This is a genomic window from Soonwooa purpurea (genome assembly GCF_053891095.1).
In genome coordinates, this window is record NZ_JBSSMA010000005.1 from 115,343 (window position 1) to 173,013 (window position 57,671).

Annotated in this window: 47 protein-coding genes and 4 tRNA genes (2 of these 51 running past the window's edge); 30 read left to right on the forward strand and 21 right to left on the reverse strand. The window is 35.4% G+C overall.

The features are described 5' to 3' along the window. Positions 1–1,506 carry the 3' portion of an amidophosphoribosyltransferase gene (gene purF / locus ACVFVN_RS06420; RefSeq protein WP_456234673.1) on the forward strand. The gene continues 3 nt to the left of window position 1, outside the view, so only the last 1,506 of its 1,509 coding nucleotides appear in the window; its start codon lies beyond the left edge, outside the window; its stop codon occupies positions 1,504–1,506. A gap of 228 nt (positions 1,507–1,734) precedes the next feature. Here purF and ACVFVN_RS06425 read toward each other — a convergent pair whose 3' ends face one another. Both ACVFVN_RS06425 and ACVFVN_RS06430 read right to left on the reverse strand, forming a co-directional pair. After that, entirely contained in the window at positions 1,735–2,826 is a 1,092-nt protein-coding gene (locus ACVFVN_RS06425) for an MBL fold metallo-hydrolase (protein ID WP_165137285.1), read from the reverse strand. A gap of 3 nt (positions 2,827–2,829) precedes the next feature. Then, positions 2,830–3,177 carry a DUF2116 family Zn-ribbon domain-containing protein gene (locus ACVFVN_RS06430; RefSeq protein ID WP_165137287.1) on the reverse strand — a complete coding sequence of 116 codons (348 nt, stop codon included), beginning with the start codon at positions 3,175–3,177 and terminating at the stop codon, positions 2,830–2,832. 148 nt (positions 3,178–3,325) lie between these two features. Between ACVFVN_RS06430 and ACVFVN_RS06435 the strand changes: the two genes are divergently transcribed. Further along, a complete protein-coding gene (locus tag ACVFVN_RS06435; protein ID WP_456234674.1) occupies positions 3,326–4,978 on the forward strand; it encodes a dipeptidyl-peptidase 3 family protein in 1,653 nt (550 codons plus the stop codon). Positions 4,979–4,980: 2 nt separating this feature from the next. On the opposite strand, the gene ACVFVN_RS06440 is transcribed toward ACVFVN_RS06435, so the two are convergent. Further along, positions 4,981–5,388, reverse strand: a complete 408-nt coding sequence (locus tag ACVFVN_RS06440) for a GNAT family N-acetyltransferase (RefSeq protein WP_456234675.1) — start codon at positions 5,386–5,388, stop codon at positions 4,981–4,983. 71 nt (positions 5,389–5,459) lie between these two features. After that, positions 5,460–6,503, reverse strand: a complete 1,044-nt coding sequence (locus tag ACVFVN_RS06445; RefSeq protein ID WP_456234676.1) for a serine hydrolase domain-containing protein — start codon at positions 6,501–6,503, stop codon at positions 5,460–5,462. A 238-nt stretch (positions 6,504–6,741) separates the two neighbouring features. Here ACVFVN_RS06445 and ACVFVN_RS06450 point away from each other — a divergent pair, with 238 nt between their 5' ends. Next, complete coding sequence (locus ACVFVN_RS06450; RefSeq protein WP_165137291.1) at positions 6,742–7,071, forward strand: single-stranded DNA-binding protein; 330 nt, start codon at positions 6,742–6,744, stop codon at positions 7,069–7,071. Between the two features lie 23 nt (positions 7,072–7,094). On the opposite strand, the gene ACVFVN_RS06455 is transcribed toward ACVFVN_RS06450, so the two are convergent. Next, the gene (locus tag ACVFVN_RS06455; RefSeq protein ID WP_165137292.1) at positions 7,095–7,508 is read right to left on the reverse strand and encodes an acyl-CoA thioesterase; all 414 of its coding nucleotides are present in this window, start codon (positions 7,506–7,508) and stop codon (positions 7,095–7,097) included. A 177-nt stretch (positions 7,509–7,685) separates the two neighbouring features. Here ACVFVN_RS06455 and hisS point away from each other — a divergent pair, with 177 nt between their 5' ends. Together hisS and ACVFVN_RS06465 are read left to right on the forward strand one after the other, a co-directional pair. Further along, complete coding sequence (gene hisS / locus ACVFVN_RS06460; protein WP_456234677.1) at positions 7,686–9,044, forward strand: histidine--tRNA ligase; 1,359 nt, start codon at positions 7,686–7,688, stop codon at positions 9,042–9,044. Between the two features lie 5 nt (positions 9,045–9,049). Then, the gene (locus ACVFVN_RS06465) at positions 9,050–9,760 is read left to right on the forward strand and encodes a hypothetical protein (RefSeq protein ID WP_456234678.1); all 711 of its coding nucleotides are present in this window, start codon (positions 9,050–9,052) and stop codon (positions 9,758–9,760) included. A 44-nt stretch (positions 9,761–9,804) separates the two neighbouring features. Here ACVFVN_RS06465 and ACVFVN_RS06470 read toward each other — a convergent pair whose 3' ends face one another. Beyond that, entirely contained in the window at positions 9,805–10,041 is a 237-nt protein-coding gene (locus ACVFVN_RS06470) for a YtxH domain-containing protein (RefSeq protein WP_165137295.1), read from the reverse strand. Positions 10,042–10,363: 322 nt separating this feature from the next. Next, the gene (locus ACVFVN_RS06475) at positions 10,364–11,368 is read right to left on the reverse strand and encodes an N-acetylmuramoyl-L-alanine amidase (RefSeq protein ID WP_456234679.1); all 1,005 of its coding nucleotides are present in this window, start codon (positions 11,366–11,368) and stop codon (positions 10,364–10,366) included. A 139-nt stretch (positions 11,369–11,507) separates the two neighbouring features. Between ACVFVN_RS06475 and ACVFVN_RS06480 the strand changes: the two genes are divergently transcribed. The 4 genes from ACVFVN_RS06480 (at position 11,508) to ACVFVN_RS06495 (ending at position 11,917) form a co-directional block, all read left to right on the forward strand. After that, a tRNA-Ser gene (locus tag ACVFVN_RS06480) sits at positions 11,508–11,592 on the forward strand. A 16-nt stretch (positions 11,593–11,608) separates the two neighbouring features. Further along, a tRNA-Pro gene (locus ACVFVN_RS06485) sits at positions 11,609–11,683 on the forward strand. 32 nt (positions 11,684–11,715) lie between these two features. After that, positions 11,716–11,789 (forward strand) — tRNA-Arg (locus ACVFVN_RS06490). A 53-nt stretch (positions 11,790–11,842) separates the two neighbouring features. Further along, a tRNA-Pro gene (locus ACVFVN_RS06495) sits at positions 11,843–11,917 on the forward strand. Positions 11,918–11,951: 34 nt separating this feature from the next. On the opposite strand, the gene ACVFVN_RS06500 is transcribed toward ACVFVN_RS06495, so the two are convergent. Beyond that, the gene (locus tag ACVFVN_RS06500; protein WP_165137297.1) at positions 11,952–12,950 is read right to left on the reverse strand and encodes a cytochrome d ubiquinol oxidase subunit II; all 999 of its coding nucleotides are present in this window, start codon (positions 12,948–12,950) and stop codon (positions 11,952–11,954) included. Next, positions 12,947–14,290: a cytochrome ubiquinol oxidase subunit I gene (locus tag ACVFVN_RS06505; protein WP_165137298.1), complete on the reverse strand. Its 1,344-nt coding sequence runs from the start codon at positions 14,288–14,290 to the stop codon at positions 12,947–12,949. Before ACVFVN_RS06505 ends, ACVFVN_RS06500 begins: the two co-directional genes overlap by 4 nt. A 346-nt stretch (positions 14,291–14,636) precedes the next feature. Here ACVFVN_RS06505 and ACVFVN_RS06510 point away from each other — a divergent pair, with 346 nt between their 5' ends. From ACVFVN_RS06510 to ACVFVN_RS06575, 14 genes are all read left to right on the forward strand, one after another. Next, entirely contained in the window at positions 14,637–16,817 is a 2,181-nt protein-coding gene (locus tag ACVFVN_RS06510; RefSeq protein WP_165137300.1) for a LamG domain-containing protein, read from the forward strand. A 164-nt stretch (positions 16,818–16,981) separates the two neighbouring features. After that, positions 16,982–19,825 (forward strand): sensor histidine kinase, encoded by a 2,844-nt coding sequence (locus ACVFVN_RS06515; RefSeq protein WP_228455874.1) that lies wholly within the window; start codon positions 16,982–16,984, stop codon positions 19,823–19,825. Continuing rightward, on the forward strand, positions 19,818–20,576 hold the full coding sequence (locus tag ACVFVN_RS06520; protein ID WP_165137311.1) for a LytR/AlgR family response regulator transcription factor: 759 nt from the start codon (positions 19,818–19,820) through the stop codon (positions 20,574–20,576). Before ACVFVN_RS06515 ends, ACVFVN_RS06520 begins: the two co-directional genes overlap by 8 nt. 193 nt (positions 20,577–20,769) lie before the next feature. Next, a complete protein-coding gene (gyrB, locus tag ACVFVN_RS06525) occupies positions 20,770–22,704 on the forward strand; it encodes a DNA topoisomerase (ATP-hydrolyzing) subunit B (RefSeq protein ID WP_456234680.1) in 1,935 nt (644 codons plus the stop codon). Between the two features lie 85 nt (positions 22,705–22,789). Then, positions 22,790–23,584, forward strand: a complete 795-nt coding sequence (locus tag ACVFVN_RS06530; protein ID WP_456234681.1) for a DUF3298 domain-containing protein — start codon at positions 22,790–22,792, stop codon at positions 23,582–23,584. 73 nt (positions 23,585–23,657) lie between these two features. Further along, positions 23,658–24,503 carry a diacylglycerol/lipid kinase family protein gene (locus ACVFVN_RS06535; protein ID WP_456234682.1) on the forward strand — a complete coding sequence of 282 codons (846 nt, stop codon included), beginning with the start codon at positions 23,658–23,660 and terminating at the stop codon, positions 24,501–24,503. Positions 24,504–24,546: 43 nt separating this feature from the next. After that, a complete protein-coding gene (locus ACVFVN_RS06540) occupies positions 24,547–25,761 on the forward strand; it encodes an HD domain-containing protein (RefSeq protein WP_456234683.1) in 1,215 nt (404 codons plus the stop codon). 247 nt (positions 25,762–26,008) lie between these two features. Further along, a complete protein-coding gene (lpxD, locus tag ACVFVN_RS06545; RefSeq protein ID WP_165137326.1) occupies positions 26,009–27,028 on the forward strand; it encodes a UDP-3-O-(3-hydroxymyristoyl)glucosamine N-acyltransferase in 1,020 nt (339 codons plus the stop codon). A gap of 25 nt (positions 27,029–27,053) precedes the next feature. Next, positions 27,054–28,451 carry a bifunctional UDP-3-O-[3-hydroxymyristoyl] N-acetylglucosamine deacetylase/3-hydroxyacyl-ACP dehydratase gene (locus tag ACVFVN_RS06550; protein ID WP_165137329.1) on the forward strand — a complete coding sequence of 466 codons (1,398 nt, stop codon included), beginning with the start codon at positions 27,054–27,056 and terminating at the stop codon, positions 28,449–28,451. Next, positions 28,452–29,240 (forward strand): acyl-ACP--UDP-N-acetylglucosamine O-acyltransferase, encoded by a 789-nt coding sequence (lpxA, locus tag ACVFVN_RS06555; RefSeq protein ID WP_165137332.1) that lies wholly within the window; start codon positions 28,452–28,454, stop codon positions 29,238–29,240. A 29-nt stretch (positions 29,241–29,269) separates the two neighbouring features. Beyond that, positions 29,270–29,833: an elongation factor P gene (gene efp, locus ACVFVN_RS06560; RefSeq protein WP_165137335.1), complete on the forward strand. Its 564-nt coding sequence runs from the start codon at positions 29,270–29,272 to the stop codon at positions 29,831–29,833. 52 nt (positions 29,834–29,885) lie between these two features. Then, entirely contained in the window at positions 29,886–30,785 is a 900-nt protein-coding gene (locus ACVFVN_RS06565) for an LpxD N-terminal domain-containing protein (protein WP_456234684.1), read from the forward strand. 105 nt (positions 30,786–30,890) lie between these two features. Beyond that, positions 30,891–31,763 carry a succinate--CoA ligase subunit alpha gene (sucD, locus tag ACVFVN_RS06570; protein ID WP_456234685.1) on the forward strand — a complete coding sequence of 291 codons (873 nt, stop codon included), beginning with the start codon at positions 30,891–30,893 and terminating at the stop codon, positions 31,761–31,763. Between the two features lie 27 nt (positions 31,764–31,790). Then, positions 31,791–32,456 (forward strand): porin family protein, encoded by a 666-nt coding sequence (locus ACVFVN_RS06575; RefSeq protein WP_456234686.1) that lies wholly within the window; start codon positions 31,791–31,793, stop codon positions 32,454–32,456. A 68-nt stretch (positions 32,457–32,524) separates the two neighbouring features. Here ACVFVN_RS06575 and ACVFVN_RS06580 read toward each other — a convergent pair whose 3' ends face one another. The 9 genes from ACVFVN_RS06580 to ACVFVN_RS06620 form a co-directional block, all read right to left on the reverse strand. Then, positions 32,525–33,268, reverse strand: coding sequence for a LytR/AlgR family response regulator transcription factor (locus ACVFVN_RS06580; protein WP_456234687.1), 744 nt, complete (start codon positions 33,266–33,268; stop codon positions 32,525–32,527). A 5-nt stretch (positions 33,269–33,273) separates the two neighbouring features. Continuing rightward, positions 33,274–36,039, reverse strand: a complete 2,766-nt coding sequence (locus tag ACVFVN_RS06585) for a histidine kinase (RefSeq protein ID WP_456234688.1) — start codon at positions 36,037–36,039, stop codon at positions 33,274–33,276. A gap of 194 nt (positions 36,040–36,233) precedes the next feature. Further along, positions 36,234–37,427: a hypothetical protein gene (locus tag ACVFVN_RS06590; protein ID WP_456234689.1), complete on the reverse strand. Its 1,194-nt coding sequence runs from the start codon at positions 37,425–37,427 to the stop codon at positions 36,234–36,236. 61 nt (positions 37,428–37,488) lie between these two features. Further along, positions 37,489–39,162, reverse strand: coding sequence for a LamG-like jellyroll fold domain-containing protein (locus ACVFVN_RS06595; protein WP_456234690.1), 1,674 nt, complete (start codon positions 39,160–39,162; stop codon positions 37,489–37,491). Between the two features lie 333 nt (positions 39,163–39,495). Continuing rightward, positions 39,496–40,926, reverse strand: coding sequence for a T9SS type A sorting domain-containing protein (locus ACVFVN_RS06600; RefSeq protein ID WP_456234691.1), 1,431 nt, complete (start codon positions 40,924–40,926; stop codon positions 39,496–39,498). Positions 40,927–41,226: 300 nt separating this feature from the next. Then, a complete protein-coding gene (locus ACVFVN_RS06605) occupies positions 41,227–43,740 on the reverse strand; it encodes a M1 family metallopeptidase (RefSeq protein WP_456234692.1) in 2,514 nt (837 codons plus the stop codon). Between the two features lie 71 nt (positions 43,741–43,811). Further along, positions 43,812–44,606 (reverse strand): thymidylate synthase, encoded by a 795-nt coding sequence (locus ACVFVN_RS06610; protein ID WP_456234693.1) that lies wholly within the window; start codon positions 44,604–44,606, stop codon positions 43,812–43,814. Between the two features lie 74 nt (positions 44,607–44,680). Continuing rightward, a complete protein-coding gene (locus ACVFVN_RS06615; RefSeq protein WP_456234694.1) occupies positions 44,681–46,105 on the reverse strand; it encodes a CCA tRNA nucleotidyltransferase in 1,425 nt (474 codons plus the stop codon). 325 nt (positions 46,106–46,430) lie between these two features. Then, positions 46,431–46,985, reverse strand: coding sequence for an L-threonylcarbamoyladenylate synthase (locus tag ACVFVN_RS06620; RefSeq protein ID WP_456234695.1), 555 nt, complete (start codon positions 46,983–46,985; stop codon positions 46,431–46,433). Positions 46,986–47,267: 282 nt separating this feature from the next. Between ACVFVN_RS06620 and ACVFVN_RS06625 the strand changes: the two genes are divergently transcribed. Together ACVFVN_RS06625 and ACVFVN_RS06630 are read left to right on the forward strand one after the other, a co-directional pair. Then, entirely contained in the window at positions 47,268–49,793 is a 2,526-nt protein-coding gene (locus tag ACVFVN_RS06625; protein ID WP_456234696.1) for a TonB-dependent receptor domain-containing protein, read from the forward strand. A 22-nt stretch (positions 49,794–49,815) separates the two neighbouring features. Next, positions 49,816–51,000 (forward strand): hypothetical protein, encoded by a 1,185-nt coding sequence (locus tag ACVFVN_RS06630; protein ID WP_456234697.1) that lies wholly within the window; start codon positions 49,816–49,818, stop codon positions 50,998–51,000. A 298-nt stretch (positions 51,001–51,298) separates the two neighbouring features. Here ACVFVN_RS06630 and ACVFVN_RS06635 read toward each other — a convergent pair whose 3' ends face one another. Further along, on the reverse strand, positions 51,299–52,444 hold the full coding sequence (locus ACVFVN_RS06635) for a cystathionine gamma-synthase (protein ID WP_456234698.1): 1,146 nt from the start codon (positions 52,442–52,444) through the stop codon (positions 51,299–51,301). Between the two features lie 147 nt (positions 52,445–52,591). Between ACVFVN_RS06635 and ACVFVN_RS06640 the strand changes: the two genes are divergently transcribed. Continuing rightward, a complete protein-coding gene (locus ACVFVN_RS06640) occupies positions 52,592–54,055 on the forward strand; it encodes a T9SS type A sorting domain-containing protein (protein WP_456234699.1) in 1,464 nt (487 codons plus the stop codon). A 58-nt stretch (positions 54,056–54,113) separates the two neighbouring features. Here the strand turns inward: ACVFVN_RS06640 and gldC are convergent, their stop codons facing one another. Together gldC and gldB are read right to left on the reverse strand one after the other, a co-directional pair. After that, complete coding sequence (gene gldC / locus ACVFVN_RS06645; protein ID WP_079668241.1) at positions 54,114–54,440, reverse strand: gliding motility protein GldC; 327 nt, start codon at positions 54,438–54,440, stop codon at positions 54,114–54,116. 9 nt (positions 54,441–54,449) lie between these two features. After that, positions 54,450–55,445, reverse strand: coding sequence for a gliding motility lipoprotein GldB (gene gldB / locus ACVFVN_RS06650; protein ID WP_456234700.1), 996 nt, complete (start codon positions 55,443–55,445; stop codon positions 54,450–54,452). A 112-nt stretch (positions 55,446–55,557) separates the two neighbouring features. Here gldB and ACVFVN_RS06655 point away from each other — a divergent pair, with 112 nt between their 5' ends. The 4 genes in view from ACVFVN_RS06655 to ACVFVN_RS06670 are tightly spaced (at most 10 nt apart) and all read left to right on the forward strand, a layout consistent with a single transcriptional unit that may run on beyond the window. Then, positions 55,558–56,106: a GNAT family N-acetyltransferase gene (locus tag ACVFVN_RS06655; protein WP_456234701.1), complete on the forward strand. Its 549-nt coding sequence runs from the start codon at positions 55,558–55,560 to the stop codon at positions 56,104–56,106. A 10-nt stretch (positions 56,107–56,116) separates the two neighbouring features. Further along, positions 56,117–56,908: an NAD(+) synthase gene (nadE, locus tag ACVFVN_RS06660; RefSeq protein ID WP_456234702.1), complete on the forward strand. Its 792-nt coding sequence runs from the start codon at positions 56,117–56,119 to the stop codon at positions 56,906–56,908. 9 nt (positions 56,909–56,917) lie between these two features. Continuing rightward, a complete protein-coding gene (locus ACVFVN_RS06665) occupies positions 56,918–57,487 on the forward strand; it encodes a ribonuclease domain-containing protein (protein WP_456234703.1) in 570 nt (189 codons plus the stop codon). Positions 57,488–57,490: 3 nt separating this feature from the next. Continuing rightward, positions 57,491–57,671, forward strand: the 5' portion of a protein-coding gene (locus ACVFVN_RS06670) for a barstar family protein (protein ID WP_165137395.1). The gene runs 140 nt beyond the window's last position; the window shows 181 of its 321 coding nt (coding positions 1–181); its start codon is at positions 57,491–57,493; the stop codon falls past the right edge of the window.

Genomic DNA, 57,671 nt, shown 5'->3' on the forward strand with positions numbered 1-57,671 from the left:
GAATTAGAATTTCAAGAATATAGTTCGTTGCCAAAATACGCGTTTCAAAACCGTTATAACGAATTTGAAGAACTGAAACATCAACAACCTGACGTTGGCACTTATCCTTTTGACAAAATGGAAGAAGAGTGTGGTATTTTTGGATTGGTTTCAGAAGAAAATTTGGATACTTTTTCGTTGTCACAATTTGGATTATTTGCTTTGCAACATCGCGGACAGGAAGCTTGCGGTATTACAGTAGGTAACAACGGGAAAATGTATTCTATAAAAGATGAAGGTTTGGTTTTAGATGTTTTTAAAACCATAGAAAATCCTGAAACTTTCATGGGAAATTGTGTTATTGGACACACACGATATACGACAGCAGGCGATAAGAAAAAATACAACTACCAACCTTTTTTCGCAAAGAATGAATATGACCAAATCATTCTTTCCATAGCCCATAACGGAAATTTGACCAATGCCAAACAGCTAAAAAAAGAGTTGGAAGAAGAAGGTGTGGTTTTCCGTGCAACATCCGATTCTGAAGTTATTTTAAGATTAATCCAAAAAAATCTTGACCTAGGACTACGTGGCGCGATAAAAGCGACAATGGAAAAAATTGAAGGTGCCTATTCAGTAGTTGGTGTTACCCGAAATAAGTTTTTTGCTTTTCGCGATTTTAATGGTATAAGACCTTTGGTTTTGGGAGCAATCGATGAAAAAACTTTTGTTGTCGCTTCAGAATCTTGTGCCTTAGACGGCGTGGGTGCGCAGTATGTACGAGATATTTTACCAGGCGAAATCGTTTATACAAGCGATAACGAGGAAGGTTTGCAATCCTATTTGGTAAAGGAAAATTGCATTAACAGAATCTGCTCTTTCGAGTATATTTATTTCGCGCGTCCCGACTCGATGTTGGAAGGCATCAATGTTCATGAAGTGCGTGAAAAATCGGGTGCTAAAATTTGGGAACAAGCGCCTGTGGAAGCCGATATTGTTATCGGTGTTCCAGATTCTGGTGTTCCGGCCGCTATTGGTTTTGCGAAAGCTTCAGGAATTCCGTTTCGTCCGGTTTTGATTAAAAATAGATACATTGGACGTTCGTTTATTATTCCGTCTCAGGAAATGCGCGAGCATTTTGTGAATCTTAAATTAAATCCCATTGTTTCGGAGATCAAAGACAAACGGGTGGTAATTATTGACGATTCTATCGTGCGCGGAACAACTTCTAAACGATTGGTGAAAATTTTGAAAAAAGCAGGTGTTAAGGAAATTCATTTCCGCAGCGTTTCGCCGCCGATTATTGCGCCATGCTTTTTAGGAATCGATACGCCAACGAAAGATGATTTGATTTCCGCAAATATGACTAAAGATGAGCTTCGTGATTATCTGGAAGTGGATAGTTTGGAGTTTTTATCGGTTGATAATCTGAAAGAAATTTTGGGTTCTCCAGATCATTGTTTTGGATGTTTTACAGAGAAATATCCTGTCGAAAAGCCAGTAGAAGAAGCTTTGTTTGAGTAATTATTTAGTTGAATATAAAACAATTTCGGCGCGCCCAAAGGGCGCGCCGAAATCGTTTACAAATTTAATATTATTAGAAATTTAGTTTCGATGTTTCATAAAAAAAATGATTGTTTAGTTTTTGTTGCGCAGAGAAAAAACTGCATAAAAAACTAATAATAAAGTATAAATTTTCTTCATCAATATCGAATTCAATTCCCACCAAGATAATTCAATTTTAACAAAATTTTAAGACTTCCACCAATTTGAAAAACTTTGATTGTCATTATTAAAATCTAACTTTTCACCAATCATCGGTGTGAAAATTTTAAAGTTTTTTCCTGCTGAGTTTTCAGAAATTTTATCCAAAGGTTCGTGCCAAGAATGCATGGCCAAAGCGAATTTGCAAGAATGTACAGGGATAACTTTTGTTGCGCCAAGATCTTCGATAACTTGCAAGGTTTCCTCGGGCAAGGTGTGGATATATTGCCAACGGACATTGTATTGCCCATTTTCCAAAATAGCCCAATCGAAAGGACCATATTTTTCTTTTATTGTTTTAAAATGCTGTCCATAGCCGCTATCGCCGCCTAAAAATAGGTTGTGTTTTTTGGTTTTCAAAACATAAGATGACCACAAACTTGTATTTCTGTGAAATCCTCGACCGGAAAAATGCCGCGCTGGCGTGGAGGTGATTTTTAAATCATTTTTTAAATCAGAATCTTCATACCAATCAAGTTCGATAATTTGATAATCTTCAAATCCCCAATGTTCCAGATGCGCACCAACACCAAGTGGACAAACGATTTTATTAATTTTTGATTTTAAATTTTTCATGCTTTTATAATCCAAATGATCATAGTGGTCATGGGTAATTATTAAATAATCGATGTCGGGAAAATCATTCTCATCATAAATATCGGTGCCTCTGAAGGCTTTTGTGGTTCCATTAATAGGCGAGGCGCTGCCACTAAGAACAGGATCTACCAAAAATTTGGTTTTATCAATTTGGAAAAAATAGGAAGAATGCCCCATCCATACAAAAAAATCATTGTTAGGATCTTGTGTTTTAAGGTCAGTCTTTTGTGACGGAATATCTTTAATAGGGAATTTTTCGGGTGTTTTGGTTGTTAAAAAATCCCACATTACTTTCGGCATAGAATAGCCTTGTCCTAAGTTAGGCGTATGTTCTAAGTTATGGAATTTTCCGTTTTTAAAATTCGAAGATTTTTTCATTCTTTCCAAACGAATTCCCTTAGCTTTTGCTCCGAAAGTTGGTTGTTGTATGAAGAGAAAAATGCTAATCGCAATAGCGAAAATTACTACAAATATGAAAGTCATGATTTATAAACTGTTTTTCACCAACAAAAGCCAATCATCTTCTAAAAATTTGTAACCTTGGTCGTAGACGAATCGATATTCCGAAGCATTTTTATAAACAATAAATTGTGTAAAATAATCGAAACTGAAACCTTGTGTTACCAATTTGGATTTTTGGATTTTGGTTTTTCCGTCGGTGTTTAGCTCTGTTAAGATGCGGTGGTTTTTGCGAAGTACATTATTGATATTTCGCATAAGATTGGAGCTGTCTTTGTTTTGACGGTTGTTGTAAGTGTTTCTACAAGCATCCGAGCAAAATCTTTTGTCAGACCTTCCAACGATTTTTTCACCACATTCTGGACAGCTTAGCATATTAATTAATTCAGTTTATTTTTAACAATAATTATTCCGTTCAATCTTTGCGACAACTTGACCGATTTGTAAAAACAACTTTTTAATTTCGAACATTATATAAAGTTACTCCAAAGATTAATAACTAAATTTACACAAATTAATTCTAATGAAATCAAAAATAATATTTTTAGGCTTGTTAGCCGTTTCAGGATTTCTAACAACTGTGCCCGCACAGAAGAATAAATCCACAAAACCGATGACAAAACTTACCAAAGCACAACAAGTATATCCTTATCAGGATTATGCAAAAGTTACTTTAACAACAGATATTTCGCATTTGACGTTTAAGGAAAAACAAGTTTTGAAATTAATGTTTAAAGCAGCAAAAATTATGGACAATTTGTTTTGGCAACAAGCTTATGGTGACAAAACAAAATTGCTTTCCAAACTTTCTGGAAAAGCCAAACAATATGCAGAAATTAATTACGGACCTTGGGATAGACTTAATAACGAAAAAGCTTTTGTAGAAGGCGTTGGCGCAAAGCCAGAAGGTGCGCAATATTATCCAGCAGATATGACGAAAGAGGAGTTTGAAAAAGCCATTCTTCCGGACGGAAAATCACCATATTCTGTAATTAAAAGAGATTCCAGTGGCCAACTTTATTCTGTTCCGTATTCAATAGAATACAAAACCAAACTTCAAGACGTAGCAAAATATCTCAACGAAGCATCAAATCTAGCTGAAGATTCTGGACTTAAAAATTATCTTAAACTTCGCGCAGAAGCCTTGTTGAGCGACAATTATTATCCAAGTGATTTGGCGTGGATGGACATGAAAAATTCCAATCTAGATTTAGTAATTGGGCCAATCGAAAATTACGAAGATCAACTTTTTGGGTACAAAACATCATTTGAAGCTTATGTTTTGGTTAAAGATGTAGAATGGAGTAACAGGTTAGCAAAATTTGTAAAATACCTTCCAGAGCTACAAACTAATCTTCCTGTAAAAGCCGAATACAAAAAAGAAGTTCCAGGTACAGACTCGGATCTCAACGCTTATGACGTGGTTTTCTATGCGGGCGATTGTAATTCTGCGGGAAAGACCATTGCCATTAACCTTCCTAATGACGAAAAAGTACAATTGGAAAAAGGTACGCGCAGACTTCAATTAAAAAATGCGATGAAGGCGAAATTTGATAAAATTTTGGTTCCTATTGCAACGTCTTTGATTGATGATAGCCAACAGAAAAATATCAAATTCGATGCATTCTTTTCAAATGTGATGTTTCATGAAGTGGCACACGGTTTAGGAATTAAAAATACAGTTAACGGAAAAGGCTCTGTACGTGAAGCTTTGAAAGAAGCCAATTCTGCTTTGGAAGAAGGAAAAGCAGATATTTTGGGATTGTACATGGTGAATCAGTTATTGCAAAAAGGCGAATTGTCAGGAAGTAAAGAGGATTATTTCGTGACATTTTTAGCAGGAATTTTCCGTTCTGTAAGATTTGGGGCTAGTTCAGCACACGGAACCGCAAATATGATTGCTTTTAATTATTTTGCTGAAAAAGGCGCTTTCGAAAAGTTAAGCAACGGGAAGTATAAAGTCAATGTTCCGAAAATGGAAGCTGCTATGAATGGGCTTTCAGAGCTGGTTTTGACTTTGCAGGGCAATGGCGATTATGAGGGGATCAAAAAGTTGTATGCCGAAAAAGGAATTATTCCTGCAGATTTGCAAAAGGATCTGGATAAACTTAAAACACATAATATCCCAGTTGATATAGTTTTCGAACAAGGTCCACAAATGTTGGGTTTGAAGTAAATTTAATCTAAAATCATATTAACAGAAGTCCAAATTTCATTTCCGATTTGGACTTCTTTTTTTATTTCTGGATTCAGTTTAAAACCTATTTTTTCGTAGCATTTTATAGCGCCAATATTCCAATCAAACACATTAAGTTCGGCAGATTTATTTGGGAAATGTTGATAGCCAAAGTCGAGTAGTTGCTGCACGATTATTTGTCCGAGTCCCTTTCCACGATGGTTTTCAGGGCCAATTAAAATACGGCCAAGCAAAAAAGTAGCGTCTTTTTCTAAAATTTGTGCATGACCAATAATGTTTTTGCTTTCTTCATCGAGTACAGAAAAAGCATTTCGTTTTGGATTTTTTAAATCTTCAAAAAATTGTTCTTCTGTTAAAGGAAAACTAAGAGCAGCACCAGCAAATTGCATCTAATACCGAGGGTTTTTAATCCAAGAATTTAATATTTTAAAATCCTGATGTTCAAATGTTCTTAGCCGAATCATTGTTGTGGTAAATTAAGACGATTGTTGTAGATGATATCGATTAAATCATTTGCAAAGTCATTGCGTGGATACATTTCTCCATTTATGGATAAGGCGATTGATATTTTGTTTTTATCATCATAAATCAAAATTGTACTCGTTCCTGAAGTTCCGCCCGTGTGACCCAAAAAATCAATATTATGGAATTTGAAAGCCATCAAACCGCGCCCATAAGTTTCTTTTCCGAGAATAGGTTTCATCTTTTTAAGACTTTCAGTTTTGATGATTTTAGCATTGAATAAGGCGGTGATGAAACTGTTGATATCTTTCATAGATGATGAGATATCGCCAACTGCGGTAATGTTTTTAAAATAAAAATCCTTTTTGGTTTTCCAATTTCCATCTTCAAAAATATGAGAAAGATTGATGTTCTGAGGATTTTCTTCTGCAGAATGTGTATTCTTGAGTTTTAGTTTTTTGGTGATATTTTGTTTTAAAACTTCCGAAAAATTTTTGTTCGTTTTCTTTTCAATGATTTTTCCAAGAAGATAATATCCTGAGTTGGAATAGGAAATGCTGTCGTTGGGTGAGAACAATATAGCTTGTTTTTTGATTTCGTCAAGCAATTCTTTGTCGGTTCTTTCTTTGCCTAGCCATGGCGATTTACCATCTTTTTTGATGTAATTGCTGAGCCCGCTACTGTGTTCTAATAAATTCTGAATGCTAATTTTATCGGCATTTTTGATGTCCGGGAAAAATTCTTCAAGTTTTGTATTAAGGCTAAGTTTTTGGTTTTCAATTAATTTAAAAACTAAAGTTGCTGTGAAAAGTTTGGTGACAGAACCTATTTGATAACGGACATTGTTGGATTTAATTTCACCAAAATTCTTTGCATACATTTCTTTTCCATCTTTTAAAATCGAAACGGTACCTATGTCCAGATTTTGTTTTTCTATATGGCTGAGGTAGGCATCTATTTTATCAGAATTGATCTTTTGAGAACTTAGGTTTAGGCTTAATATTAAAAATGCAAATATTGAAAAATAGGATTTGGAGATCATTTGCGTTAAGTTTTTTTAATTATAACAAAATTTAACTTCAGTCAAAAATAGGAAACAAATCCAGTGTTTAATAGGCTTTTAAAAATTTTTTAGATTATTTATCCATTTACAAACGACTACAAACGATTTTAAATACTTTTCTACCGACTAATATTTTTTTCTTCTTGCAACTTTGTCCCAGAGATTTAAGAAATCAACTAACGTCTTGAATCTAATGTTTAATTAAAATTTTAATATTATGTCTTTAAGAAATCGCGTGACACTTATCGGTCGCACTGGCAAAGATGCAGAAATTCACACTTTCGAAAATGGATCAAAAAAAGCAAGTGTAAGTCTGGCTACATCAGATTTTTACATTAATCAAAACGGTGAAAAAGTGGAAGAAACGCAATGGCACAATCTCGTGGCATACGGAAAAGTGATTGATATTATTGAGCGTTATGTTCCCAAAGGAAAAGAAATCGCCATAGAAGGCAAAATTATGTACAGAAACTACGAAGACAAAGACGGGGTAAAACGACAAATAACCGAAATTCGAGTTGAAGAAATTCTACTCCTTAGTAATTGAGAATTCAACAAAAAAGCGCAGAATTATTTATCTTCTTCTGCGCTTTCTTGATTTTTTAGTCGGTCGGATATATATTCGATTTGGGTTTTGCCGTGTGCCTTTGGTTTTCCATTTTCATCCAATGAGACCATTACAATTTTATCAATAGTAATGATGGTTTGTTGCGTCATTTTGTTACGAACCTCGCATCGCAAGGTTAAAGATGTGTGACCAAAGCTTACAGGATGCAATCCGATTTCAATAATATCGCCTTGCTTTGCAGAATCGATAAAATTAATTTCGGACATATATTTGGTAACGGTTTTTGGATTTTCCAGCTGTATAATTGAATATAAAGCAGCTTCTTCATCAATCCATTCCAAAAGACGACCTCCAAAAAGCGTGTGGTTGGGATTAAGATCTTCTGGTTTTATCCATTTTCGTGTGTGGTATTTCATAGTAAGATGATTTGTAGGCAAAACTATGATATTATCTTGGTTTTATCATGTTTTTATGATGAAGATCTTCTATGATTTTAAGTTTAAAAATAGATGAATAATTAGGAATGAATAACAAATTGAAAGTCTTAGATTATTAGTAACTTTGCTTCCATCAAAAGAAGAATTTTCGACATAATGAAACCGAGTTTAGCAAAAGGAACTAGAGATTTTACGGCACAAGAAGTATTTCGTAGAAAATATATCATCAATAAATTACAAAAGAATTTTGAACTGTTTGGTTTTCAGCCTTTAGAAACACCAAGTTTTGAGAATCTATCGACACTTACAGGAAAATATGGTGAAGAAGGCGATCGCTTGATTTTTAAAATTCTTAATTCTGGGGATTATGCTGCAAAAACAAAAGATGAAGATTGGACAGCGAAGAATTCGCAAAAATTAATTTCTCAAATTTCAGAAAAAGCACTTCGTTATGATTTGACAGTGCCTTTTGCAAGATTTGTAGCGATGAATCAAGGACAATTAAGCTTCCCTTTCAAACGTTACCAAATTCAACCCGTTTGGCGTGCCGATCGTCCACAAAAAGGGCGTTACAGAGAATTTTATCAATGCGACGCCGACGTTGTTGGAAGCACAAGCCTTTGGCAAGAAGTGGAATTATTGCAATTGTATTTTAAATCTTTTTCAGATTTAAAATTGCCAGTTAGCATCCACATGAACAACCGGAAAATTCTTTCTGGATTGGCAGAATATGCTGGGATTTCTGAGCAACTTATTGACTTTACTGTAGCTTTGGATAAACTGGATAAAATAGGAAAGGACGGTGTTGTGAAAGAAATGCTCGAGAAAAATATCTCTCAGGAAGCTATTGAAAAACTTGACTTTCTTTTTAACCAAAGCGATGATGCGCTAGAAAATCTATTGCAATTAAAAGAGCGCTTCACAAACATTGAAATCGGAATGCAAGGTGTTGACGAGTTAGAATTTGTCATGTTGAAAGCGCGTGATTTGGGTATAGATGCTGAAAGTTTGGTGTTCAATATCACTTTGGCGCGTGGACTGGATTATTATACAGGTGCGATTTTTGAAGTCAAAGCGGATGGCGTTGAGATAGGATCTATCGGTGGCGGCGGTCGTTATGATAATCTTACAGAAGTTTTCGGTGTAAAGGATGTTCCAGGAATAGGGGTTTCTTTCGGTTTGGACAGAATTTATTTAGTTTTGGAAGAATTGGGTTTATTCCCAAGTTTTAATGAAAACGGAATTCAGTATTTATTTGCCAACTATGGCGAAAAAGAAGCCATAGAATCCCTGAAAATAATTACGCAATTACGCGAAAAAAATATAGCAGCAGAACTTTATCCTGAAGCCTCAAAGCTAAAAAAACAATTTACTTACGCAGAGAAAAAAGCAATTCCAAGTCTGGTTTTTTTAGGTGAAGAAGAAATTAAAAACGGAACGTTAACGATTAAAAATTTATCAAATGGCGAACAAAAAACAATACGCCAAGATGATTTTTTGAACATCGAATTATAAATAAAATGCCGGCCTCAAAATCATTTCATGTCTTAAATGGTGATTGTTTATTAGAAAATTTACAATATGTTTTTGATAAAAAAAATACAATTGTTTGGAGAGAATGTTTGATAGAAGGTCCTGTTTTGATAAAAAACTTTTGGGCGAACAGAGAGAAATTTATTTTAGAAACTTATTCTGAATGCAAAGAAATTTATAGTCGAAAAGTTATTTCAGAATTTCAAAATTTCCTCAATATCGATGCAAGTTCGGATGTTTATTTTTGGTTTGAAGACGATGTGTTTTGCCAAATCAATTTTTGGTTTTTATTAAGTCAGATTGATGCTAATAAAGAATTGAAATTACACCGTGTTTTTCCAATACAAGACGAACAATGGAATGGTTTTTCTAGGTTGAAACCTACAGATGCCGAGGTGCTTTTGAAAACTTCCAAACCTATAAAATCAAAAGATTTAGAATTAGGAAAAAAACTTTGGAATGCTTATTCGGAGGAAGATTTTAAAACTTTAGAATTATTAGCTAAAAGTGAAAATCAAATTTTCAGACAACTTGATGAAGTCGTTAAGGCTATTATAAAACTAAAGAGCGGAAATTTAAAAAAAGAGCTAAAACTAATCTATCAAACCGAAAAATCATTTGAAGAAAACTTTAAAATAATCCAATATCATTACCGAATTTATGGTTTTGGAGATTTACAAATCAAAAATCTAATATAATAAAAAAGACGGCATTCGCCGTCTTTTTTATTGTTTTTTTTCAGTTATTGAGCAGATTTTTCAACATCTTGTTTCAATTCCGTCGCTTTATTTTTAACCTGGTCTACCGCATCGTTCGCCTTTGCTTTTAGGTCATTCCCAAATTTCGACAGGTTCTCTTTTGCTGTGTTAATCGTATCTTTCACTTTCTGTTGCTCTTCTGGCGTCGATTTTTTATACTTCCAATATGCCAAAGCGCCCAATCCTAACAAAGCCAATAAGCCATTCTTTTTAGATCCCATAATGTATTGTTTTATAATTATTAAAAAACTAATTTAATTAAATAATACGAAATAATGTGCCAACTATTCATGTGGAAATCATAATAAAAAGTTAAAATTTCGGCGTGCCCCTTTTTGTTTTTTGCTACACCAAAGCTTTGCTAAAAAACAAAAGGGTCGGTCTTCGCGCAGTCGCTGTTTTTTTTTCGAGGCTCCGCTTCGCTGCGCCATCTACACAAAAAACGAGCTCCAACAATGCGCTTCGCCCTCACGCAGGATTTGCCTTTTGTTTGAAAGTTAGATTATTATTTTTGAAAAAATAACAGACTTCTTTTAAATAAACTTATTTAGTTGGATATTTTTGCATTAAAGCTTGTAAAATAGCCCAAGTTTCCAAATCCAAAATACCATCGGTTTTTTCTGGCCTGAAATGATACTGAAAAGCTTCAATAGTTTGTTTGGTTTGTTTATCCCATACTGTTGTACTGTCAAGTTTGTAACCGAATTTATTTAAAGCAGTTTGTATTTTATAAATAAACTGTGGGGTATTGTACTGAGCTAGAAGATCCTCTTGAGTCATAGTGTTAAGAAAAGCAAGCTTTGTTGCATCATCATACCACATCCCGATTTGATACTCGTCGTATAATCTTTTCCATGGGAACATTGGCCCAGGATCTTGTTTTCTTGTTGGTGCAATGTCAGAATGTGCCAATATATTAGTTGGCGGAATATTATATCGTGTTGCGATATCTTTTACAAGATTCGCGACTTTTTTGATTTGTTTTTCTGGAAAACCTGGAAAGATTTTAGTTCCTGTTGCGTTAGTAGTCCAGCCAGCATTTACGATTTCAATACCAATAGAAATGTCATTTAGGTTTTGGTCTGCTCGCCAATTGCTTACACCTGCATGATAAGCACGTTTATTTTCATCAACCAAAAGATAGATTTCATTATCGTCATAAGAATTTACAAGATAATGTGCACTAACAGACTGTTGTGTTAAGACAGACGCAGATTTATCATTATCAAGAGCGGTGTAGTGTAAAATGACATAGCGTTGACGAAAATTCTGTGCAACAGCAGGGAAATAGGTTTTTACAACTTTATAATGATTAGGTTTCGCCGCAACAATAGAGCCATAACTTATCGTATTGTCATTTTTTGTAATGTCTCCAATATTGACTTTATAAAAGTCCGCTTCTTCTTGTTTGATAGGTGGTTTTATTGGGATAATTGGTTGTGCAGTTGTAATAGGTTTGGGTGTTGCAACAACTTTTTTAGTGTTATTTTGGGAACCGCAAGAAACTAAGCTGATTCCTAATCCTATGACATATAATGAATTACGCATACAAGGGCTTTTTATTGTGTTTTTAAAGTTCAAAAATATGAAAAAAAATTACAAAAATAATTTGGTACATATTAAAAAGTGTTCTATATTTGCACTCGCAATTCAGCAGTAAACGATCATTAAAATTAAATAAAAGTAAGGAGGGTTGCCGGAGTGGTTAACGGAGCAGTTTGCTAAACTGTCGACCCGAAAGGGTCGCGTGGGTTCGAATCCCACACCCTCCGCACTTATATTATATTTCGGGGCGTAGCGTAGTCCGGTCATCGCGCCTGGTTTGGGACCAGGAGGTCGCAGGTTCGAATCCTGCCGCCCCGACTTTTTAAAAATAATGAGAGTAATCTCTGGAAGGGTGCGTAGCTCAGCTGGATAGAGCATCTGCCTTCTAAGCAGACGGTCACAGGTTCGAATCCTGTCGCGCTCACAAAAAAACTCACAACTTGTTTGTGAGTTTTTTTATTAAAGTTTCGTTGACCTCGGGGCGTAGCGTAGTCCGGTCATCGCGCCTGGTTTGGGACCAGGAGGTCGCAGGTTCGAATCCTGCCGCCCCGACGGAAAAGCCACTTCAATTTTGAAGTGGCTTTTTTTATTGACGCCGCATCACGTAGATTAAATAAAACAAGAACGGAAGAATAAATAGAGAACCAATTAATAGCGCCCAAGCTAATGCGTTGATTGTTGCTTCTGGAGCTGCTTGGTCTAGTAAAGAATAGTGATTTCCGTTTCCTAATAAAACAATATTTGGATAATGTTGATAGGTCGCTGCAACCAAAATTAAAACCACTTGCAATCCCGCAAATAATCGGATGGGAAGAAGTTTTCGGATTTTCATGCAATAGAAAATTAAACCCAACAAAATCGTTGCAACAACAACGGCTGCCATTCCCAACGGTTTCGAAAATATCCACTGAAATAATGGAATTCCAGAATAATATGCTGCGCCAAAAACCAACGTTCCTGTTAAAACAACTAAGACCATTGCTTTTTTAGATTTTCCAATCATCATCGTTACTTCATCATCACTTCGGCTTTCTCTGATGGAAAGAATACACGCCAAATACGAACAAATCGCAATCGTGAAAAGTCCCACCGCAACACCAAAAAGATTGAGCCAACTAAAAATATAGAGATCCAAAAAGTTGGTTGCATCAGGATTAATTGATGATGAAACGGTTGCTGCTGCAATAATGCCTAGAAAGAAGGGGGTCAACAAACTTGCCGCATAAAATATTCTGGAATACAAAACCTGCCATTGATCTTCTACTGCATCATAATTCCGGAATGTAAAAGCCGTTCCACGAGCGATAATTCCGACCAACATCAATACCAACGGAATATGAAGATAGGTTGAAATTCCAGCATAAATCTGCGGAAAACCTACAAATAAAACCACAATTGCGATAATCAACCACATATGATTGGCTTCCCAAACGGGCGCAATCGCATCGTGCATAATGTCGTGAACTTTCTTTTTCGTGTTTTTTCCAGCAAAAAGTTCGACAATTCCACCACCGAAATCCGCACCTCCAAAAACGACGTACAAACAAACTGAAAGCCATAAAAAGGCGATAACTACGTAGATCATGACTTTTTAGTTTTAGGTGAATAATTTGGATCGGTTGGGTCGTATAATTTTGGAACCATTTTAATTTGTCTTGACAATAAGAACGCTAAAATCATCGCTAAAGTCACGAAAATAAACGTGAAAAAGTAAAATGAATACTGAATTCCGGGCATCGGTGTTACGGCATCAATAGTTTTCATGACACCATAAATTATCCATGGTTGTCGCCCAACTTCGGTTACCGTCCAGCCTGCTTCTAGAGCGATATAACCAAATGGCGTCGCAATAAAAAACATTTTAAGAAACCATTTTTTGGTCATCCATTCTTTCTTTTTGTACAAAGTGAAAAGATAAATTCCTCCCATCAACATCATCACAACACCAAAGAAAATCATAATCTGAAAAGCGTAGTGAACAACGGCAACCGGCGGCCACAAGTCTCTCGGGAAGTCATTCAAACCTTTAACTTCACTATTAAAGTCGCCTGTCGCGAGAAAGCTTAAAACTTTTGGAACTTTAACGGAATATTTTACTTCACCCGTTTTTTCATCAGGAATTCCACCCAAAACGAAGGCGGCACCTTTTTCAGTTTCAAAATGAGCTTCCATCGCGGCTAGTTTGATAGGTTGTCTTTTGGTAACTGACTTCGCCGCGATATCACCACTTAACGGCGCTCCAAAAGCTCCAATCAATGCAAATCCCATTGCAATTCGGAACGCCTTGGTGTGAAACTCGATATTTTTCTTCTTTAAAATTAAATAAGCATGAACACCAGCAACCGCAAATCCAGTCGCGCAAAATGCAGCAACAGTCATGTGGAAAGCTTGCGGAAACCAAGCTTCATTAAACATCGCTTTTATGGGATCAATGTTGATGTATTCACCATTCACAAAATCAAAACCAGCAGGACTATTCATCCAAGCATTGGCGGCTACAACAAGAATTCCTGATGCTAAACCGCTAATCCCAACAATTAGTCCGCAAACCCAATGAAACCATTTGTTTAATCGGTCCCAACCGTATAAGAAGAAACCTAAAGCGATGGCTTCAATAAAAAATGCCGTTCCCTCAAGTGAGAAAGGCATGCCGAAAATGGGACCTGCATGTTCCATAAATTTTGGCCACAATAAACCTAACTCGAAAGAAAGCATCGTCCCTGAAACTGCACCTGTCGCAAAAAGTATTGCAACACCTTTACTCCAAGCTTTGGTGAGGCCTTTGTAGATTTCGCTTCCCGTTTTTAGATATTTCCAATGAGAGTAGGCCATAAGAAAAGGCATTACCATCCCAACACAAGCGAATATGATGTGGAAACCTAATGATAGAGCCATTTGCGACCGAGCCGCGATAAAATCATCCATCCTGTTACTGTTTTGAATGATTAAAGCTAAGAATTATAACTTATTCATACTTACATTATTATGGATTAATTTCAATGATAAATTTCATCTATTAAAATTTAATATATTTATGCAAGTTGACTATATTATTTAACTAATTTTTGGATGCTAAAAACTTTCAAAATCTGATATTTTTTTCCATATCTCTATGTTTTTGTATAATGAAAGAGTAAAAAATATAAATTCAAAAATGCTTCGTGAATTCTTTTCTTAGTTTCGTGAAATAAAATGATACATTCGTAAAGTGACAAGCATAAAATAGTAAGGGTGTTTTTTTCTTTGTGGCAAAATTTAAAACATTTTAACAATGAAAAAACTATTACTCATTTTTGGATCTTGCTTGGCGCAGATGTCCTTGGCTCAAATTCCTGCTTTAAGTCATTCATTTACGAATACTTTGGTTTCTCCAGGTTTTTCTATGGGAAACAATGGAATTGGTTTAGATGAAGACAGAAGTTATGACGCAGCAAAAGCTGCCAAATTAGCTGCTGGTCATGATTTTTTAAAAGTTACTTTAACAACTACTCAAAAAAATGCTTTATTATCCAACGGAACTATATCGCTTTGGTACAAGCATGAAGGCACAGGACAAAGTGCTTTTGGAACTAACAAACCTCTGATTTTTTGGTCCAATGGTGGATACAGTTATTCAGAAGGAATAATGTTGGGACTCAATAGTGCTGGAAGAATTCAGCTTTTGTCTTATCTTGGTAACAATGCAAATAATTCTGCGTCTGGACAAAGTTTTATCAACTTCCCAACTTCGGGTTGGAATCACATAGCAATCAGTTGGACGAATGGACCGAGTTCTAGTCATAGGATGAAAGTTTACCTTAACGGTGTTGAAGTGATCAATGTTAAAAGTCCATTCCAAGGTCTTCCATCTACATCATCGTCGGACATTTTTTTTACAGGATTTAATGCTAATTTCCCTAGTTCGCTTTACGGCAGCATCGATGAAATTAAAGTATATACGGAGCAACTTTCAGACGCACAAATTTTATCACTATTTTCAACTGAGCTTCCTACCAATTGTGTAGTCAATATTCCTGATGCTAATTTCAAAAATGCATTACTAAATTATAATACTCCAAAAATAGATGTTAATAACGACGGAAAAATTCAATGTTTGGAAGCGGAAGCTTTTCAGGGAATTCTAAAACTCAATAATAAAAACATTAGCGATCTTACAGGTTTGGAGGCATTTAAAAATCTTGGTGGACTGCAGGCTGCAGATAATAATATAAGTAAAGTGGATGTAAGTAGCCTTAAAAGATTGAATCACATTTCTGTGACAGGTAATCAATTGACTTCTTTGAATGTTGCCAATGGGAATAACACGAATTTTAATACAATGCTCTCGAACTTAAATAATAACCTTACTTGCATTCAGGTAGATAATCCTAATTACAGTCAAGCCAGTTGGGTAGGAACTTATTTTAGCATTCCTGCGGGAGCTTCATACAGTACCAATTGCGCACCAGCTCCATGTGAGGTGAATATTCCTGATGGTAATTTTAAATTTGCACTACTAAACCATACTCCTACAATTGACACCAATGGTGATGGCAAAATACAATGTACGGAAGCGGAAGCAGTTACTGAAAATTTAGCACTTTCGTTAAAAGGCATCAACAATATGACAGGAATTGAAGCTTTTAAAAATATTAAACAATTATTTTTAAGAGATAATAATTTAACAACTTTAGACCTAAGCGCGAATACAGCTTTGACAAATGTTGATTGCGCACGTAATCAATTAACCAGCATTAACTTGGGTACGAATACAGCTTTGAGGAATTTGTACATTCAAGAGAACCAATTAACAAGTTTAGATGTAAGTGCAAATACGGGATTAAGCAATTTGGTTTTGAACGATAATCATTTAACCAGCATAGATGTAAGTTCAAATACAGCCTTATCCAATCTAGGTTTTGCGAGAAATCAAATTAGCCAAATTAATCTAAGCACAAACTCAGCCTTAATTATATTGGTGACAAGTGATAATCCAATAACAAGTTTAGATCTAAGTTCAAATCCACAATTATATGTTATAGACAGTCAGAATTCGCAATTATCAAGTTTAAATTTAGCGAATGGAAATAACGGTATCATATCGGATCTTTACATTCAAAATAATCCAAATCTTACCTGCGTTCAAGTTGATAATGTTGCTTACAGTATTGCTAACTGGACAGATCCTACTTCTTACATAAAAGACAGCATTGCTAATTACAGTGAAGATTGTAGCTCTACATTAGGAACTAATAATATCGGATCAAAAACAAAAATAGAAGTGTATCCAAATCCAACAAAAGGAATTGCACAATTAAGCGAAGTTGCAGATATACAGGTTTTTGACGCTAGCGGAAGATTAATTCTGACAAAAGATAAAACCAAAGAAGTTGATTTAACATATCTGAAAAGTGGCGTTTATTTTATTAAAACTAAAACGTCTGAAAAACTAATAAAAATTATTAAAGACTAAGCTAATCATACTTTAATAATAGTTAATAACTTTTTTATATTTTTTGGAAGACTGTCCAACGAAAGTTGGACGGTCTTTTCTAAAGAAAATGAATAAATTTAAGCCTGTAATTAACATGTTATCAAGTTTGAGTAAAATTCATAATTTTGAGAAAAACAATTGCCTTGAAATTTCTATTTTTTCTGTTTTGCTCCTTATACTTATTTGGACAATCCAATCCTTATGCTTTTACGCTCAACAAAATCTCTGGTTTGCCATCAGATATGGTGTTTGATGTTAAGCAGGATAGGCAAGGTTTTATCTGGTTGGGGACTGCCAAAGGCATTTTTCGATATGATGGTGTTGAGGTCAAATCTTTTACTAGTGTGGATGTAACGGTAAAATCGGTTTCAAATATTAATCAAGATAAAAAAGGAAGAATTTGGTTTCAAGATTTTAACGGCAATATTTTCTTTGTAGAGGATAATCGGATACAGAGCTTTAAGGCTTATAAAGCAAATGGTTTTCTTAAGTACGCTCTAATTCATGATAAACTTTACATTGCGGGAAAAAAAGGCATTAGGATTTATGATATTAGCAGTTTTCGGTTGCTTAAAGAGATTCCGTTAGATCTTCATACAACTATCCAAACTGTTGCTTTGGAAGATAGTTTTTATACGATTGGAGAAGAAATCCACGTGGTTAATCCACAAAATCAATTAAGGAAATTGACTTTGCCCGCAGATTACACCAAAAAGATTACAGCTCCAATAATCACAACAGATGGGAAAAAGCTTTATGTTTTTTCTAAATTTGATCCAAGTTATTTAGTTATTAATAACGGAGAAAATAGTCTTAAGACTTTGCCTTTTAATGTCGTATTTACTCAAAACGCCAATGTTATCGATCAGGATATTTGGCTGTGTTCTACCAAAGGTTTATATCGATTCAATCCTCAGAATAATACTTATAAACACTATTTTGCAGAAACAAATATATCTTTTATTACCAAAACGGCAGTCGGTAATTTCTGGATTTCTACATTAACCAATGGTGCGTTGTATGTAGAGGATTTTAACTCTGGTTTTATTGCAACACCAACGATTCCTATACGTTTGGTAAATGAGCAAAACAACTTGTTGTTTTCCTCCAATCGCGATGAGATTTTTAGTGTAGATGAATTGTTTAATGTGCAAAGGATTTATAAAGGTAAGACAGATCATGTGATTTCACCTTTGTTTGTTGATCGTAATAATAACCGACTTCTTTTTGCATCTTCAAAATTTATAATTAAATCTCAACACGCTACTTTAGAACATATTATTGCGGTAAAGCAAATTGCGCAGTTGGATGCCAAATATTATGTGATTAGCGCCAGTACTTGGAATGGCATCATCTATACCGATCCAAAACTTAAAAGTGAGTGGGACAAAGAGTTCGGAGCATTAAAGCAACATTCGCAAGATGGGATCTACTTTATACCATTGGTGACTTCAGAAAACGGTAAAAATTGTTTTGTAGATACTAAAGACAATAGCATTTATTTTTTGACTAATTATGGTATAAGACGTTATCATAAAGGCATTACCAAAGATATTCCGAATGATACTAAGAGTGTTTTTATCCAAATGGAAAATCTGGATGGTAAAATCTATCTACTTTCTCAAAATGAAAATTTATATGAGTTAAACTCAGGAAAAGTTCATAAAATTAAACTTCCTAATAAGTTTGAAAATGCGAAAATTCAGAAATTTAAAATTATTGATGATAGCATTTATTTAATAAAAGACAATGTGGTTTATAATTATTTGCCACAACAACAAAAGATAATTCCGGCGTTACACATCCCAAAAGATGTAGAAATTAATGATATTGCAAAGTTCCAGCATCGTTTATTCTTTTCGACTAATAAAGGGATTATTCATATTCCTTATACTAATACATTTGGTTTTCAACCTTTAAAGTTATTTGTAAATAACATAACGGCAAATGGCAAAATTATCCACAACAAGGATTTTGACCAACTGAAATCATCTCAAAATAATATTGAAATTAATTTTGATATTCAGTCAGAAGCACCCAATGCACAATATGAGATTTATTATAAAATGGACGACTCTAACTGGCAAAAGATTTCTAATCTTAACAGACGTCTGGTTTTTTCATCGATTTCTAGCGGCAAACACCACGTTGTTTTAAAAATAGTTCGAGATTCTGAAGTTATTAGCAAAGAGATTTCATTTTATATTTCGCCTCCTTTTTATCTTACATGGTGGTTTTTGGCACTTTTGGGAATAGCTTTGATTTTTGGAATTTATTTCATTTTTAAAACAATTATTAAACGAATCAACTTAGAAAATTCAAAAAAAATAGAAAAACTAAACTTAGAAAAATTAGTCAATCAGAATAAACTTAAATCTCTGAAATCCCAGATGAATCCTCATTTTTTCTTTAATGCACTCAATACTTTACAATCTTATATTGTGGCTAATGAAAAGAAGGAAGCCGTATTCTATCTGTCTAAATTTTCAAAATTAACTCGATCTATCCTTGATATGAGTGACCGAGATAACATCTCCTTAAAAGAAGAAATAGAAACTCTAAAAGTCTACCTCGATTTGGAAAAAGCTAGATTCGATAATGATTTTCAGTATAATATTTTTGTAGATGAGCAATTGGAAAATTCAGATGTTACAATTCCTACCTTGCTTATTCAGCCTTATGTAGAAAACGCCATAAAACATGGGCTTTTACACAAAAATGCGAATAAGAATTTAGAAGTTACTTTTGATAAATTTAATGATATGTTAATGATTAAAATTGAGGATAACGGAATTGGAAGAAAAAGAAGTATGGAACTGAATGCTATAAAAAATAAAAACCATAAATCTTTTGCAACACAATCCTTAGAAGAGCGAATAATGTTGATTAACCATAGCGAGCAATACCAAATTAACATACAATATATTGACAAAAATGACAATCGAGGAACTATAGTCCTTTTAAAAATAAAATCAAGTGATGTGTAACGATATTAATGCAATAATAATTGACGACGAAGAAAGGGCTCGGATGAATCTAAAACTTTTAGTCGAAGAATTCTGTCCTGAGATTAAAATAATTGCCGAATGTAAAAGCCTTTCCGCAGGTGTGAAAACTATTCGCAAAGAAAATCCTGCGCTGGTCTTTCTAGATATCGAAATGCCTGGTCATAGTGGATTAGAACTTTTAGATTTTTTTAATGAATCCGAAGTTAATTTTTCAATTATTTTTGTGACTGCTTATAATAATTACGCCATTAATGCCTTCAAATTATCGGCTGTAGATTATTTACTAAAACCAATCAATCCGCAAGATTTGCAAAACGCCGTTGCTTTATTTCAGAAACGAAAAAATCAAACGGATAATTTGATTGCGCTCAAAACCAATTTAGAACATTCTTTTAATAACAAGATTGCAATTCCAGTTTCCGGAAAAATTATCTTTATGAATATCGAAGATATACTCTATCTAAAAGGGGATGGAGCTTATACGACAATTAATAAAACTGACAGAACAAATTTGTTGGTCTCCCGTAATCTTAAATATTTTGAAGACTTTTTTAAAGATAATAACAGCTTGATGCGTGTCCATCGGTCTTATATTGCTAATCTTAGCCATATAGGAAGTTTGGGAAAAAAAGATGGTGCATATATCGAATTTCTGAATGGCGATTGGATTCCCATTGCTAATGATAAGTTACAAGAAATACTAAATAAAGTGAATTTCATGAAGAAATAATTTATAATGCTAAGGGATATTTTAAGGTATTATCGAATAACTTTGAAGTCAAATTTCATCTATTAAAATATAATTTATTTATGCAAGTTGACTATATTATTTAACTAATTTTTGGATGCTAAAAACTTTCAAAACCCGAAAATTTTCACGATATTTGTAGGTCTTTGCACAGCGCAAAAATTAAAAATTTTATATGAGTCAAAAACAATATACAGCAAGTAGTATTCAGGCATTGGAAGGAATGGAGCACGTACGTATGCGTCCTTCGATGTACATTGGTGATGTGGGCACTAGAGGTCTTCACCATTTGGTTTATGAAGTAGTGGACAACTCTATTGATGAGGCTTTGGCAGGTTATTGTGATACAATTACGGTAACCATCAAAGAAGGCAACGGAATCGAGGTGACCGATAATGGTCGTGGTATTCCGGTTGACTTTCACGAAAAGGAGCAAAAATCAGCTTTGGAGGTTGTAATGACCAAAATTGGAGCAGGAGGGAAGTTCGATAAAGATTCGTATAAAGTTTCGGGAGGTTTACATGGCGTTGGGGTATCGTGTGTTAACGCGCTTTCTAACGACATGATTACGACGGTTTTCCGGGACGGAAATGTGTATCAACAACATTATCAAAGAGGAAAAGCTCTAGAAGATGTTAAGCAAGTAGGAAATACTGACAAGCGTGGAACGATGCAGTTCTTCCAGCCGGATGATACAATTTTCACTGATTTGGTTTACAATTACGATACATTAGCAAATCGTTTAAGAGAACTTTCTTATTTAAATAAAGGAATTAAAATCACTTTAACAGACGAAAGACAAGTTTTAGAAGATGGAAGTTTCAAATATGAAGTTTTCCATTCTGAAGGTGGTCTTAAAGAATTTGTTGAATATATCGATGGAAATCGTGAATCGATAATGGAACACGTTATTTACATGGAAGGTGATCGAGAAGGGATTCCTGTAGAAGTGGCAATGCGTTATAACACGTCGTTTAATGAAAACCTTCACTCGTATGTTAACAATATTAATACACATGAGGGAGGAACGCATTTAGCTGGTTTCCGTAGAGCATTAACAAGAACTTTGAAAAAATATGCTGATGAACTTGGTTTACCAGCAAAAGAAAAAGTAGAAGTAACAGGAGATGACTTCCGTGAAGGACTTACAGCAGTTATTTCTGTTAAAGTTATGGAACCTCAATTTGAAGGGCAAACGAAAACCAAATTAGGTAACTCAGAAGTTTCGGGTGCGGTTGATAAAATCGTTGGTGAAATGCTAACGAACTTCCTAGAAGAAAACCCATCTGAAGCTAAAACAATCGTTCAGAAAGTTGTTTTGGCAGCAAAAGCACGTCAAGCAGCTAAGAAAGCGAGAGAAATGGTTCAACGTAAATCGCCAATGGGCGGTTCTGGACTTCCAGGAAAATTGTCAGATTGTTCTTCGAAAGATCCAGCAGAATCAGAATTATTCCTAGTGGAGGGAGATTCTGCGGGTGGAACAGCTAAACAAGGTCGTGACCGTCATTTCCAAGCTATTCTTCCTTTGAGAGGTAAAATTTTGAATGTTGAAAAATCGATGCTTCACAAAGTATATGACAACGACGAAATCAAAAATATCTATACAGCATTAGGTGTAAGCGTGGGTACTGAGGAAGATTCAAAAGCTTTGAATTTAACAAAACTTCGTTATCATAAAATTGTGATTATGACCGATGCCGATATCGATGGATCTCACATTTCGACGTTGATTTTGACATTCTTCTTTAGGTATATGAAAGAATTGATTGAGAATGGATATGTCTATATCGCTCAACCACCTTTGTATTTGTTGAAAAAAGGTAACAAAAAAATCTACGCGTACAACGAAAAAGAACGTGAAGAAATTACGCTAGAAATGTCACCAGACGGAAAAGGTGTAGAAGTACAACGTTACAAAGGTCTTGGGGAAATGAATCCTGAGCAGCTTTGGGACACAACGCTTAATCCAGAACATAGAACGCTTAAGCAAATTACAATCGAAAATGCTGTAGAAGCAGATAGTGTTTTCTCAATGTTAATGGGCGATGAGGTGCCACCAAGAAGAGAGTTTATCGAAAAAAATGCAGTTTATGCACGTATCGATGTTTAATTAAATTTTAAACTTAAAAATAAAATTTATACTAAACCTTCCTGTTTTGGAAGGTTTTTTGTTGTCAAACGAAAAAAAATATTATATGAAAAATTTGTTTACAATCTTTGCTATTTCTATGCTTGCATTTACAAGTTGTACAAAAAAAGAAGCCACTCAGATTCAGGTTAACACAAAAGATTCTGTCGCTACAGGAAAATCTTTCGCCGTTGATTCAATCAAAATTTCGGATTCTATTAAAAAGTCAGCCAATATCACGTTGGCTTATGAAAATTCGATTTTGGTTTTTCCAGGCATCGAAGATAAAAGTCTTCTCGACAGCATCTATATCCCAACCGGCCTCAAGGCAAAAGACTTTTCTCAAGATGCTTTAAAATTAACATTAGAACAAGACAGAACCGACTTCTACAAAGGTTTTGACAACGCAGATTACGAGCCCTCTTCTCGTCAAACTTGGGATAATACGTCTAACATGACTGTGTTTAGCAATCAGTCCGATGTATTGACTTTGCGTTATACAACAAGCGGTTATACAGGCGGCGCACATGGATTTTATAATGAAATTTATAAAGTTTTTGACCTTAAAAATAAAAAAAGTATTAATCTGGAAGATGTGGTGAAAAATCCAAAAGATAAAGCTTGGGAAAAAATGTTGATGGACAGTTTTATAAAAAATGATAAAGATGATCAAAAAGCGATGTTGCTCGAGAAGACGATTCCGCTGAACCATAATTTCTATTTCGGAAATAACAGCATCACTTTTGTTTATAATCAATACGAAATTACCGCTTATGCAGCAGGTTTGGTGTATATAAGCTTGCAATATGACGACATCAAAGATTATTTGAGGCCAGAATTTTTACAACGAATTGCGCATTAATATTTAAATAAATTTAACTTAACTTTGCAATACGTCAAACTCCGATTATTCGGAGTTTTTTATTAAATATTACATGAAAACAGCGTATATCATTAATCCTTTTTCAGCAAAAAAAAATTATCAAAACTTTTTGACAGGGCTTAAATCCAAAGTTGAAAATCCTTTAGTTTTGGTGTCAAAATCTATCGAAGATAGTTTTAATTTTATAAAAGAAAACTGGGACGATGTAGATGTTTTTGTAGCTATTGGCGGCGATGGGACGATCTCTACAGTAGCGAGTAAGTTGGTAAATACAGATAAAATTTTAGCTGTTTTTCCAGCAGGTTCGGGTAATGGTTTTTCTAATGAAACCAACTTTTCTAAAAACATTGATAAACTTTTAAAAAAATTAGAAAAACGAGAATTCAAGTTAGTAGATTCATTTATGATAAATAATAATTTATCGATAAATGTTTCTGGTGTTGGCTTGGACGGAAATATTATCGAAGGTTTTGAACATTCCAAACGTGGTTTTAGCAACTACATCAAAATCACTGTTGAGAAGTATTTTAAATTTAAACCTATTAAAGTCAAGTTTGAAGAAAAATATAAAAACTTCGATGGCGAATATATGATGGTTAATGTTGCCAACACACGACAGTTTGGGAACAATGCTTATATCGCACCACAAGCCGATATGTCCGATGGTAAAGTCGAATTGGCTTTGGTAAAAAAGTTTCCGCTGCCAGCAGGATTAACCTTTGCTTATCAAATGTTTACTAAAAGCTTAAAACCAGGCAAATATTTGCAATACATTTCGACTTCCGAAATTTCGTTTTCTGTCGATTCCGAAGCATGGCATCTCGATGGCGAATATTATAGAATAAAATCTCCAATCCACATCCGAGTGCTTCCCCAAAGTTTACGAATATTAATATAGAATTTTAGTCAAAAGCTGTATCTTTGAGCGACAAAGCCTTTCTATGCGCAACAAACTCAAAATTATCAACGATCCAGTCCATGGTTTTATAAAAATTCCACATGAGATTCTTTATGATGTTATCGAACATCATTACTTCCAAAGACTCCGCAGAATTTCTCAAACGGGATTATTGTCTTTGGTATTTCCAGGGGCAAAACATACGCGCTTTCATCATGCTTTGGGCGCGATGCATTTGATGTTTACAGCATTAGAAACTTTAAAATTAAAAGGTGTTTCTGTTTCTAAAGAAGAAGAAAAAGCGGCATTGTTGGCGATTTTGTTACACGATGTTGGACATGGACCTTTTTCTCACGCTTTAGAAAACCGATTGATGGATAATTGGCATCACGAAAAATTGTCTTTGCTGTTGATGACAAAACTAAACGAAGAATTTTCTGGTGAACTTAGTTTGGCGATAGAAATGTTCAAAGGTCAGTATTCTCGTAAGTTTTTCAACCAATTGATTTCATCACAATTGGATGTTGATCGTTTGGATTACCTCAAACGAGATAGCTTCTACACGGGCGTTGCCGAGGGTAATGTTAATACACAGCGTATTATTTCGATGCTTAATGTTAGCAACGATGAGTTGGTGGTCGATTCCAAAGGCATTTATTCCATAGAGAATTATTTAACGGCAAGAATGTTCATGTATTGGCAGGTTTATTATCACAAAACCGCGGCTTTATCAGAACATCTGTTGGTCAAAATTTTAGGCCGAGCCAAAGCTTTGGTTTCAGAAAAAAAAGACTTGGATGCGCCGAAGTATCTTAAATATTTTTTGGAAAACCAACATTTCGAAGAACAGAACGAACTCAATATCAAAAACTTTACAATGCTCGACGATATGGATGTTTTTCAGGCAATAAAAGCTTGGACAGAATCCGATGATTTTGTATTGTCTTATCTTTGCAAAACCGTTATCTATCGTAATTTTCCGAAGACGATGTCCTCCTCACAATATTTCTCAGAAGATTTTATACAGACCAAAATTGAGAAAACCAATCGTTTTTTTAACATCGATAATGGACACGAATTGGTCGATCAAATTTCGAGAAGTTTGCTGCCTTATGACACCGAAAAACAACCGATATTTCTTCTGGATAAATCCGGGAAAAAGTTAAAATTGGAAGATTCTGAAAACCAAATACTTTCGTCTTTCATTAATCAACCGAACACGAAATATATATTGTCTTTCCCAAGAGAGATTTTATAAATTTGGGCGATTCTTGCAAATCCTAAGCATTTCCAAGGCTTTTTGCAAGACCGGGCTATTCGCTGTATCTTTTTTGCAAAGACTTTAGCTTCGCAAGTCCTTTCAAAAAAGGATGCCGCTGCTATCCCTATCGCAATTGTTCAGTACGATTGGTCTTGTTAAATTAAAAATAATCAAGATTTGACAATTTTGTAAAAAAAATAATTTTCTAGTACTCATAAAACAGAAATTATTATCTTTGCACGATATGGAATTTACTGTAGAGCAAATTGCAAACTTTATTAATGGTAGAATCATCGGTGATAAGTCAACAATTATTACTGGCGTTTCTCCTATAGAAGATGGCCAAAAAGGTCATTTATCTTTTATTGCACAAGAGCGTTTTGCTCATTTTATTGATACAACAGACTGTTCAGTACTGATAGTTTCAGAAAAACTGTTAAAGCCAGACCATACTTATCCTTCAGTTATTATTGTTGTGGAAGATGCATACTTGTCTTTTCAGGTTCTTATGAATCTTTATAACGATCTCAAAAAGAAAAAGTCCGGAATAGAACAACCTTCCAATATTAGCCATTCTGCAGTGGTGGGTTCGGATGTTTATATCGGTGCGTTTACGTATATTTCTGACAAAGCTGTTATCGGCGATAATACCCAAATCTATCCACAAGTATATATCGGAAAAGCAGTGAAAATTGGAAAAAATTGCAAAATCGATTCAGGCGCTCGGATATATGACGGTTGCATCATCGGTGATAACTGTATTGTACATTCTAATACAGTGATAGGTGGTGATGGTTTTGGTTTTCAACTAAGTGCTGAAGGTTTTAAAAAAATTCCACAATTAGGAAATGTTATCATAGAAGATGATGTTGAGATAGGATCTAATTGTAGCATTGACAGGGCGACAATTGGTTCAACCATTATTGGAAAAGGTACCAAGATCGATAACCTTATTCAGATTGCTCATAATGTGAGAATTGGCCAAAACAATGTTATTGCAGCACAAGCTGGGATTGCAGGCTCTACCAAAATTGGAGATTGGAACCAGATTGGCGGTCAAGTCGGAATTGTTGGACATATCGAAATTGGAAATCAAGTTAAAATCCAAGCGCAAAGTGGCGTAAATAGTAATGTGAAAGATAAAGAAATACTTTATGGTTCTCCGGCGATTTTGGCAGGTGACTACCGTAGAAGTTATGTTCATTTTAGAAACTTTACTGACATCGTTGAAAGAATTAATAATTTAGAAAATAACAAAAAATAAAATTTGTTAAAAAAATATCTTTGTAATGAGTGATAAACAAAAAACTATACAAGAGGACATTCAGCTCTCGGGTATAGGACTACACACAGGAAAAGAAGTTAATCTTACCATAAAACCTGCAAAAGAAAATACAGGTTTTGTGTTTGTAAGGACAGACCTAGAAGGTCGTCCACAAGTAGAAGCAGATGTCAATTATGTAACAACGACAGAGCGCGGTACAACCCTAGAAAAATTAGGCGTAAAAATCCATACTTGCGAACATCTTTTAGCAGCATTAGTCGGGATGGATCTTGACAATGTTATTATGGAGATGGACAGCTCGGAACCACCAATTTTAGATGGATCTTCAAAATATTTTGTAGAAGCGATCGAAAAAGCAGGTATTGAAGAACAAAATGCAGTGAGAGAATATTTGGTAATCAAAGAAGTCTTGAGCTATGTTGACACCAACTCAGGTTCCGAAATTACCATTATACCTTCCGAAAACTACGAAGTCACAACAATGGTTGACTTTGGCACAAAAGTTTTAGGAACGCAAAATGCAAGTCTTAAAAATATTTCTGAGTTCAAAGACGAAATTTCTTCAGCAAGAACTTTTAGTTTTTTGCATGAGCTAGAACAATTATTAGATCATAACCTTATCAAAGGTGGTGATATCAGCAATGCAATCGTATATGTTGATAAAGAATTAACACCAGAAACCACAGAAAAGTTAAAAGTAGCTTTCGGTAAAGATGATGTTTCTATTCGTCCAAATGGGATTTTGGATAACCTAAATCTTAATTTTCCTAACGAAGCTGCCCGTCACAAACTTTTGGATGTTATTGGCGATTTAGCTTTGGTAGGTGTCAAAATTAAAGGCCGTGTTATCGCAAACAAACCTGGACATTTTGTTAACACCCAGTTTGCTAAGAAACTTAACAGACAATGGAAATTACAAAAAAAGAAAAACGTTCCAGATTTTGATTTAACAAAAGAACCCGTTTTTGATATTAATGGTATTATGAAATTAATGCCACACCGACCACCGTTTTTGTTACTAGATAAGGTTTTAGAATTATCCGATACCCACGTTGTAGGTCTTAAAAATGTAACCATGAACGAGCCTTTCTTTGTGGGACATTTTCCTAAAGAACCAGTAATGCCAGGTGTTTTACAAGTAGAAGCTTTGGCACAAGCGGGAGGGATTTTGGTATTAGCAAGCGTGCCAGATCCAGAAAACTATTCAACTTATTTTATAAAAATAGACAAAGTAAAATTCAAGAGAAAAGTAGTTCCAGGAGATACTTTAATTTTTAAAATTGAATTGATAGAGCCTATCAGACGCGGAATAGTTCATATGCAAGGTTATGGCTATGTTGGTGATACAGTAGCATTGGAAGCAGAACTTATGGCACAAGTTGCAAAAAATAAAATAGACTAAATGGTACATCAGTTAGCAGTCGTCGACAAACGTGCAAAAATAGGTAAAAACGTAGTTGTAGAACCTTTCACAACAATAGCCGGAGATGTAGAAATTGGAGAAGGAACTTGGATTGGATCAAATGTCACCATAATGGATGGAACCAGAATTGGTAAAAATTGTAAAGTTTTTCCAGGAGCTGTCCTAGGAGGTATTCCCCAAGACCTAAAATTCGATGGTGAGGATACTTTTGTATATATCGGAGACAACACCGTTATCCGAGAAGCAGTCACTGTTAACCGCGGTACAAAAGCATTAGGCTATACCAAGGTGGGTAACGATTGCCTCATTATGGCAACAGCCCATGTAGCTCATGATTGTGTCCTTGGGAACAATGTGATAATCGCTAATGCGTGTGGTATTGCAGGGCATGTTGAGATTGGAGATTTTGTTGTAATGGGCGGACTAAGTGCGGTACAACAATTCGGTAAAATCGGAAAACATGTGATGATATCAGGCGGATCATTGATTCGGAAAGATATTCCACCATATGTAAAAGTTGCGAGAGATCCCATTTCCTATGCCGGAATTAACTCTGTAGGACTTAGAAGAAGAGGATTTAGCAATGATAAAATTTTTGAAATTCAGAAAATTTATCGTGCCATTTTCCAAATGAAGATGAATACCACACAAGCAATAGAGCATATCGAGAAAGAAATGTTACCAACCGCCGAACGCGACGAGATTATCACATTTATCCAAAACTCGCCAAGAGGTATCGTTAAAGGCTATGGTTCTTCTAAAGAATAAATTAACAAACAAGAAATTATTAAATATTAATGGCAACAACAGCTGATATTAGAAAAGGTCTTTGTATTGAATACAGCAACGACATTTACAAGATTATCGATTTTCAACACGTAAAACCAGGAAAAGGTCCAGCTTTCGTAAGAACAAAACTTAAAAGCGTAACCAACGGAAAAGTTCTTGATAACACTTTTTCTGCAGGTCACAAAATTGATGAAGTTAAAGTAATTACTAGAAAGTTTCAATACCTTTATGATGACGAAAACGGTTTCCACTTCATGAACAACGATGATTTCTCTCAAATCTACATCAACAAAGAAATGATTGAAAACGCACAATTCATGAAAGCAGGTGAAGAAGTGACGATTATCTTGAAAGAAGCTGACGAAACGCCACTTTCTGCGGAGATACCACTAACAGTATTTTTGGATGTTGTAGAAGCCGATCCAGGAGTTAAAGGTAACACAGCTACCAACGCTCTTAAAAATGCTATCGTAGAAACAGGAGCTAGAGTTTTGGTTCCGTTGTTTATCGAAGCAGGTGATAAGATTAAAGTTAATACGGAAGATGGCTCCTACATCGAACGTGTAAAATAAATATTGTAAAGCGTTTTGGAAATCAAAACGCTTTTTTTATAAAATAAAAGAGATGACCTTTAGCCAACCACAGACGCTTAAGTCTATTGCTGATTTTATTCAAGCTAAATATATAGGTTCCGATGATTTTAAAATTTTAGGAACTAATGAAATTCACCGTGTTAAAGCTGGTGAAATTGTCTTTGTCAACCATCCCAAATATTATGATAAAGCACTCAACTCGGAGGCGACGATTATTCTAATCGATAAAGAAGTTGACTGTCCAGAAGGTAAAGCACTTTTAATTTCTGATGATCCTTTCAGAGATTTTAATAAAATTAATCTTCATTTTTCGACAATTTCAGACTTTTTTGGTGATATTTCAAAACCAGAGATTGGTGAAAATTCAAAAATTCATCCAAGTGTCGTAATCGGCAATAATGTTAAAATCGGAAAAAATTGCATTATTTATCCTAATGTTGTCATTGGTGATGATACGGTTATCGGAGATAATGTCTTTATCCAAGCCAATACAGTTTTGGGTGGCAATGCTTTTTACTACAGAAAACTTTATGGCAACTATGATCGATTAATCTCCGTAGGCAATGTTGTTATTGAAGACAATGTTCAGATTGGTGTAGGTTGTACGATTGATCGTGGTGTGACAGATATTACCGTAATAGGAGAGGGCAGTATTTTGGATAACCAAATCCAGATTGGCCACGATACAGTAATCGGGAAAAGATGCTTAATAGCTTCTCAGACGGGGATTGCGGGTTGTTGTATTATAGAAGATGATGTTACAATTTGGGGACAGGTTGGTATGGCGTCTGGGCTTACAATAGAATCTGGTACGGTGTTATTGGCCAAAACAGGCGTTAACAGAAATCTTAAAAAGGGAACTTATTTTGGCGCTATTGCAGAAGAATTCCGAGATTATTTAAAAAAAGAAGTTAAGCTCCGCAATCTCTAAATTAATTCTAAGAGAAAAAACAAAAATCAGTATTCAATTTTCAAGAATATTAACTATTTTTGTGTTTTATCAAAATCATTGAAAATTTAAAAAAATAAAAATAAAATGTCAGTATTAGTAAACAAGGATTCTAAGGTAATCGTACAAGGTTTTACAGGTAACGAAGGAACGTTCCATGCAGGTCAAATGATTGAATACGGAACTAACGTTGTTGGTGGGGTAACACCAGGAAAAGGTGGAACAGAGCATCTAGGTAGACCAGTATTCAATACAGTGGCAGATGCGGTTGCAAAAGCAGGCGCTAACGTTAGTATTATCTTTGTACCACCAGCATTTGCCGCAGATGCTATTATGGAAGCAGCTGAAGCTGGTATCAAAGTTATCGTTTGTATTACAGAAGGAATTCCTGTTGCGGACATGGTAAAAGTTAAAGAATATATCAACGATAAAGATGCACGTCTTATTGGACCTAACTGCCCAGGTATCATTACTTCTGATGAAGCTAAAATCGGCATTATGCCAGGTTTCGTTTTCAAAAAAGGAAAAGTCGGTATCGTTTCTAAATCTGGTACTTTAACTTATGAAGCTGCAGACCAAGTTGTAAAAGCAGGTTACGGTGTTTCTACGGCAATCGGTATTGGTGGTGACCCAATTATCGGAACAACAACGAAAGAAGCTTTAGAATTATTCATCAACGATCCAGAAACAGAAGCAGTAGTTATGATTGGAGAAATTGGTGGATCTCTAGAAGCAGAAGCAGCAAGATGGTACAGAGACAGCGGCTCAAAAAAACCAGTTGTAGGTTTCATCGCTGGACAAACTGCACCTAAAGGAAGAACTATGGGACACGCTGGAGCGATCGTGGGTGGTGCTGAAGATACAGCACAAGCTAAAATGGCAATTATGGCAGAATGCGGTATCAATGTAGTAGATTCTCCTGCTGAGATTGGCGCAACAGTAGCTAAAGTTTTAGGATAAATTATTACAAAAACACACAAATACAAAATGAAAAAAACGCTGTTAGGAAGTGCTCTCACCATTGCAACATTGGCAAGTGCGCAGATTGATTTTAATGCAACCAGATTTGGATTAACAGCTGGCGCAACTTACTCAAGAGTGCAAAATGCTCATAATCCTTCTGGGCCGAGATACTCTGTCCAAGGTGGGCTTTTAGCTTTAACACCAATAGGATCGGATGATCAATTTTACATCCAAACAGAGTTAACTTATTTTGGAGCCGGTGAAACTGGTGATAAAAAAGAAGAGAAAAAAAATAAATGGCCTCATGCAGTTTATGCTAATAATTATTTAAGCTTACCAATAAGTTTTAAAGCTTATTTTTCTGAAGGTGAAAGCGAGTTTTTTGCATTAGGTGGACCACGATTTGATTTTTTGATTAATCAAAGAGTTAAAAATATTCCAGCTAAAAGAGAAGATTATGCGATCGACAAATATGGAAAAGCTAATAAATTTAATATTGGTGTAGGCGCAGGATTTGGATATAGCTACAAGCGTCAATGGGAAATTACAGCAAGATACGACATGCATCTTATGGATACATATCCGGATCTTAAAAATTCTCCGATAGAAATGGCCACTTCGGATCCTAATGTCGCTAAGAAGAAAAATGAGCATATCATCAGCTTATCATTATCTTATATTTTTGAATAAGACTAATATCTTTACATAAACAACAAGTCGCGAAACGAAGTTTCGCGACTTGTTGTTTATGTAAATCCTCAACGTTTTAACACTTTAAAAAATGCCATTAACTCGGATAGTTTATCGTTGGAAATAGGGATTTCTTCACCATTCATTAGTTCTACAGATCCGCCATTGGATTTTATTATAGCATTTATAAATTTGGTATTCACGATATAAGATTTATGAATGCGCATAAATTTTTTGTCAAATTCCAAATTTTCCTCAAAAGATTTTAAATTCCTAGAAACCAGCAATGTCGAATTGTCCTTTTTAACAATCTGCGTATAAGAGCCATCGGCTTTTAAATATAAAATATCATTGGAGTTGATAAACAAAATTTTTCCCGAAACAGGAATTCCCAAAAGTGTATCTTGCAATTCGAGATTACGCTTCAGTGCGGTGAGATGCTCTATTTGGTTGTTTTTTTTCTTAACCAACTCAACCGCATTTTGCAGTTCTAAAGGATTAATCGGCTTTAACAAATAATCAACCGCAGAAAGTTTAAACGCTTTTATCGCATAATTGTTATAAGCAGTTGTAAAAATAATGGAAAATGTGACGTCTTTTTCACTGAAAAAATCAAGCAGCTCTAGTCCGCTATGTCCCGGCATTTCTATATCCAAAAAAACAACATTCGGTTGATGTTTATGAATACTTTTAACCGCTTCGGGAATATTTTTACACTCGTCCAAGATTTCAATTTCTGGACAAAACTCCTGAACTAGCAACCTCAAATTGAGTCTAGCTCTTTCTTCATCATCTATTATTATTGCATTCATGGGTATTAAAATAAGTGTTTGGGAACTACAATGCTTACCGTTGTTCCGGTTGGGTTTTCATGATCTGTATATCGGAGACTAATATTTTTTTTCAATTGCTGATTGAGTATGGCAATACGCTCGTTAATGGCTTGTGTAGCAAAAGATTTGTGATTATTCTGTCTTATCCTATTGAGTTCGTTGCTGCGTTTTCTTCCGATGCCATTGTCTGCAATTTGGATTTCAAAATAATCATCGGCATCTCGGAAGTCTATCTTTAAAGATTTGATTCCACTTTTGTGCATTAATCCATGTTGTATTGCATTTTCTACAAAAGGTTGTGTGATAAGACTCGGAAGCTGTACCTCGTCCGAAAGCAGCGATTGATCCGCATGAATTTGGTAATTAAAATCGTCACCAAATCTAATTTTTTCAAGATCGATATAATCTTTCAACATGCTGATTTCATCGGATAAGGATTGACTTTCGTTATCGCTCATATCCAAAATATTGCGCGTCAAACGAGAAAATTTCGACAAATAAAATACCGCTTGACTTTTTTCATTGGACAAAATATACGATTGCAAAGTGTTAAGCGCATTGAAATAGAAATGAGGATTCATCTGCGATTTCAACGATTTTAACTTGGATTCATTAACGAGTTTTTCGAGATTTGATTTTGCTAAGACTTCTTCATTTTTTTTATTTAGAAGTCGTATTTTATTTTGAAAATATAGATAAACGAGCACTAAAAGAAGGATGATTCCCAACGTAATCGCCCACCAAGTCATCCAAAATGGCGTGTCAATCTTCAAATAAAAATTTTTGTCCACCACATTTTCTTCATATTCTATGCGCAGAATAATCTGGTGCTTTCCGTAAGAAAGTGACGAAAAACGCAAGCTTCGTTCGGAATTATTAAGGATCTCCCAAGGATTTTGATCTATTTTGTATTTTATTTTGTAGGTGCTAACCGGCATTGAAGAAATGATGTCAAAGAAAATTTCGATGTTATTTTCATTGGATTTTAGTTGTTCCAATTTCGAGTTAGAAATGCCATTTACTTTGACATCGTTAATGTCCAAAACCAAAAATTCTGAAGTCTTTTTCGTGTTTTTAGAAATATCAATAATGCCTTTGTTGGTGGCTAAAAATAGACGGTTTCCAAGACTTGTAATGTCGAAAAAATCAGTGGAAGGTGGCAAGTTTATTATGGAAGTTAAGGTGTTTTTTTCAAAATTATAGCGGTACAAAATTCCTTCTTTTGTAAAGTACAATTGGTTATCTACGGTGCGGATGTTTTTAATATTCTCGTTGCTGTGTTTTTTTCCAAAATTCAGTTTTTCAATTTGTAAACGTGGAGAAATATGGTAAAGAATTTCGTTTTCAGAAAGTAAAAAACAGGTTGACTGCGCTGTGACAAGCTGTGTGAAATTAAATTTAGAAGATGAATTAATCTGCTTAATTTCTCCATCTTTAAAGTATTTTATCGCATGATTTGTCAGGAAAAAAATGCTTTGATCTTGAGGATTAAAAATATTGGATTTTCCATTTTCGCCATCCATTAAGGTGATAAAATAAATGCCATTGGATTGGTATTTTGGAAACTTGACGAAGTTTTTATCGTACGCGCTTTGTAAGTTGGGATCCGTGTAGATAATGCCATTCCAGCCACTCGCACTTATGGCGTAATATTTTTTGTCCAGCTGCGTCATCGCTTTTACGGCAAAAACGTGTTCCAGCTGAGATTGTTGGGATTTAATAATAAATTTGGACGAACTGATGAGCAACTTCTGATTAATAGAATCTATTTTAAAAGCGTTAATTGCATGATCCGATATGCCTTTGAAAACAGGTTGCACATGGTTATTCTTCAAACGGAAAATCTCATCTCGGTTGGTACTGAAATAGAGTTGATTATTCGTTTTCTCAAAACTGATAGGTGTTGACGCGGTGGCGATAAGATTGGAGTCAAAGTTTTTTACGAAATAAGCGCCTTTATTCTGGCTGGTTATCCAGTAATTGCCGGTCGTTGTTTTTACGATACTGGAAATATTGGAGTCGGGAAAGAAATGTTGATAGGATTTAGCATCAACATCAATGCGATAAATACCTTTGGTAGAAGCCAACCAAAACGAATCGTTGTAGGCAATTACATTTTGTGTGAATATATTTTTGAAGGGAAGTTTGTGATAAATTGGTTTTGGATGTAACCCCAAATAATATTCTCCAAACTTTGAAAAAATATAAAGTTTTCCATCTTTGATGACCAGCAACGGCGCCGATATTTTGGTAGTATAATCGTCGGGCGTTATTTCTGCGTTGAGCTTCCCGTTGATGTCTAAAGATTGAATTTTGCTACCAATGAGATAAAATTTTTCGCCATCAGAGATACTATGTTTTACGCCTGTCATATCGACTTTGATGCTGTTAGTTAATCTTAAATCTAATAGATTAAAAACCCTAACTTCATCTTTTCCTGCGATAAATAGTTGATTGCCAATAATCCCGTATTTCAAAAAACCATTGGCTTGGAAAGGTTTAAATAGATTGATTTCTGTACCCTGAATGTAATATATTCTACCACTAAAATCTTGAAACCAGATTCTTCCTTTTAGATCTTGTGAAATATGAGAAACTGCCTTTATTGCAAAATCTTTAGGCAATATATGCTTGATTTGTAAGCCGTCATAACGACAAATGCCTTTTTCGGTTCCGAACCAAATGAAAGATTTTTTATCCTGGAAAACATCGTAAATAACCTGTGAAGGCAATCCCGATATTCGATCCAAGTTGAATGAATAGGGTGTAGTCTGCGCAAAATGAAATTGCACAATTAACAAAAAGCCTAAGAGGAATTTCAAAGTAATAGTTTTTTTCAAAAATAAGGAAATTGCCTTTCTTTTAACAATAAAACTTTATCAAAGCACTAGGCTTCGACAAAGTTGTTTATCACTAACTGAAAATTTATATTTAAGACGTGTTTTTATTTTTTGTATTTCATGGCGTTAGTACATTTGATAACCTCTTTATGAGTGTTACCAATCGCTTTTACAGGATTCCCGGTGAATTTTTCCGCTGCCGAACCTGCAGAATAAGAATTGTTTTGACGCATCAGAAATTGAGTGACTTGACACTCGTCTCCTTTTTTAAGGATAACCTGCGTTTGCAAAACACGATGGGTTAGTGTACGTCCCATGATTCCTACATTTTCGAAACGATTTTCCCATGCTGTTACAGGATATAAGTACACCAAATCTTCTGAGAATTGAGGCATTGATTTTATTCTCTCATTAGCTGCTTTTACTAATTCGGCGTTGCTTGGTTCATCTTTAATTTTCCCGATTGGTTTTACCAATTCTACATTTCCTCCTTCTGCAGCTTTGTAAGCTTTGTAATACGGGTCGTAGAAGGCTTTCATTTTATCCCAAACTTGAGCATCGGTCATTGCCAATGCTTTGGCTTCTTTATCCTTTTTGTAGAACAGATTGTAGCTTCCTTTTTCTTGTAAAACTTTATACTTCTCAGGAGTATTGGCATTCGGAATATAATCTAAACGAGCGATAACGATGATGCCTTCTTCTAATTCTAACAAGCCTTCATAATTAAAAAACATTCCTTCTTGTTTGACGTAGTTTCCGTTGGTCGCAAAGAAATCCATAAAACGACTTTGGTTGGCGTAGTTTGTTGTTGAGCTTCCACCATATTTATTATCGCTAATACCATCCAAATGGAGATGTCCCAATTTCTTACTTGTGGTTACCGGAAAATAATCTGGTGTTCCTGGAGCGGGAGCATAAACCAATGGTGGAATGTCCTTCCTGTTTTCATAATAATACCGAGAAACGAACTCTATTTCTTGTTTTTCACCTTCTTCATAATTCACCAAAAACTTCTTGGCGTAATTGTATTTTCCAGATGCGAATTGCCCAATCCGAATTGGATATTTTGCGAAATAAATTCCGCTCAGATTTCGACTATCTTTATTGATGGGCTTGCTATCCAAAACCGTAGATTCTACATCTTTTTTTACTTCCTTTTCATTAATCCCTGAACCTGAACTTCCTGAACTTCCAGTAGCTTGCTCTAATTTTTCGGCAAGTTTACCGAAAAGGCCGCTCTGTGCTTGTATGCTTGTTGTCATAAATGTGACCAAACAGATTGTGGTTAATTTTGTCATAATTAATTTGAGTTTTTAAAGCTTCAAGGTTTTTAGGTCTCGAAGCTTTGTGTTAGAGTTTTTATCTTTTAATGACTTTCGTTGATTGTATGCCGTTAGCATTATTTAATTTTAGAATATAAATGCCTTGCTTTTGAGCTGATAAATCTACATTATCCGTATTTTTGTAAGAACCTATTAATCTTCCTGAAGTGTCAAAAACTTGTACATCTGCTTTTTCTGATAGTTTTACAATGTCTGTCGTTGGGTTAGGATAGGTTTTTATAGAATTTTGCTTGTTTTTTATGTTATTAGTCGCTAATGTTCCAGAATCATCGGTGTAAGAATGGATGTTTCTATACCATTGCCATTGGGTTTTACTTACCTCTTCTTGGGTATACAACTTGTTCACGATGATTAAATCATCAATTTGTCCAAACATATATTCAGGAGTTGCTTTTCCATCGGTACCAACAAAGAGACTTGTAGATGGTTTAATAGAAATAGGAGAAGCAAGGTCAATCGTTTTTATTAGCGATGCATTAAAGTATAATTTTATCGTTTTGGCTTCATTATCTACAGTCATTGCATAATGATTGTATTGCTGAAGGTATGAGCTGAAATCTTGCGGATATTCTGTACCATTTATTCTAATAGCAACTTTTTGACTAGCTTTAACGAAACCTACCGCTATGTCTCCCGTTTCTGTTGGTATGCTAACTATAGGTGTAAAGGTTTGTGAAGTATTAGCCTGTAGGCTGGATGTTCTGTTATATGCAAAAGCCACACTGAATTTATCTCCCAAATCGTTTGTTTTAATACCTGTAACAGCATAGGTTGTACTTGCTGCGTTATTACCTTTATGTAGTTCTAGGCCAATGTTATCAACTCCATAATGGGTGTAGGTTTTATAATTGATAACTGAAGGATGCACAATTATTGAAGGATAATTGGAGAAATAGTCATTAAAATCAGAATTATTAAAATCATACTTTGCAATTTTACTTCCTTTTGTAATGGCAAAATATGAGGTATAAAGGTCTTTCACTTCTGCGGCATTAAAAGGTATATCATATACACGAACTTCATCCAAATTAGCTGATAAAGAGGATTTGTAAGTAGATCCAGGCGCTGTAAAACCAAAAAACTCGAATGGGTTGGTGTTGTTGATTAACTCATGTGAAATATTTTGGTGAAACATCTGCTTTCCATTTCTGTAAACCGTGATGTGACCATTAGCCCCGAATTGGTAAGAAATTGCAAAATGATGCCATTGATTAGCATAAAGCTCTTCCGTAGATTGCTGAGTAACACCTGTTGTGGAATTGATATAGCTTTTAAACGCCAGCTTTCCAGACTCTGTTATACCCAGCATTAATCCTTCCGAAGCATTGGCTGTACCGCTGCTTAAATACATTATTGGATAGACACCGTTAATTTTAGTTACCGAACTTGGTGTAGCAGTCGGGTTTTGGTAAAGAACAAAAAACGACATGGTCCCTTGTTGTTTTAAAGAAGCGTTGGTCCCTTCTAGTTTTATTTCGCCGTGAGGAGATGAACAACCCAAAGCCGAATTTTGATTACGGAATTGATCTGGACTTCTATAGCTACTATAATTAGCAGTTTCTATAGTAAATCCAGGTGGCGTAGCCCAATCAGAACCTTCAAACTTTGCCTCGTATATAGGCGTTGGGAGTGTTTGCCCCAAACAAAAAGACGCAAGCAATGCTGTAAAAAGTAAAAATGTTTTTTTCATAATCATATTGATTTAAAGTTGATGCAAAGAAAATCAAACCTCAAGCGTGAAAATTCTAAGAACTTATGAAAACGGAAAGAGACTTTATGAAAAGTATATTCTAATTTGTTTCAAAAAAAGACTTCGACCTAATTTATACTCATGTAAAAACGTGTTGCCCACAAAATAATGCATGAAGCAAAGTGTCTTAGTTTTTAAAAAAATTGCGCAAAACAAAGTTTCGCGCAATTAGGCTATCATTTGAAAAAATACTTAATTATAATAATGATCTCATTATTAATTTGAGCTCAAAAGCTGCTAGTTTATTATATACCAAAGCTTTATTTTGACATCTTAGTTTTTAATAATTTTCGTCGTTTGTGTGCCGTTATCATTGTTTAATTTCAAGATATAAGCACCTTGCTTTTGAGTAGATAAATCCACATTTTCTACATTTTTGTAAGAACCAAGTAATCTTCCCGAAGTATCGAAAACTTGGACATTTGCTTTTTCTGATAGTTTTACCATGCCAGCTGTTGGATTAGGAGAAAGCATTATTTGTTTCTTGTTAATATCAGAAACCGCCATAGTACCGCTACAGTTTTCGCTGTATTTTGACCGAGAATCAAAATTGTGGTTGGTCCAAGTGCTCGTACTTGCAATGCTATCAACTTGTATGCAGGTTAAGTTGGGGTTGAAATAAGCCAACATTACAATAAATTTGGTGTTGTTTCCATTAGCAACATTTAAAGAAGTCAATTGGTTAAGCCCCACATTAATCTGGGTTAAGCGTTTATTATTGCTGATATCAACATTGGTTAAATTATTTTCGCCCGCAGCAAGCCCCCCAAGCATTGTAAAAGTTTCTATACCTGTAAGGTCTGATATGTTCTTTTTGGTAAGCATTAACGTCGAGTTGTAAACTTTAGCTTCCATACATTGGATTTTTCCATCACCATTAAGATCCACTTTCGGGAAATTATCGGTTAAATGGTGGTTGACCAAAGCATTTTTAAAATTGGTATCGGGAATATTGACTTCGCAAAAAGTGGGTAATTCTTGAGCGAACATTTTGGCAATTTGTGAGTCGTCGAGAACTTGCGTGAAAACCTTAATTTCATCTATATTTCCGTATAAAGAACTGGAATGGGTATCACTAAATCCAGTGAAATAAATATCAGGAGAGCTGGTAGATGGGATGGAAAAAATAGGCGCCGCAGTATCGATTATTTTTTTGCCGTTAACGTAAGCTTTTATGTATCCGTTAGTTCCCATATTCCAAGTTAAAGTAAAGTGATTCCAACCAAAATCTGTAGTCGGAAATTCTCCTCCAACTTGTGATGCAGAGTGTCCGTTGCCATTGGGGTTGGTACTAACGTAGGAAGCTACTTTTACTTTCCCATCATTGGTTAACGCGAAAAGTAAAGCCTCTTGGTAAAATGTTTGCTTGTTGGACCAATACACCAAAGGTTTGTCGCTTCCAAAAGCACTTGCACCAGTACCTTCATGTTTGTACCACATGGAGATGGTTCCACTGCTTCTCAGATTGTTAAAATGAGACGAAGTTGGCGTAAGCTTTATAGCACCATGATCAGCTTCTAACTTTGCTGATTTATTTGCTTCTTCATTACGATCTGTATCGAGGCTAATTTTTGTTGTACTAACAGTAAAATTATTTGCTGATAAGCTTTCCGAAAACGAATGATGATATACAGGTGTCGGAATTGTTTGTCCGAAACACCAAGAAGCAAGTAATCCTGTAAAAAGTAAAATTGTTTTTTTCATGAGTAGACTGATTTAAAGTTTCTGCAAAGAAAATCAAACCTCAAGAGTGAAAATTCTAAGAACTTATGAAAACGGAAAAAGACTTTATGATAGTACTTTTTTAATTTGTGTAAAAAAATAACAGTGGGTGAATTTTTAATAGTGTAAAAAATATTATTGGCGAAAATATTTTGAAAATACTTATTAAATTAAAAAACAGCTAGCGCGAAACAAAGTTTCGCGCTAGCTGTTTTTGTGATAACGAATACTGAATAATAAAGATTTCTATTCGACAATCATTTAATATTAGGATTAAAAATTCTAATGGCTGTAATCCTCAATTGTTTTATTAAGCGCATCAATTTGCTCGTGAAGCGACTGACTTTTTGGACTATTTTTAAGAAGTTGCATTTTTTTATTTAATCCATCTTTAAGGATTTGCGTCAACATCATTTTCGCTTGCGGATTGCTAGATATTTCGCTTTTCGCTTGCGATAGAATTTTAGTAACCGCTTTTGTTGCTTTTGTATTATCACTGGTCATAATCCAGTTGTAAGCTTCTTCTGCAACTGCGCCCAATTCGGGATCCTGAAATTTTATAAACGGATAAAAAGCCGCTTGTGATCCAATGCTTGCCATTTGTGAGGCGATTTTGTTTTTAACAATGATAGGAAGTAATTTGCTAGTCAAATCTTCGGAAGCATTAGACAAGTCAATGTTTTCCATCAAAGGAATCACTTTTTGAGAATCTATATCGGCCAAGGCTGCAATTGCATTTCCTTTAACAGCATTAGAAATAGCTGCGCTTGCTTTCTCATAGATATTTAGATATTTTTTATCTTTCGTTTTAGAAAGTGCCGAAATTGCCGCGGCTTGTGCTAATGTTTTTGGATCGTTTTGAGCAATATTTTCAACATCTTTTATAAGTAGTTTAGCTTGTTCAGGTTTTGATAAATCCAAAGCGCCTAAAGCTAAAATGCGAATTCTGTGGGAAGAATCTTTTAAAGCTGCAGCAAGAATTTTTAAAACTGAAGGATTTTTATCGATATTTTCTTTCGCAAATTCTACTGCCAAATAACGACTTTTAAATTCTTTCGCCTTGGTGTATTGAACAAAATATTGGTCAGCAGTTTTGGTGTCGGAAATCTCAGTCAATAAAACTTGATCCGCATTGACATTGACTAAGTTAGGTTGTTGCGAAAAATTGAATGTAAAACTTTGACTAGCTTTCGCATCTGCCCATACATTATAACGTTTTGGGATTCCATTTTCATAAACATCAATCGCCAACGGGAACTGAAAATAAGGCCCCGACTGTGTCTGTGTTACCGATACGTTGACTTGTTTTTTAACGGGTTCGTAAGTGTAATTGATGCTTAATTTGGGATGTCCCGATCCATAATACCATTGGTTGAAAAACCAATTGAGATCCTTTCCAGAAACTTTTTCCAAGGACAATCGCAATTGTTGTGCTTCAGCATTCCCATATTCATAAGTTTTAAGATAATCATTAAGCCCTGCAAAAAAAGCATCATCGCCAAGATAATTTCGAAGCATGTGAAGTATGCCACCACCTTTGTTATAAGTGACCGAGTCGAAAACATCTTCACGAGAATCATAATCAAAACGAACCAAGTTTTTAGAAAAATTAGCTGGATTCATTTTATAGGCTTGCAAAGATTTTATCATTTTATAATCGGCTTCGTCTTTGCCGTATTTATGTTCATTCCAAAGATATTCGGAATAGTCAGCAAAACTTTCGTTTACGGTAAGATTGCTCCAGCTTTCGGCAGTCACCAAATCGCCAAACCAGTGGTGAAATAATTCGTGCGCTATGGTATCTTCCCAACGGTTTTCATCGATAAGATCACCAGGTTTTTGTTGCGCCAATTCGCCATGCAAAGTTGCAGTGGTATTTTCCATGGCGCCAGATACATAATCTCGACCCACCATTTGGTCATATTTAGCCCACGGATATTGGTAATTTAGCTTGTTTGAAAAGAATTCAATCATTTCCGGTGTGTTGCCGAAAATCTGTTTCGCATAAGGCTCATACTCCTTTTCTACAAAATAATTGACAGGGATATTCTTCCATTGGTCTTGCACGACTGCAAAATCGCCAACGCCCATGAAGAAAAGATATGGCGAATGTTTTTTGTCCATCACCCAATAATCTGTTCGCAAGCCATTAGCTTCTTTGGTTGAGCTTTTTAGAAGTCCGTTAGAAAGTGTGACATATTTGTCGGGAACCGTCATGTAAAGTTCCTGTGTTGTTTTTTGATTGGTTTTATCAATAGTTGGGAACCAAGCCGAAGACGATTCTGTTTCGCCTTGTGTCCAGATTTGTACAGGCTTGTCCGGATCTTTTCCTTGTGCATTGATAAAATATAGACCTTTAGCATCGTTGATGGCGGCACTTCCTTTTTGTTTGACTTCATTTGGGCGCGCTGTATATTTGATGTAAACGGTATAATCTTGATTTTTTGAATAAACTTTATCAAGATTAATTTTCAGTATATCATCTTTATAATCATATTTTAAAGTTTGTTTAGAACCATTTTTATCCAAAGCAACTTCGTGGATAAGCATTGCTTTCGCATTGAGAACCAAAGAATCTGTTGGATAGAAAAAGGGCGCTGCTGTCAGCCATTCTTCACCATGAAGATGTTCTTTTTCATAATCGAAACTAACTTTTAGTTTGGTGTGTTTTAGTTCTGTCATTTTGGTGTGTGTGGCACGATAGACTTTTTCTCTACCCGAAGTTTCGGTTTGTGCAAAAGATAATTCTGGTAAAAATATCCCGATTAAACTTACTGATAAAATAAGTTTTTTCATATTTAAAATAGTACTAAAGATTAATAAATTAAGCTTACAAAAAAGTGAAGCCAAAAAACTTCACTATAGGCTTACACCGCTACAGGTGCTTTTATTCCTGGATAAGGATCGTAATTTTCTAAGGTAAAATCCTCAAAATCAAAATCAAAAATATTTTTTATTTCTGGATTTAATTTCATTGTTGGAAGTGTTTTTGGTTCGCGGGAAAGTTGTCTTTCTACTTGTTCAAAATGGTTGTTGTAAATATGAACATCGCCAAAACTATGAACGTAATCGCCAACTTCCAAATCGCAAACCTGCGCTACCATCATCAATAACAACGCATAACTCGCAATGTTAAAAGGAACACCAAGGAAAACATCAGCACTTCTTTGGTACAGTTGTAATGACAATTTTCCGTCTGCTACATAAAACTGAAACATCGCGTGACAAGGTGCTAAAGCCATATTAGGTATTTCGGCAACGTTCCATGCAGAAACGATTAGTCGGCGAGAATCTGGATTTTTTTTAATTTGATCGATTACGTCGGTTATTTGGTCAACAATTTGCCCATCGGCACCTTGCCAGCTTCGCCATTGCGCGCCATAGACAGGACCAAGGTCGCCATTTTCATTCGCCCATTCGTCCCAGATCGATACACCATTCTCATTAAGATATTTAATATTTGTGTCGCCTTTTAAAAACCACAACAATTCATAAATAATCGATTTGAGATGGAGTTTTTTGGTGGTTACAAGAGGAAAACCTTTGGATAGATCATAACGCAATTGATAACCAAACACGCTTCTAGTGCCCGTTCCGGTACGGTCGGTTTTGTCAGTTCCGTTATCTTTGATGTGTTGAAGGAGATCCAAATAGTTTTGCATGAGCGTTTTTAATTTTATTTTACTTTTTCAAGGAAGTTCAAATTTAATAAAAAAAGAAATGATAAAAGCCTGATTTAGGATACCAAATTTAATCCTAAAATTTTAGCTTCTTTAATAACAAAATCTCGGGCTTCCGTTTTGTCGTTGGCAATTTCGCCTTCTAGGATGGCCTCTTTTACTTTTTCTTTTAAAATTCCGATTTCGCGCCCCGGTTTTAGGTTGAACATATCCATAATTTCTTCCCCAGAAATTGGTGGTTGGAAGTTTCGGATATGGTCTTTTTCTTCGACTTCTTTTATTTTTTGGAACACATATTCAAAATTCTTTTTGAAACGAGTTTGCTTCGCGTAACTTTTTGTGGTGATGTCGGACTTGCACAAGATAATTAAATCCTCTAAATCTTCTCCGGCGTCAAACAAAAGGCGACGCAGCGCAGAGTCCGAGGTGTCATCCGTCACCAAGGCAATTGGTCGGGCGTGCATTCTTACCAGTTTTTCCACAAACTTTTGGTCTTGATTTAATGGTAATTTTAAGCGTTTAAAAATCGATTTTATAATTTTCGAACCCACAAATTCGTGTCCATGAAAAGTCCAACCTGTGCCTTCAACAAATTTTTTCGTAGGTGCTTTTCCGATATCGTGGAGTAGTGCCGACCAACGGAGCCAAAGTTTATCAGTATTTGGTGCAATATTATCAACGACTTCCAGTGTATGATAAAAGTTGTCTTTGTGGGTTTGTCCATCAATTTCTTCAATTCCTTTTAGTGCGGTAAGTTCTGGAAGTATGATTTGTAATAAACCAGTTTCCTCAAGAATTTTTAGCCCAATCGATGGTTTTTCGGACATCATAATCTTGTTGAATTCCACCATGATGCGTTCCATAGAAACGATGTGGATTCTTTCAACTTCTGTTTTGATGGCTTGCAAAGATTTTTCTTCAATATTAAAATTGAGTGTGGACGCAAACCGAATAGCACGCATCATTCTCAAAGGATCATCCGAATAGGTTTGTAAAGGCTCTAGCGGCGTGCGAAGAATTTTTTGTTCAATATCTTTAAGACCACCGAAAGGGTCGATCAGTTCGCCAAAATTGTCTTTGTTAAGAGAAATCGCCATAGCGTTGATGGTGAAATCGCGGCGTTTTTGATCGTCCTCCAAGCTGCCAATTTCTACAAATGGTTTGCGGCTGTCCTCGCTGTAGCTTTCTTTTCGGGCGCCTACAAATTCGAGTTCCAAATTTTTGTAACGGAACATGGCGGTCCCATAAGTTTTGAAAACGGAAACTTTAAGATTGGGATTGATCTCGTGGGCGATGCTCTCGGCAAGTTTTATCCCAGAGGATTCTGTAACAAAATCTATGTCTGTGGGAGCTTTCCGTTTCATTATTAAATCCCGAACATAGCCTCCCACGATATAAACAGATTGTTGGTTGCGATGGGCAACTTCTGAAATGATTTTGAAAAGTTTGAGGTTTTGGTTCTGATTTAGATTAATGATCATAAGACTTTCAGCAAATAATTGGTTGCAAAGATAAGGCTTTCGAAATTTTTTCTGAATGTTATTGTCTTAAATGATAAATGTCAAGTTGTCTTGTTTTTTTGTTAAAGATTTTAACAATGTTGTCAAATCGTGTAAGTGTATGACAATCATTGTTATAATATATGGCATATTTTTGAATTTGGTATGAATATGGAGAATTTTACCCCGAATAAAAGCTATACGTAGAATTAAATGAGTTAGTAAAAAGTATAGTAGTTTTTTTTCATAGTTTATTTTTTCTTCAGGCGGCACCGTATGTGCCGCCTGAAGTTTTTCTAGTCAATGTTTATTCTCTCAAAACTTTTATTTGTCCATCTTTCCAAACTTTAATTACCGAAGAACCGCTGTATTTCGAAATTTTCTCACGATTTTCTTCCACAGCATAATCTACGGCATCAACGATTTCTTTAGAGATGTCAGCAAATTGCAGCGGACTTTTGTCACCACTAAGGTTAGCAGAAGTCGATACGATGGGTTTGTTAAGTTTTGAAATTAATTTTTTACAAAATTCGTCTTTTACTAATCTTATTCCAATGGAGCCATCATCTGCCAAAGCTTCTTTGGGAAGACCTTTTGCGGATTCGTAAACAATGGTTACAGGTTTTTCTGATAGGTCGATAATCTCCCAAGCCATCTCTGGAACGTCCACCAAATCTTGCAAACGTTTTTCGTTTTCTACCAATATAATCATGGATTTGTGGGTATCACGATGTTTGATATCGAATACTTTTTTTATAGCTTCTGGATTGGTAGCGTCACAGCCAAGTCCCCAAATCGTATCGGTCGGGTAAAGAATGTTGCCGCCATTTTTTAATATATCTACTGCTTTTTCTAGGCTCATGATTGAAAATCTGTTAATATAAGGTGTTAAGATGATTTAAACTTGTAAAGCTTTGATTTTTAAATTTTTAAGTTTTAATTCTTGTTGGTGTCTTAATTTTTGACGCTTCAAATTTAATTATAAATGAACGGAAGTTTACCATTTATTCAGATGTTAAAACTAATTTAACATAATATCTATTTTCTTAAAGTTTTTTTTAAGTTTAATTAAAAAAATCAATACGATTTCTGCTCCTATACTTTGTTTCCTTTGTCAACGAAGAAAAAAAGTAAGAAAGTAAAAATGAAAATTAACAAACTAAGCATCGGTGTTTTATTCCTATTTGGAGCAACAACAACGATACTAGCACAACAAAACAACGACACGATAAAGTCTACGAAAGCTATCGAAGGTGTCATCATCCAAGGAAGTAACAAAAAAGGTAAAGAATCTAACCTCATCAATCTGCAAAGAAAATCTGCTGAAGTTATTGAGAATGTAGGGTCTGAACAGTTGAAAAAACAAGGCGTAGGCGATGTTGCTACCGCAGTTACCAAAGCGACAAGTACTGTAAAACAAGAAGGCAGCAACACGATTGCTGTAAGAGGTTTGATCGATCGTTACAATACGACAACACTTAATAACCTTCCGATTCCTTCCGACGATCCAGAGAATAAAAATATCGATTTAGGTCTTTTAAAAACAGATATTATTGACCTTATTGCTTTAGAAAAAGTCTATAACCCAAGAATGATTGGCGACTTTGGCGGGGCTAATATTAATATTGTTTCAAAAGAACATACAGGAAAAGCTTATGTAGGATTTAATCTTGGAAGCGGTTACAACGCACAGAATGCTAAGGCAGATAATTTTTACACGCAAGAAGGTTTTAATTATTTCGGAACCAAATTACCAAAAATCCCTGCGAATGCTTTAACTACTTATAATTTCAAATCGAGTTGGAATTTTAAAGATGCTTTTGGTCCATCCATGCTGATGCCGCTTAATACCAATATGAGTTTGGATGGCGGGAAATCCTTCAAAATTGGATCAGGAAGACTTAACCTTTATGCCTATGCAGGATTTGATAATGATTTCAGTTATTTAACAGGGAAGCAAGGTAGTTATGCTTCAGAGATTTTTTATCAAGATTATAATAAAGTTCAAAAATTCAATTACGGAACCAACACCACAGGATTGCTGAATTTGTACTACAGAATCAACGCCAACCATCAATTGAAATGGATTACCTATTACACCCATTCAACTTTACAAGAAGCCAAGATCTACGAAGGTTTTTCCAGAGATATTGCGGAAAACGGCGGCGCGTACGTAAGACGTGGCGAAAACAAAATTACAAATGTCTTGGTCAATCAGTTGGGTGGAGATCACAAGTTAACGGACAAATGGAGTCTTAACTGGATTGCGGGTTACAATTATCTTAACAGCCAACGCCCTGACAGAATTACCAACACATTGGTGCAAAATCCGGAAACAGGCATGTATTCTGTAACTAGAGAATCTGGCCTTAACAACCGATACTTCGATGATTTGGATGATAAAGAAATATCAGGGAATTTAACTTTGTCTTATAAATTAAATGATGATTTTAAAATCTCCGCAGGTTACCAAGGACGTTACAAAAAAAGGACGTTCTTCTCAAAACAAGTGGACTTCAAATGGAATAATGAAGTAGCTGGCTTTACTGCAGAAGTTGAAGATCCTAACAATTTGGATCAAATATTCAATGCTTATAATTATTCTAAAAATTATTTCAGAATCACAAGTAACTTTGGAGATGCAGGCGTTTTGAAACCTGTATTGTATAACGGAAAGCAAAACATTACGTCAGGATTTGCCAATTTGGATTACAAACTTTCTGATAAATTAATGATGCAATTCGGGCTAAGATTGGACAATATCTACCAATATATCGAGTGGCAAGTACAATATGCAACGCCGACCAACAATGGCGAATATACTTATAACAAAATTTTACCAGCTTTAAATCTTAAATACAGCCTTACCGATAGACAAAACTTGAGATTAGCAGTTTCCAGAACTTATACATTACCGCAACTGAAAGAGATGGCGCCGTATATGTACAATGATATTACAGAAACATCCATCGGAAACCCATATCTAAAAGCTTCGGATAACAACAACATCGATTTGAAATGGGAATATTTTCCAAAATCTGGAGAAGTATTGTCTATAACAGGTTTCGGAAAATACATCCAGAATCCTATTTCGAAAACTTATATCAACAGTTCAGACCCATTTTTCTCTTATCTTAATGCTGGCGATTGGGCGTATGTCTTTGGGGTGGAAGCAGAGATTAGAAAAGATATTGTAAACTTTGGAAAATCAAAACTATACACTTTCCTTAACGCCAGTTACATGAGTTCTAAAGCTGAGCTTAACAACGATAAAGTTCTGAAAGAAACACAAGGTCTATACTCAGTAAACTTCGATGTTAAAGAAGACAAATTACAAGGTGCTGCAGATTTTGTCGCCAATGCCAACCTTGGGTACAATCACAAATTCTATACAGGGAGTGATATGGATCTTACCTTAGCCTATTCTTATGTTGGCAATTACGTATATTCTATCAGTACGCAGACTATCGGTAACATCATCCAAAAGCCAATACATAGTTTGGATTTTATTGCCAAATTCAATTTCAAAAACAATGTAACTGTGGGATTAGCAGCCAAAAATCTGATTAATCCGGAGATTCGTAGAGTTCAGGAAAATAAAATCAATTCAGAAACATATAATTTCCAAAAAGGCAGAATTTTCAGTCTAAGTCTAGGATATAAATTTTAATTAAATCTAATAAATCAATAAAATGAAAAAATTGTTCTCAAGTGCATTGGTACTTTGCACATTAAGTTTAACAACTGTAGGTGTTTTTAACTCATGTTCGTCGAACGAGGATACAACGATTACGCCTAATCCTGGTAACCTTACTATTGACCCAAATAACTTTACCGTAACATTAAATTCTGGTGACAAATTGGTTCTGGATGCGAAAACAGTTTATCACATGAAAGGTAAAGTTATCGTAAATGCTGGTGCAGAATTGGTAATTCCTGCAGGTACGAGAATCCTTTGTTCTGGTGGGACAGACACTTATCTTGCAGTAGCACAAGGTGGAAAATTATTCTCTAATGGTACAGTGGCTAATCCAGTAGTGTTCACTTCTGGTAATGCATCGCCAGCAAAAGCAGATTGGGGCGGTATCGTATTGGCTGGTAAAGCACCAATTAATGCTGGTGCAAGTGCAACTTCGGAAGTGGCCAACCTTACCTATGGTGGTACAGTTGCTGATGATAGCAATGGCGCTATTACTTATACACAAATCAGATGGGCAGGTGCACGATTCAATGCTTCTAAAGAATATAACGGATTATCACTTTTCGGTGTGGGTAGCGGAACAAAAATCGATGGCGTTGCAGTATTAGATGGTGCAGATGATGGTATCGAATTTTTTGGAGGTACTGTTAACGTTAGCAATATCATTTCAATTAATAACGATGACGATGCTTTTGACTGGACAGAAGGTTGGACAGGGACGGCAACCAATGTTTATGCTAAAAGAAACTCTGCAACAGTAGGTAACAGAGGTATAGAAGCGGATAACAATTCTAACAACAACAGCGCGAATCCAATGTCGAATCCAACGATTAAAAATGCAACCTTCATTGGCTATACAACAACAGATAATGAGGGGGCAGGGACCAATCTTTTCAGAGTAGGGACCAACGCAACGCTTGATAATATCGTGTTCTCGGGTTGGGCAACAGCCATTACGATTCAGCATGATGTAACCATTGCTAATCTTGTTGGTAAAAACAAATTCACGAACATTAGATTTGACAATGTCGGTGAAAAAGCAGTGAGCATTGCTTCTGCATCAGGATCTACAGCGCAACCAGTAGCGGCCGGCACTTATACAGAAAATACTTCTGCAACGGGTGCAGGTAGTGTTTTAGAATTGCCAACTTGGGCTAAAACGTGGAGTGGATTGTAAGCTTTTTTTCTTCATATTACTTTTAAAAAAGATCCCGAATCGATTTATCGATTCGGGATTTGTTTTTTGAGATGATAAGAAGCCCTTGGTTTTTAGTTAACAAATTAATGTATTAAAAACATCAAGCTAATATTCAAAAAACACCTTGATGTTTTGGATAAATTATCAAGGTGTTTTTGGTAAAATGTTTAGACCTTTTGCAACCGCCTTTCAGAAGGGCTTTTGCCATGCTCTTGTTTTAAGCTGTTATTTCAAGATTTTTTACAAGTCTTACAAGCTTAATTTCTATAAAGTTGGCTTATGCCTCAAAAGCTTTTTCTAAGTCAGCTATTAGATCTTCGATATCTTCGATGCCAGCACTTAGGCGGATAAGGTCATCGGTAATGCCCAGTTCGGCACGTTTTTCCGCAGGGATAGATGCATGTGTCATCATCGCTGGATGATTGGCCAAAGATTCTACACCACCCAAAGATTCTGCTAGAGTGAAGACTTTTAAGTTTTCTAAAAACTTAACCGCTTCTTCTTTTTTTCCTGATTTAAAAGTGAAAGACACCATACCTCCAAATTCACCCATTTGCTTTTTCGCCAACTCAAATTGTGGATGACTTGTCAAGCCTGGGTAAAATACTTGGTCAACAGCAGGATGATTTGCTAAATATTCTGCTACTTTTTGTCCATTTTCGCTGTGACGTTGCATTCTTAGAGATAATGTTTTAATTCCTCTTAAAACTAAATAGGAGTCATGTGGTCCCAAAATTCCACCACTGGCAAATTGGATGAAGTGTAGTTGCTCGCCCAACTCTGGCGTTTTCGCAATTAATGCACCTGCCACAACATCAGAATGTCCACCCAGATATTTGGTGGCGGAGTGCATCACGATGTCTGCGCCCAAGTCCAAAGGTCTTTGGATATAAGGTGTTGCAAAGGTATTGTCAACCGCTACTAAAATATTTTTTCCTTTTACCAAATCGGTTACCGCTTTTATGTCAACCAATTTCATCAATGGATTGGTAGGCGTTTCTAACCAAATTAATTTTGTTTTGTCGGTGATGTATTGTTCGATATTGTTAACATCGTCAAAATTTACAAAAGTGAATTTTATTTGATATTTATCAAACAATCTCGTGAACATTCTGTAGGTTCCGCCGTACAAATCGTCAACAGCAATCACCTCGTCACCAGGGCTTAATAATTTTAAGACACAGTCAATCGCGGCTAATCCAGAACCGAATGCCAAACCTCTTGCGCCATTTTCGATACTTGCCAAGGCATCTTCCAGAGCTTGTCTTGTCGGGTTGGCACCTCGAGAATATTCGTAGCCCGCACGCAATTGTCCTGGACTTTTTTGTGCAAATGTTGAGGTTAAAAATACAGGCACATTTACCGATCCTGTGTGTGGTTCGTATTGTTGACCACCATGTATAACTTTTGTATTGAATTTCATTTTTAAATAAATTAAAGAGCAAAGATAATCATATTTATAAAGTTGTTTGTTTTTGTTAAATTTTAATATTTTATATAAAAAACCTTTTATTTATCAATGATAAAACGATGTATTTGCGAATTATATTAATAAATCAAAATAATAGTTATGAAAAGAACTTTACTGACATTGGCTCTTTTGTGCGCCACATTTGGATTCTCTCAACTTAATGACGGAAAGATCCCAAATCAGCTGCCAGAAGGCTATGTTGTAAAAACAGTACAAGAGCCTGTTTTTCTTAAAAATCTACCAACAACCAATTGGATCGACTATGCCGACACAAGTTGGTATAACGCTGCCCAAACAGATTTCGAAATAGCAACAGCTGCAGAACTAGCTGCTTTGGCAAAGCTTGTATTTGACGGTAATAATTTCCTAGGAAAGAATATTACACTAACACAAGATGTTGACTTATCGACACATCTTTGGTCACCTATTGGTTATAACAATCAAAAAGCATTTTCTGGAAATTTTGATGGTACTGGCAAAACAGTGAAAAATGTACAAGTCAATCGTCCCGATAACGGAAATTTTGTTGGGCTATTCGGACAGTTTTTTAAAGCCAAGCTTAAAAATTTAAACTTAGATGGTGCCAAAATTTTTGGAAAAGATACTGTTGGTGCTATGATTGGGAATATCTCGACAGACAGTTATGTAGAAAATTGTCATGCGAAAAATGTAGAAATAGTTGCAACTGGTGGCAATGTTGGTGGCTTTTCGGGAAGTATTTTAACCAATTCTGAAGTTAAAAACTGTTCTTCAAGCGGAAGTGTTTCGGGTGTTAGCCAGATTGGCGGATTTACAGGATCATCTTGGGATAAAACGAAAATTTCTAATTCGTATAGCGAAGGAAGTGTAGAAGGCGAATATATAGTGGGCGGTTTCAATGGTTTTATAACGTTCGCATTTGGACCAAACAGAAACAATGAAATGATTAACTGCTACAGCCGTGCAAATGTGGTAGCAACATCCTTTTTGGCTGGCGGATTCTTAGGATATACGCAACAAAATGCGATTTTCAAAAATGTATATTCTACGGGAACAGTTGAGGCTCCGCAAGAATTTGGTGGATTCCTAGGCGCCGTGGGGAACACAACAGTTACAAATGCTTTTTTTGATTCTACTATCGCACCAATAGATGGCGTAGGCAAGTTTGATTTTGATGTGTTAGAGCTGGATATTACAGGCAAATCTACTGCTGATATGAAAACTTCGGATTTCAAAAATCTATTGAACGAAGCTGATCCAGAAGGCGTTTGGTCGATAGATGCTAGCATTAATGATGGTTATCCATATCTTAATACTATTAATATGTTGGCTGTTAATAATAATGTTAAATCAATTTCGGATATTCGTATTTATCCAAGTATGGTTGAGGCAGAACTTAATATTTCGACGGATGCTAAACTTCTTTATTTGGAAATTATTGATATGTCAGGCAAAACCCTGAAATCCAGTTCCGGAAAAGAGATTCAAAAAACAATGAATGTTTCGTCTTTACAGAAAGGCGTTTATATGATTAATATTAAAACCGATAAAGATTCTAAAACGCTTAAGTTTATTAAAAAATAAATGTGCAAATATTAATATAAAAGTTCGGCGACAAATATATTTGTCGCCGAACTTATTATTACATCTTAATAGCAGACTTCACTGCAAATTCTTCTGCAACTTCGCCGAGCCATTCGGCAACATCATCTTCGCCCGTTGCGCGTTGATAGGTGTGGCCTAGCGAAACAAGTATCTGGTGGAAAAATTGTTTCATGTGATCCACTTGCATATCTTTTGTCCAAAGGTCAATACGAAGTGCTTCTTTAGCATTGTCGTCCCAAACCGAAATCATGGTTGCTTTTGTCTCTTGTGCGTTAACGCCGCCATCTTCGGCATTCCAAGTCATTTTTTCAGGAACATGATTTTCGTCTAGTTCGACATTTATCGTTATTTGGGTCTTTCTCATTGTATATAATTATTTAATTTCTTTAGGTTTATAGCCAGAAGCGTTGAATATTTCGGTGGCATTTTTTTTCAAAAACTCAGGGATTTTTACATTTGGATTTTTAGCTAAATAGTCGCGGCAAATTTGCCAGCCAATCCACACACCAACTTGTGGCGAACTCTCGTTGTCAATTTCGGTATAGAATTTTGAAAACGGCCCAGGCTGTATAAATCGAGAAGCCAACTCTGGATCAGAATTAAAAAGATAATCGTTCTCTACAAAGTAATTCCAAATGTTAAACTCGTTAGCGATATTCCATTCTTCCTGCTCTTTGGTATAATTCATTTTTAAAAAATCGGGCGTGTAGGGTAGAAAAATATCTTGCAAAATCTGGATTTTCCCATTGTACACCAACTCGTCTATGAATTTCTGCTCCGTAGGGCGTCGTTGCACCATTTGTTCTGCAAAAGATAAAGATACTTTCGGGACAATATTACTAGGATTCATGGATTTCTGAATGTAAAAATCAATTCCACTGTAGGCTTTATTTTTATCACTCATAAAAGCAGAAATGTCGATGAATAGGAAGTTTTCTTCGGGTTTATAAAAAATAGGATTCAGAATGCTATCGTAATAAACCGCGGTTGAATAAAGAAAAACTTTTGGCGCTTTGAAGCTTGGAAAATAAGTTTTGATGTGCGAAAATAGATTGGCTAAATCTTTATTAAGCTTGTTAACATCAATTTTGGAAATCGCTTCTTTGTAGATGGCAACTTCATGTTCATCCTTTCTTCTTTCCGCAAAATCCTTATCAGCCACACTACCTTGGAACCAAGGATATTCTTTTTTGAAATCTTCCAAAGGATAGTTTTCGTCATAGAATTTTCCAGAAATGTCAACCATGTCAACCTTCGCGATAGGATTTTTAACCTCAACTTCCCACTGCGGTTTTTCAGTTTCTTTTTTACAAGAATTGGTCATTATAACCAATGCCAAAACCGACAGACTTGCTATTATTTTTTTCATGCAAACATTCATTTATAAATTTCTTTTAAAAATTAAAGCTTCTCCCAAGTCTGCTCGGAAAATTATCTTTAATTTTACCTTAGAAATTCAAACTACAAAAATAAGAATTTTAATGATGCTCAAAGCCTTCGAAACCGAAAGATTATTACTAAGACCTTTAGAAGAATCTGATGCTGCCCGACTGTTTCTGTTGGATAGCAATCCCGAAGTCATGAAATATATTGGCGTGGATATTTTGTCCAAAGAAGAAGAATCTCTGGAAGTTATCCGAATGATCAGAAAACAATATGATGATTTCGGAGTTGGGCGCTACGCGGTTGTTGAGAAAAATACAGGACTTCTTATCGGTTGGTCTGGTCTTAAATTTAATAATAACAGCGTTAATGAGCATCAAGATTTTTATGAGTTGGGTTATCGTTTTCTACCAGAATATTGGGGAAAAGGCTATGCTACCGAATCTGCCCTTGCTTTTATAAAAGCTTTTTTTACAGTTTTAAAGAAAGGAAATCTCTACGCTTATGCCCATTCGGAAAATGAGGCTTCCAAGCATGTTCTTCGCAAACTTGGTTTTAATGAAAAAGGGACATTCGAAGAGCCAGACGGAGAATGCTTTTGGTACGAGATGACGCCTGCGGATTTCAAAATTCAATATTTTAAATAAATTTAAATTCATGCAATCAGAAAAAATAATAGATTACATTGTTAACTGGCTAAAAGATTATGCCCAAAAATCTGGAATGAAAGGTTTTGTTATCGGTATTTCTGGCGGAATAGATTCTGCCGTTGTATCGAAATTAGCCGCGAAAACCGGAATGAAAACTTTGCTCTTGGAAATGCCAATTCACCAAAAAGAAGATGAGGTCAATCGTGCGCAAGATCACATCCAGAATTTGACATCTCAATTCTCGAATGTTGAAGCTTTTCGTGTGGATTTGACGCCGACTTTTGATGTTTTTCACAATACAGTTGATGTTGCTGATGCCGATTTTCCTGCTGAGCAATTGGCTTTAGCTAATTCGCGCGCGCGTCTTAGAATGCTGACTTTGTATTATTATGGACAAATTCATGGACTTTTGGTAACGGGAACAGGAAATAAAGTTGAGGATTTTGGCGTTGGATTTTTTACAAAATATGGCGACGGCGGCGTTGACATTTCGCCGATTGCAGATTTGTACAAAACCCAAGTTTATGAATTGGCAAAACATCTGGACATTATCGAAAGTATCCAAAAAGCCGTTCCTACAGATGGACTTTGGGAAGTTGAAAGAACAGATGAACAGCAGATTGGTGCAACATATCCAGAACTAGAATGGGCGATGGAGCAGGATCAAAATTTAAAACCCGAAGATTTTGAAGGGCGTCAACGTGAAGTATTTGCCATTTACCAAAGAATGCATCGTGCAACTTTACATAAAATAAATCCAATTCCGGTTTGCGATATTCCAGAGGATTTAAAATCTTAATTTAACTGAATGAATCCAAAACTAAAAACATTTCTATTCTTTATAATTGGAGCTTTTGCAGGCATCACGACGATGTATTTGATAAAGCCACCACAATCTTACGATAAAAACGAAACGGTAAAAACTGAACAACAACAACAAAAAGTTGGTGTTAATCAAAAAGAAATTAAAAATCAGTTTCAGAAATATCAAAAATCTGATGCCGATTCGTTAAGCCAGGCGGAAGAATTTGCCTATAAAGATAAATCGATTGATGATTTGACGGAAGAAAAATTAGTCATCGATTATCTAAAAAAACACCACAAACTTCCACATTATTACATCATTAAAAAAGAAGCTAAAAAACAAGGCTGGGAGCCGAGCTCTGGTAATCTTTGTGATGTTTTGCCGGGACGAGCAATTGGTGGCGACAAGTTCAGTAACCGCGAGAAAAAACTGCCTTCCCGAAACGGAAGAATGTATTACGAAGCCGATGTTAACTACGACTGCGGACATCGCGATGCCGACCGACTGGTGTACAGCAATGATGGATTGATCTTCTTAACACACGACCATTATAAAACTTTTGAACAACGATAATTTATGGAAAATAATATATACATAGACTTTGTAGAACTTGGCGACTACGAAGACTTTTATGAAGTTTTAAAAACGAAATTGCCTTTGCCAGATTATTTTGGTGATAACCTTGATGCACTTTTCGATATTATTTCAGGAGAGTTAACAATGCCTTTACACATCGAATTTGTAAATTTAAGTGTGG

Excerpts from the sequence above, each read along its gene's own strand:
- ACVFVN_RS06425 (WP_165137285.1), bottom strand. The coding sequence starts at position 2,826 with ATGACTTTCATATTTGTAGTAATTTTCGCTATTGCGATTAGCATTTTT.
- ACVFVN_RS06430 (WP_165137287.1), bottom strand. The coding sequence starts at position 3,177 with ATGCTAAGCTGTCCAGAATGTGGTGAAAAAATCGTTGGAAGGTCTGAC.
- ACVFVN_RS06435 (WP_456234674.1), top strand. The coding sequence starts at position 3,326 with ATGAAATCAAAAATAATATTTTTAGGCTTGTTAGCCGTTTCAGGATTT.
- ACVFVN_RS06440 (WP_456234675.1), bottom strand. The coding sequence starts at position 5,388 with ATGCAATTTGCTGGTGCTGCTCTTAGTTTTCCTTTAACAGAAGAACAA.
- ACVFVN_RS06445 (WP_456234676.1), bottom strand. The coding sequence starts at position 6,503 with ATGATCTCCAAATCCTATTTTTCAATATTTGCATTTTTAATATTAAGC.
- ACVFVN_RS06450 (WP_165137291.1), top strand. The coding sequence starts at position 6,742 with ATGTCTTTAAGAAATCGCGTGACACTTATCGGTCGCACTGGCAAAGAT.
- ACVFVN_RS06455 (WP_165137292.1), bottom strand. The coding sequence starts at position 7,508 with ATGAAATACCACACACGAAAATGGATAAAACCAGAAGATCTTAATCCC.
- hisS (WP_456234677.1), top strand. The coding sequence starts at position 7,686 with ATGAAACCGAGTTTAGCAAAAGGAACTAGAGATTTTACGGCACAAGAA.
- ACVFVN_RS06465 (WP_456234678.1), top strand. The coding sequence starts at position 9,050 with ATGCCGGCCTCAAAATCATTTCATGTCTTAAATGGTGATTGTTTATTA.
- ACVFVN_RS06470 (WP_165137295.1), bottom strand. The coding sequence starts at position 10,041 with ATGGGATCTAAAAAGAATGGCTTATTGGCTTTGTTAGGATTGGGCGCT.
- ACVFVN_RS06475 (WP_456234679.1), bottom strand. The coding sequence starts at position 11,368 with ATGCGTAATTCATTATATGTCATAGGATTAGGAATCAGCTTAGTTTCT.
- ACVFVN_RS06500 (WP_165137297.1), bottom strand. The coding sequence starts at position 12,950 with ATGATCTACGTAGTTATCGCCTTTTTATGGCTTTCAGTTTGTTTGTAC.
- ACVFVN_RS06505 (WP_165137298.1), bottom strand. The coding sequence starts at position 14,290 with ATGGATGATTTTATCGCGGCTCGGTCGCAAATGGCTCTATCATTAGGT.
- ACVFVN_RS06510 (WP_165137300.1), top strand. The coding sequence starts at position 14,637 with ATGAAAAAACTATTACTCATTTTTGGATCTTGCTTGGCGCAGATGTCC.
- ACVFVN_RS06520 (WP_165137311.1), top strand. The coding sequence starts at position 19,818 with ATGTGTAACGATATTAATGCAATAATAATTGACGACGAAGAAAGGGCT.
- gyrB (WP_456234680.1), top strand. The coding sequence starts at position 20,770 with ATGAGTCAAAAACAATATACAGCAAGTAGTATTCAGGCATTGGAAGGA.
- ACVFVN_RS06530 (WP_456234681.1), top strand. The coding sequence starts at position 22,790 with ATGAAAAATTTGTTTACAATCTTTGCTATTTCTATGCTTGCATTTACA.
- ACVFVN_RS06535 (WP_456234682.1), top strand. The coding sequence starts at position 23,658 with ATGAAAACAGCGTATATCATTAATCCTTTTTCAGCAAAAAAAAATTAT.
- ACVFVN_RS06540 (WP_456234683.1), top strand. The coding sequence starts at position 24,547 with ATGCGCAACAAACTCAAAATTATCAACGATCCAGTCCATGGTTTTATA.
- lpxD (WP_165137326.1), top strand. The coding sequence starts at position 26,009 with ATGGAATTTACTGTAGAGCAAATTGCAAACTTTATTAATGGTAGAATC.
- ACVFVN_RS06550 (WP_165137329.1), top strand. The coding sequence starts at position 27,054 with ATGAGTGATAAACAAAAAACTATACAAGAGGACATTCAGCTCTCGGGT.
- lpxA (WP_165137332.1), top strand. The coding sequence starts at position 28,452 with ATGGTACATCAGTTAGCAGTCGTCGACAAACGTGCAAAAATAGGTAAA.
- efp (WP_165137335.1), top strand. The coding sequence starts at position 29,270 with ATGGCAACAACAGCTGATATTAGAAAAGGTCTTTGTATTGAATACAGC.
- ACVFVN_RS06565 (WP_456234684.1), top strand. The coding sequence starts at position 29,886 with ATGACCTTTAGCCAACCACAGACGCTTAAGTCTATTGCTGATTTTATT.
- sucD (WP_456234685.1), top strand. The coding sequence starts at position 30,891 with ATGTCAGTATTAGTAAACAAGGATTCTAAGGTAATCGTACAAGGTTTT.
- ACVFVN_RS06575 (WP_456234686.1), top strand. The coding sequence starts at position 31,791 with ATGAAAAAAACGCTGTTAGGAAGTGCTCTCACCATTGCAACATTGGCA.
- ACVFVN_RS06580 (WP_456234687.1), bottom strand. The coding sequence starts at position 33,268 with ATGAATGCAATAATAATAGATGATGAAGAAAGAGCTAGACTCAATTTG.
- ACVFVN_RS06590 (WP_456234689.1), bottom strand. The coding sequence starts at position 37,427 with ATGACAAAATTAACCACAATCTGTTTGGTCACATTTATGACAACAAGC.
- ACVFVN_RS06595 (WP_456234690.1), bottom strand. The coding sequence starts at position 39,162 with ATGAAAAAAACATTTTTACTTTTTACAGCATTGCTTGCGTCTTTTTGT.
- ACVFVN_RS06600 (WP_456234691.1), bottom strand. The coding sequence starts at position 40,926 with ATGAAAAAAACAATTTTACTTTTTACAGGATTACTTGCTTCTTGGTGT.
- ACVFVN_RS06605 (WP_456234692.1), bottom strand. The coding sequence starts at position 43,740 with ATGAAAAAACTTATTTTATCAGTAAGTTTAATCGGGATATTTTTACCA.
- ACVFVN_RS06610 (WP_456234693.1), bottom strand. The coding sequence starts at position 44,606 with ATGCAAAACTATTTGGATCTCCTTCAACACATCAAAGATAACGGAACT.
- ACVFVN_RS06615 (WP_456234694.1), bottom strand. The coding sequence starts at position 46,105 with ATGATCATTAATCTAAATCAGAACCAAAACCTCAAACTTTTCAAAATC.
- ACVFVN_RS06620 (WP_456234695.1), bottom strand. The coding sequence starts at position 46,985 with ATGAGCCTAGAAAAAGCAGTAGATATATTAAAAAATGGCGGCAACATT.
- ACVFVN_RS06625 (WP_456234696.1), top strand. The coding sequence starts at position 47,268 with ATGAAAATTAACAAACTAAGCATCGGTGTTTTATTCCTATTTGGAGCA.
- ACVFVN_RS06630 (WP_456234697.1), top strand. The coding sequence starts at position 49,816 with ATGAAAAAATTGTTCTCAAGTGCATTGGTACTTTGCACATTAAGTTTA.
- ACVFVN_RS06635 (WP_456234698.1), bottom strand. The coding sequence starts at position 52,444 with ATGAAATTCAATACAAAAGTTATACATGGTGGTCAACAATACGAACCA.
- ACVFVN_RS06640 (WP_456234699.1), top strand. The coding sequence starts at position 52,592 with ATGAAAAGAACTTTACTGACATTGGCTCTTTTGTGCGCCACATTTGGA.
- gldC (WP_079668241.1), bottom strand. The coding sequence starts at position 54,440 with ATGAGAAAGACCCAAATAACGATAAATGTCGAACTAGACGAAAATCAT.
- gldB (WP_456234700.1), bottom strand. The coding sequence starts at position 55,445 with ATGAAAAAAATAATAGCAAGTCTGTCGGTTTTGGCATTGGTTATAATG.
- ACVFVN_RS06655 (WP_456234701.1), top strand. The coding sequence starts at position 55,558 with ATGATGCTCAAAGCCTTCGAAACCGAAAGATTATTACTAAGACCTTTA.
- nadE (WP_456234702.1), top strand. The coding sequence starts at position 56,117 with ATGCAATCAGAAAAAATAATAGATTACATTGTTAACTGGCTAAAAGAT.
- ACVFVN_RS06665 (WP_456234703.1), top strand. The coding sequence starts at position 56,918 with ATGAATCCAAAACTAAAAACATTTCTATTCTTTATAATTGGAGCTTTT.